Source organism: Kitasatospora xanthocidica (assembly GCF_014656195.1).
Lineage (GTDB): Bacteria > Actinomycetota > Actinomycetes > Streptomycetales > Streptomycetaceae > Kitasatospora > Kitasatospora xanthocidica.
The window spans coordinates 1-53,361 of sequence record NZ_BNBY01000011.1; the positions used below are offsets into that span (position 1 = coordinate 1).

A 53,361-nucleotide genomic window follows, 5' to 3' on the forward strand; every position below is an offset into this window, starting at 1 on the left:
AACGCCATGCCCGGCATCGCCCACCGCGCCCCCGGCCCCATCGTCGCCCTCCTCGAAGACGAACGCGTCACCGTCGAACTCATCAACGACGGCGTCCACCTCCACCCCTCCGTCCTCGACCTCGCCTACCGCACCGCCGGCCCCACCCGCGTCGCCCTCATCACCGACGCCATGGGCGCCGCCGGCATGGGCGACGGCCTCTACCCCCTCGGCCCCCTCCAGGTCCAGGTCACCGACGGCGTGGCGATGCTCCCGGACGGCAGCTCCATCGCGGGATCGACGCTCACCCTCGACCGGGTCTTCCGAAGATCGGTGACCGTGGGCAGGTTGCCACTGCCCGATGCCGTCGAGTCGCTGTCGGCGACCCCGGCCCGGCTGCTCGGCCTGAGCGACTCCATCGGCTCGCTGGAGGCAGGCAAGCTCGCCGACCTCGTCGTGGTCGACTCCGACACCTACGACCTGGTCGCCGTCATGCGCCGCGGCCGCTGGATCCTCGGCGCCGACCGCTTCCCCACGGTCGGGCCCGCCTGACCGCTCCGCGCCGGGCCCCGAACGCCGACGGCCGCCCGGCCGCCCGTCCCGGGACGGAAGTGTCGGGTCAACGTCGGGTGAACGTCGTGGCCGCCCGACCGCCCCGGGACCAGGATGGATGCCGAACCGCCCGACCTACCGACAAGGGGAAGCCCATGCAGTTCAAGCCCGCACGCCGCCTCGCGTCCCTCCTCGCGGTGACCGCGCTGACCGTCACCGGTCTCGGACTCTCGGCGGCGAGCGCGTCCGCCGCGACCGGATCCGACTCCAACTCCGCGCACGGCGTGGACATCACGGGCTGGCACGACCAGGACAGCAACCCGTGGGTCTCCGCCCGGCTGTGCAACTACCAGAGCTCCGCGAACAGCTTCTACTTCTGGATCAGGGACGCACAGACCGGCCGCGAAATCACCCCCTCGGGGCACATCACCCCCAACCTCGCCCCCGGACAGTGCGACTACGTCTACGGCGAGGACTCCGGCTCCGACGCGATCCAGGTCTACGCGAGGTCCGGAAGCGCCTGGACCTTCGGCACCGACCCGATCTACCTCGGCTGACGGGCTCCCCCACGACCTGACGGGCTCAGGCCGGCGGGGCCTTGAGGACGTGCAGGAGTCGGGTGACCTCCTGGGCCACCGCCGTCCGGCCGGGGCCGAGGTAGCGGCGGGTGTCGACGAGTGCCGGGTCGGCGGCGAGGGTGCGGCGGACGGCCCCGGTGAAGACCCGGTTCAGCTGGGTGGCGATGTTGACCTTGGTCATGCCGTGCTCGACGGCGTGGGTGAGGTGTGCGTCGGCCACGCCGGAGGAGCCGTGCAGGACCAGGGGGACGGGGACGGTCCGGCGCAGTTCGGCGATCAGGCCGAAGTCGAGGACGGCGTCGCGGGTGGGCATGGCGTGGGAGGTGCCGACGGCGACGGCGAGGGCGTCGACGCCGGTGGACGCGACGAAGGCGGCCGCCTCGGCCGGGTCGGTCCGGGCGCCGGGGGCGTGCACGCCGTCCTTGCCGCCGACCTCGCCCAGTTCGGCCTCGACCCACACGCCCGTCGCGTGGCAGCGTTCGACGACCGCGGCGGTGACCCGGACGTTCTCCCCGTAGGGCAGCGCGGAGGCGTCGAACATGACCGAGCCGAAGCCGAGTCCGACCGCCTCGGCGACCAGCCCGGGCGAGGTCGCGTGGTCGAGGTGGACCGCGACCGGGACGGCGGCGGTACGGGCGGTGGCGAGCACCGCGGCGGCTATCGGGGCGAGTGCCCCGTGGTAGCGGACGGCGTTCTCGCTCAGTTGCAGGACCACCGGGGAGCCGGCCGCCTCGGCGCCGGCCACGATCGCCTGGGCGTGTTCGATCTGGATGACGTTGAAGGCGCCGACCCCGCGGGTGGCCTCGGCCGCGGGGGTGACGATGGCGCCGGTTCCGGTCAGGGGCATCGGGGGCTCCTCGGAGGGTGGAGGGGTCGGGCAGGGCCACCGCCTCGGCCGGCCGTCGCCAGGACGAGCACGGCGTTCGGCGTGCCGGCGAGGATCACCGCTCGGCCTGCCGGCGCAGCAGGTCGTGGGCGAGGAGGGCGGCACCCTGGCAGCCGGCCCGGTGGCCGAGTTCGGCCGGGACGATCTCCGGCGGCCGTTGGAAGGTGAGCCGTCCGGCGACCGCGGCGCGCAGGGGCGCGAGGTAGCGCTCGCCGGCCCGGGCGAGGCCGCCGCCGATCACGATCCGCTCGGGGTCGAGCAGGGTGACGGCGGTGGTCAGGGCGTCGGCGAGCGCTTCGACGGCTTCGGTCCAGACGGTGGCCGCGGTCGGGTCGCCGGCCGCCGCGCGTTCGCCGACGTCCTCGGCGGTGACGCCGCCCTCCCCGGTGGCGGCGGCGTAGCGGCGGGCGACGGCGGCCGCGGAGGCGACGGTCTCCAGGCAGCCCCGGCCGCCGCAGGGGCACGGGTCGCCGTCGGGACGGACCACCAGGTGTCCGAGTTCCCCGGCCCGGGTGTGGCTGCCGGTCACCGCCCGCCCGTTCGACACGACCGCCGCGGCGATGCCGGTGCCGACCGGGACGAACAGGAAGTCCCGGCTGCCGCGGCCCGCTCCGATCCTGGCCTCGGCCAGCCCGCCGGCCCGGACGTCGTGGCCGAGGGCGACCGGCAGTCCCAGTTCCTCGGCCAGCCGGGCCCGGACCGGGAGTCGGCGCCAGCCGAGGTTGGCCGCGAGGACGGCCGTCCCCGCGGCCTCGTCGACGATGCCGGGCACCACGATGCCGACCGCCGCCGGACGGTGTCGCTCGGCCAGTCGGCGGGCCGCCGCCAGGACGGTCTCCAGTACGGCGTCGGGGCCGCGTTCGGCGCCGGTCGGCCGGTGGTCGGTGTCGCGCAGGACGCCGTCCTCGCCGGCCGCGCCGCCCTTGACGGCGGTCCCTCCGACGTCGAGGGCGATCACGGTTGCGGCGGCGGCCGGGGTGGTCACGGCTGGGCCAGCACGATCGAGCGGGTCAGGTTGCGCGGCCGGTCGGGGTCCAGGCCGTGGGCTTCGGCCAGTGCCACGGCCAGCCGCTGGGCGCGCACCAGGTCGGCCAGCGGGTCGAGCGTGGTCACCGAGGTGACGGCGCCGATGGACCGGACCTCGTCGGCCAGTCCGGCCGGCGGCGCGCCGAAGAACCACACCACCCGGCCGGGGGCGGCGATGCTGATCGGGCCGTGCCGGTACTCCATCGCCGGGTAGGACTCGGTCCAGCTGCCGGAGGCCTCGCGGAGCTTGAGCGCAGCCTCGTTGGCCAGGCCGACCGTCCACCCGGTGCCGACGAAGGTGAACTGGCCCGCGGTGACGGCTCCTTCGGGCAGCGGACCGGCCAGTGCCCGGTCCGCCTGCTCGGGCAGATCGGCCGGGGCGAGGCCGAGGTGGCCGCGCAGCAGCGCGAGCGCGGTGGTGGCGAAGCGGGTCTGCACCACCGACCGCTCGTCGGCGAACTCCAGGCCGACCACGGTGTCCGCGGCCGTGGTGATCGGGGTGTCGAGGTCGCCGGTGAGTGCGACGGCGGGGGTGTGCCCGGCCCGGGCGAGGGCGGCGAGCACCTCGGTGGTCGTGCCGGAGCGGCTGATGGCGACCAGCCGGTCGTAGCGGCGGTCGGCCGGGTACTCGGAGGCCGCGAAGGCGTCGGTCTCCCCCAGCCCGGCCGTCTCGCGCAGCGCGGCGTAGGCCTGCGCGATGTAGAGCGAGGTGCCGCAGCCGATCACCGCGACCCGCTCGCCCCGCTCGGGCAGTCCGGCGGGCTCCAGGTCCAGGGCCCGGCGCCAGCACTCGGGCTGGCTGGCGATCTCCTGCTCGACGTAGCTCATGATGACTCCTCCGGGTGCGCATTTCTGCATCATTGTGCGCAGACTTGATTGCTCGTGACTACTACGCCTGACGGGTGCGCATGTTCGATCATTCCTACGCAGGGCAAAGGCCGCCGGTCAGCGCCAGTCGAGGAGCAGCCAGCCGCGGTGCGGCACGCTGCGGTCGAACCCGACGGTCCGGCCGTCCACCGTGGCCGCGACGGCCTCCGGCACGGCCAGCGGACTGAGCAGGGTGCCCCCGGTGCGGACGGGCTCGCCGGGCAGGTGCACCCTCGGCTCGGCCGGGTCGGCGCTGCCGTTGGCCACGGCGAGGCACCAGCCGTCCTCGGTACGGGTCAGGTGCGGCATCAGGTGCGGGCCGCCGGTGACCAGGGGCAGGGTCGGCCGGTCGCCCTCCAGGTGGCGGACCATGGCGTGCAGCAGCTCCCGGCCGTCGTCCCCGTACGGCAGCAGCTCCACTGCGGTGGCGGCCAGCACCGCGACCCGGCCGCCGAGCCCGTTGGTGAAGACGCACCGTCCGGCGCCCCAGACCCGCCGGTCCGGGGTGAGGATCTCGGTCCAGGTCTCGGCGCCCGCCGCCGGCCGCAGCCGGGCCAGGGCGGGCTGGACGTTGACGCTCAGGTAGGCGCCCGCGCTCTCCCCGGCTGCCGCCACCGGCAGCACCCGCTCCATCGCGTACGGGCCCGGCGCGCCGGCACTCCCGCCGGCACCCCCACCGGCACTCCCACCGACCGCCTCCCGCTCCACGAGCTCCTCGACGCTCACCCCGAGCAGCTCGCCGAAGCCCCGGGCGGCGAGGATGTGCGCGGCGGTGCCGTCCAGCAGCAGGCCGCCGGCGAGCATCCGCCGCAGCTCGGCGTCGTCGAAGGCCCGGGCGAGCTGCCCGAACAGGACCCGGACCGGGGCGTCCTCGGCGGTGACCGGGACGCCGTGGCGGAGCAGGAAGTCCGCCGCCGGGCCCGGGTCCACGGCCAGTTCGGCGAGGTCGCCGCCCCGGCGGGTGCGGACGTGGGCCGCGGCCTCCTGGCGCACCGGCAGCGCCACGCCGTGGGTGCGCGGCGGGCCCGGCGCCCGGGCGGCGAGGTGATCGAGCGCGGGCCGGGAGCGGCGCAGCAGGTCGGCGACCTTCGGGAACCGCCCGGCCCGGCCCGACTGCATGGGGTGGACGTTGAGGAACATCGCGTCCGAGCCGGCGAGTTGGGCGGCGACCAGCTCGGACCAGGTCTGGGTGTCGGACTTGGACCAGGCGGTGTGCGGCCAGTTCTCGATCTCGGGTTCGCTGCGCACGTGCGGCGGCCGCAGCGCCCGCTGGACCTCCAGCATCCAGAGGGAGAAGCTGAGTTCGCGGCCGGGCGCGTCCCCGTAGCGGGCGAAGTGGGGGCGGTGCGAGACCCGGCCGTCGATGGAGAGCGCGTCGAACAGGGCGGGCCAGTCCCGGCCCTCGACCGAGTGGACGCCAGGCTCGGAGCTCATCAGCCCGAGCTCGGTACGGCCGTCCGAGCGTTCGGCGACGGCCTTCGCGATCAGCTCGGCGACCTCCAGCTGCGCTGTGCGCCAGACCTGTTGCAGCATGGCGCGCCACGGGTGGGGGGTGCCGGGGACGGTCACGGCGGCGACCGCCCGCTCCCTGGTCACCCGCTCCCCCGTGAGGGCTTCGAGCCGCTCCAGCATGGCCGGTTCGAAGCCGCCGCCCCAGGTCAGCGGCGCGTGGTTGTGGTAGCGGAAGTCGTCCTCCAGCCACAGCACCCGCAGCCCGAGGTCGGCGAAGCGGGCGTAGTGCCCGGTGATCCAGGTGCGGAAGCGCGGGCAGGCGAAGGAGGCCTGGGCGGCGGCGACGTCACCGGCCGGGCCGACCATCGGGGCGAAGCCGAGCCGGTCGGCCCGGCCCCGGTCGGCGTGCCCGGCGGTCACCCAGGGGTTGAGGCTGACGTCGAGGCCGGCCTCGCGCAGGACGGCGGTCGCGGTGGCGGCGGTCTCGTACAGCCGGTCCTCGGCCGGGCCGGCCGGGTGCCCGGCGTACAGTTCCTCGGCGCCGAGCAGCAGGACGGCCTCGTCGACCCCCGACTCCCGGCAGAACGCGGCGAGTTCGGCGGCCCGTTCGGCGGTGTCCGGGCCGGGGTGGAGCTGGAACCGCAGGTGGTACCTCGCGGGCACGCGGGTCTCCTCATTTGACGCTGCCGGCGGTGAGGCCGGCGCGCCAGAAGCGTTGCAGGGACAGGAACAGGACGACCAGCGGGACGGCCGAGACCATGGCGGCGGTGACCACCACGTTGAGCGGCACGGCGCCGGGGCCGAGCGCCCGCTGCGCCTGCCAGCCCACGACCCCGACGGTGACCGGCTGGAGGTGGTCGTCGGCCAGCATCAGGACGGGCAGGAGGTAGTTGGTCCAGATGGCGACGAACTGGAACAGGAAGACGGTGACCAGGGCCGGGGACATCACCCGCAGCGCGATGGTGGCGAAGATCCGCAGCTCGCCGGCGCCGTCGATCCGCCCGGCCTCGATGAGCTCGTCGGGCACCGAGGCGGCGGCGTAGATCCGGGCGAGGTAGACGCCGAACGGGCTGACCATGCTCGGCAGCAGCACCGCCCAGTAGGTGTTCACCAGGTGGAGTTCGGAGAACATCAGGTAGAGCGGGACGGCCAGCAACGGCTGCGGGACGAGCACGGCGGCGAGCACCCCGTTGAAGGTCAGCTCCCGGCCGCGGAACCGGTACTTGGCCAGCGCGTAGCCCGCCATCGCGGAGATCAGGGTGCTGACGCCGGCGCCGCCCAGCGCGTAGAGGGCGCTGTTGCCCAGCCATTCCCAGTAGACGCCGTCCTGGCGGGTGAACACCTGCGTCAGGTTGTCGAAGAGGGCGAAGTCGCCGAACCAGAAGCCGTTCCCGGTGAAGAGGCCGGCGCTGGTCTTGGTGGAGGCGACCAGCAGCCACCACACCGGGGCGAGGAAGTAGACGGAGGCGACCAGCAGCACGCCGAGGACGAGCCAGCGGGAGGCGCCGGGTCGGGCGGCACGCGTGGGGGTGGTGTTCACAGGGCGTCTCCCCGGCGTTGGACGAGCTTGAGGAAGCCGAAGGACAGCACCAGGGCCAGCAGCGCGAGCACCACGGACTCGGTCGCGGCGAGGTTGAAGTTGTTGGCGTCCACGGCGTTGTAGGCGGCGTAGACGGGGGTGTAGCCGCTGCTCAGGTTGGGGGCGACGTTGTGCAGGATCGCCGGCTCGTTGTACAGCTGGGCGGTGCCGATGATGGAGAACACCGTGGTCAGCACCAGGGCCGGACGGATCATCGGCACCTTGATCCGCCAGGCGATGCCGAAGGCGGAGCAGCCGTCCATCACGGCGGCCTCGCTCAGCTCGGCCGGGACGGACTGCAGGGCGGAGTGGATGATCAGCATGTTGTAGCCGGTCCAGCCCCAGGTCAGCATGTTGCCGATGGTCGCGCCGAGCATGCCGTCGGAGGTCAGGTTCAGGTGCAGGCCGAGGTGTTCGGCCGCGGCCGTGATCGGGCTGAGCCCGGGGGCGACCAGGTACGACCACATGATCGCGCCGACCACCCCGGGCAGGGCGTACGGCAGAAAGAACGCCAGCCGGAAGAACCGCTTGAACATCGTCGACTTCGCGTCCAGGAGCAGCGCCAGCACGAGCGCCAGCAGCAGCATCAGCGGCACCTGGACCAGGCCGATCAGCAGCACCCGCAGCAGCGAGCCGCGGAACTCCGGATCGCCCAGCGCGGTGGCGTAGTTGCCCAGCCCGGCGAACACCTCGGTGGGGGCCGAGAGGCCGAGGCCGGAGCGCCGCAGCCGGAACAGGCTCTGGTACACGGTGTAGCCGATCGGCGCCAGGTAGAGGCCCGTGAAAAGCAGTAGGAAGGGGGCCAGGAACAGCAGGGCGGTCCGGGCCCGGCTGCGCGGGCGTGCGGCGGCGGCGGTCCGGGTGGCGGTCCGGGCGGCGCCGGGCCCGCCCGGGTCCCGCGGTGCCGTCCGCCCGGCCGGGGCGGTGGTCATGCGTGTGCTGCCTCTCGGTCGGTGGGCGGCCCCGCACCCGTGGGGGTGGCGCGGGGCCGCGGTACGGGGAGCCGGGCGGCGGGGCGTCAGCCGGCGACGGCCAGGCCCTGCTGCTTCATCCCGGCGACGGTCCTGCCCTGCACGTCGGCGAGCACCTGGGGCAGGGTGGTGCCGCCGGTGCCGGCCTTGCCGAGCCCGTCGGCGAGGTCGGTGGAGGTCTGCGTCATGGTGGGGCCCCACTGCCAGTCGGTGGCGACGTGGGCGGTCTCGGCCTTGAAGACGTCGAAGATCACCTGGCCGCCGTAGAACGGGTCGGGCTGGGAGAGCGCGGGGTTGGACAGGCCGGAGGTCGCGGCCGGGTAGATGCCGGTGACCTTGATCAGGTCCCCGACGCTGTCGGCGGCGGTGCTCATCCAGGTGGCGAACTCGGCGGCCTCCTTGGCGTGCGCGCAGCCCTTGAGCACCGCGGTGGCCGAACCGCCGTCGTTGCCGTAGACCGGCTTGGCGGCGTCCCACACGGGCATCGGCGCGACCGCCCACTGACCGGCGCCGCTCTTCACACTCGCGGCGAGGGTCGGGGCGTTCCACACCGCGTTGACGTCGGAGAGCACCTTGCCGTCCGTCAGGTCGGCGTAGAGCGAGGGGTCGTAGCTCGGGTCGGTCTTGAGGAGCTTCCGGTCCAGCAGGTCCTGCCAGTAGCCGGCCACCTTCTTGTTGGCGTCGCTGCCCAGGCTCACCTGCCAGGTGTCGCCGCCGGTGCCGAACCACCGGGCGCCCGCCTGCCAGGCCAGGCCCGCGTAGTTGTAGGCGTCGTTGCCGAAGTCGCCGAGGTACACGCTCGGGTCGGCGGCGTGCACCGTGGCGGCGTCGGCCGCGTACTCCTCCCAGGTCGCCGGGGGCTTGTCGATGCCGTACTTGGCGAAGAGGTCCTTGCGGTAGAAGAGCGCCATCGGCGCGGTGTCCACCGGGACGCCGTAGGTCTTCCCGTCGATGGTGACCTGCCGCCAGGTCCAGTCCGCGAACTGCCCCTTGGCCTCGGCGGTGTACTTGGTGACGTCGGTGAGCGCGCCGGCGGCGGCGAAGCTGGGCAGGGTCTCGTAGCCGACCTGGGCCAGGCAGGGGGCGTTGCCGGCTTTGGCGGCGGTGAGCATCTTGGTGTAGCCGCCCTTGGAGCCGGAGGCGGTCTTGCCGAAGGTCACCTTGATGCCCGGGTGGCTCCGGTTGAACGTCTCCACCACCTGGTCGTAGCCGGGGGCCCAGCCCCAGAACTCCAGGGTGACGGGCCCGGAGGCGGAGCCGGTCGAGTCCTGGCCGCCGCCGGAGGAGCAGCCGGCCAGGAGGGCCGTGGCCGTCAGGACGGCGGTGGCGGCGGCGAGGGTGGTGGTGGGTCTGGCCTTCACGTGGGTCTCCTCGGCGGGGGGAACCGGGCACTTACCGGGTGCTGGAGCCGGGTGCGCTCGAATCGGGGCACGGGATCGGGCACGGATCGGGGCACGGGATCGGGCACCGGCTAATTCGTTCGGTTATTGTTTGAACTAACCCTGCTAAAGTCAAGAGCAGTGACGGGAACGGCGCGAGAGGAGTGGTCGATGGCATCGGCACTGGAGGGGACCGGCGTCCGGAGCCTGGCGATGGCCGGGCCGGCCGTCGCCCGGGACCGCTCCTCGGCCCGGCGGGCCAATCTCGGCATGGTGCTGCGGCTGCTGCGCGACGACGGCCCCCGCACCCGCACCCGGATCTCCGAGGACACCGGCCTGCCCAAGGCCACCGTCTCCAACCTGACCGCGGAACTCCTCGACGGCGGCCTGATCCGCGAGGGCGAGGCCGAACGCGACCGGGGCACCGTGGGCAGACCCGGCCAGACCGTCGAGATCGACGGCACCGGCGTCCACGGCATCGGCGCCGAGATCAACGTCGACTACGTCAGCGTGCTCGCCCTCGATCTCAAGGGCCAGGTCACCGCCGAGGAGCGGGTCCCGTTCGACGTCCGGGCGGCCGGCCCCGACGCCGTCCTCGACACCACGGCCAAGCTGATCGCCCGGGGCGTCGAGCGGCTCCGCCGCGACGGCGGGCGGGTGGTCGGCGCCACCCTCGCCACGCCCGGCACCGTCGACCTGGCCACCGGAACCGTCACCTACGCCTCCAACATCGGCTGGCGGGACGTGCCCGCGCTCGCCCGCCTGCGCGAGCGGCTCGGCGCCACCGCCCCCGAGCTGCACCTGGAGAACGACGCCAAGCTCGGCGCGCTCGCCGAGTACGTCCAGGCCTCCGCCGACGACGTCCGGGACCTCGTCCACGTCACCGGCCAGACCGGCGTGGGCGTCGGCATCATCGCCGGCGGCCAGCTGCTGCGCGGCACCGGCGGCTACGCCGGCGAGGTCGGCCACCTCCAGCTGGTGCCCTCCGACCAGCTCTGCGCCTGCGGCCGGCGCGGCTGCTGGGAGACCACGATCGGCCGGGGCGCCCTGCTGCGCTACGCCGCCGACCCCGGGGACATGGTCTGGGACCCGATGGTCGACCTGGAACGGCGCCTCGCCGAACTGCGCGACCGGGCCGAGGCCGGGGACGCCCGCACCCTGGACGCGCTGCGCCGCATCGGCGACAACCTCGCCCCCGGGATCGCCCTGCTGGTCGACATCCTCAACCCCCGGCTGGTGGTGCTCGGCGGGCACTTCGCGTACTTCGGCGCGTACCTGCTGGACGGCGTCACCGCGCAGGTCCACGAGCGGGTGATGGCGCCGAACGCCGGCGGCTGCGAGATCGTGCTGTCCCGGGTCGGCCTGACCGGGACGGCGCGCGGGGCCGCGCTGCTCGCCCTCGACGCCGTCTACCGGGACCCGGTGCGCGCGATGAACCGCGACTGAGCGGCGCCAGGACCGCGCCCGAGCGGCTCGGACGCTGCTTCAGCGCTATTTGTTCAGGTCCTGGCCGAATCAATCACCGACCACGGCCTCACGGGGCCCACGGACATCCCTCCGCGGGCCCCGCGAGGTCACACCGGGCGCGGGCGTCTCTCACCCGCCCGCCCCGGGCTCAGCCGATCGTCCAGCGCTGGAGGGCCGAGCCGGTGTCGGGCTGCTGGGTGACCAGCGCGCCGTCCCCGGCCGAGGCGGTGGTCAGCAGCAGTCCGCTGCGCTGCGAGGACAGCGTGTAGCCGCCGCCCGCCGCCGGGGTGGCGTTCCACCGCTGGTTGGCGCCGCCGGTGCAGGCCCACTGGATCACCCGGGCGCCGGCCGCGGTGGAGCCGCCGCTGACGTCCACGCACAGCTTCGACTCGGCGTTGACGATCCGGTAGCTGCCGTCGCTCTGCCGGGTGAAGACCCAGCTCTGGTTCGCTCCCCCGTTGGGGCTCCAGGTCACCAGCTGGGTGCCCTGGGTGGTGGAGTGGCCGGGATCGTCCAGGGCCCGGCCGGCCGCCACCACGGTACGGGTGCCTTCGAGCGGGGTGGTGACCGCCCAGGTGAAGCTCACCGACCCCGTCGCCGTACCGGAACTCGCCGTGACCCGCACCGTGCTGGAGCCCGGCGCGGTGGGCTTCCCGGTGATCAGGCCCGAGGAGTCGATGGCAAGTCCGGCCGGGAGGCCGGTCGCCGTGTAGGTCAGCGCCCGGCCGGCCGAGTCGCTCGCGGTGATCCGCAGCGAGACGGCCGCGTCCACCGCGCTCGTCTGGTCGCCCGGGCCGGTCACCGTGACGGTCTCGGGAGCCGTACCGGTCGCCGTGAGTGTGAGGGTCTGCTCGGCGGCGGTCCGCCCGCCGCCCACGGCGCTGCCGCCGGCGTCCGTCCAACTGCGGTTCGGCGTGGTCTCGGTGAGCCGACCGGCCGACCCGGAGAGGCCGAGAGCCAGGCCGCTGTAGCGGTTCACGATCCGCAGCGACCCGGTGGCACCGCCGCCGGGCGCCGTACCGGGCAGCAGGAACCACTGCTGACCGACGCTCGGCCCGCCCGCCGCGGCCGCGCCGACGGTGGGCCGGGCGCCCCAGGCGCGGCCGCCCTTCGTCGCGGAGTCGACGCCGAGCAGCTGCCCGGTGGCGGCGTTGGTGATCCGGTAGGACCCGTCGCCGTCGGCGGCGAAGGTCCAGGACTCCCGCGCTCCGCCGGTCGGCGCCGCCAGCGAGGTGGTGGCCTGGCCGCCGTCCGCCTGGGCGAGCACCCGGCCGTCGGCGTTGGCGATCCGGTAGGTCCGGCTCAGGTCGACGGGCGGCCGCGCCGGGGACGCCGAGTCGATGGTGACGGGCACGTACTCGCCGGACGCGCCGCCGGAGCAGCCGAAGGCGCAGTAGGAGCGGAAGGTCTTGCCGACGATCGCCGAGCCGGTCCGGTTGGCGCCGTCCAGGAACCAGCGGTACCAGGAGGCGGTGTGGTAGCCGCCGGTGTCGCCGATCGGCACCCACTTCTGGGTGGCCAGGTCCGCGGTGGCGTAGTACTGCTGGGGCGCGTTTCCGCTCTGGTCGACGGCCTGCGGCTCGCCGATGTACAGCCCGAGGTAGGCGTCGTACGTGACGTCCATGACGAACAGCGGCGAGGTCGGGGGCATCGTCCCGGCCGCGATCTGCTCGGCGGCGGTGCCGGTGTCGGCCGGGTCGTACTCGTCCCCGACCGGGGTGTAGCCGTCGGGGTGAGCCGCGTCGACGGGCACCGTGTTGCTCTCCTTGCCGCCCTTCCCGGGCTGGGACCAGGAGCCGTCGTACCACTTCTGCCACGAGCCGGGCGCCATCTTGGCGGCGATCGGCGACCGGGCCACGTGCTCGTGGAAGGCCTTCCAGCCGCCGCTCTTGTCGACGATCCGGGAGCCGTAGAAGACGTAGAAGTACCCGGAGGCGGTGTCCGCCAGCAGCCGTTGGTCGCCGTCCCCGTAGGAGTAGGTCTGGTTCGGGAACTGCGCGGTGTCGCCCCGCTTCGTGCTGTACGGGGAGGTGATGACGTGGTCCCTGATGGTCCAGGTCCGGCCCTGGTCGGTGGAGACGGCGTAGTCGATGGCGTCGTAGTGGAGGCCGTCGCCGAAGGGCTGCGGGGTGAACTCGTTGTGCACCAGCCCGTACCAGTCGCCGGTGTCCGGGTCGACCCAGACGCCGGACAGGTCGCAGTAGTTCTTCTGCGCGTAGCCGCTGCCGCCGCCGGCGGCGGTCGCCTCCCGCCCGGTGGGGCTGTTGTCGCAGCGCGCGGTGGTGTCGTTGTTGCGGTCGCTCGGGTCGGCCGGGTTGACGGCGTCGCTGACCGCGGCGGACCGGGCGGCGGTGTCGAAGTCGGTGCCGGTGAAGAAGTCCCAGTAGCGCGGGTCGTTCTTGCCGTAGAGCGCGGCCGACTGCTGGAACCAGAAGGTGCCGTCCTTGTCGAGGTACGGGACGGCCGGGGTGTCGGTGGGGTGCGCGTAGGGGGTCGGGGCTCCGACGGTGACCGTGTAGGGCGCGGCGGCGGGGGCGCCGGCCGGGGGTGCGGCCGCGAGGGGTGCGGCGGCCGGGGACACGGCGGCGGCGGGAAGGGCGGAGGCGGTCGCGGAGGCCAGCAGCGCGGCCGCGGCCGTCAGCAGGGTGACGAGTCGTCGGGGTGGGGGTGTGGGCACGGGTACTCCTTCACCGGCGTGGGCGCCGCTGATTCGGTGGGGGGAGCCGCCCGGGAGGCAACGCGCCGTCATCGGCGGTGGGGGCGGCCGGGTGCGCACAAGGTCCTTGCGAACCTGCTTGACATTGACCAATATTGCGCAACTTCGAACAAACAGTGTCAGGACCCCCTGGCGAAGTCAAGACACCCGGCACACCTGCGAGAACCGGTGCGACACCTCGCCGTACGAACGAGAAGTGCCGGACGCCCGCTCACTCTGCGGGACGTCCGGCACGAAAAACTGATCACTTCTGTGTGGTTCTACGGAATACCGATCACTAGCGAACCGTCCGGTCGGGCTTCACCGGGTCGACGGCGAGGACGGGTTCGTCGGCGGGCACCGGGTGGGAGTAGCGCCGGGTGGTCCTGCTCCACTCCAGGTAGCCGCTCATCGCCGTGCGCATGCAGTCGACGATCCGCTCGGCGGTGTCGGCGTCCCGGAGCCCGACCGCGCTCGACAGCCGCCGTTCCAGGGCGAGGAACTCCTCGGCCCAGGAGCTGACCATGCCCTGGATCTCGCGGAGGCCGTCGGCGCGGTCCCGGCCCGGCTCGTTCTCGATGACGAACACCAGGTTGTGGAGGTCGCCGCGCGACTCCTCCTTCTCCACGGAGTGCACGTCGTTGAGGGTGTCGACGACGTCCGCGGTGATGTCGAGCATCCGGCGCACCACCGGGTCCGTGGCCAGCCGGCCCGGGAGCTCGAAGCCGTACGCCTTCTGGCTGAGGTCGATCATGGCGTAGACGAAGCCGGACCGCCGGCGCAGGTCCATGTACTCGGCGCGGGTCGGGACCCGGCGGCGGGCGCGGTTGCGCGCCTCCTGGACGTAGGCGTCGAGGTACCACTGCCAGTGCTGCCCGGTGCGTTCCAGCCAGGCGGGCGAGGCGCCGTCGGCGAGGCGGCGCCACACGTCGCCGAACGCCCGGACCAGCGGTCCGGCGCCCTCCGGGGGCTGCCCGCCGGTGGCGATGACGTCGGCCAACTCCGCGCAGACGGCCGCGACTTGGTCGGGCCGGTCGGCCGGCGGGCCGTCCACGTGGTCGTCGAGGAAGGTGGCGACCACCACGGCGTCCACGGTCAGGTCCAGCCGCTCCCCGACGGCCCGGGGGTTCCAGCCGGCCATCAGCCCGGCGATGTCCCAGCGCAGGAAGCGCGCCTCGTCGACCGGGTCCGTGACGAGCCCCTGCCGGCGGCTCCAGCGGAGGCTGCGGTGGCGCGCCGCGTCGGCGTCCGGGCTGGTCTCGGCCCGGAAGGGGAGGGTGAACGCCGTGTCCTGGGGCATGCGAGGCCCTTTCGGGGAAGGGGGTGCCGCGAGGAAGGGCGCGCGCGGGTGTTCCGGCTGCCACTGGACCCAAGGGTCACCGCGACGGTCCCCCGGCCGCAAGGGCGCGAACCGGCCGCGACGACGACGCTCACCTGCGGCGCCGCGTGGGGCGTCTGAGGGTTTAGCCGGCGAGCAGGCCGTGGCGGGCCGCGTAGTCCGCGAGGCCGTCGGGAGTGCGGCCGGCCCAGCCGAGGTAGCCGTCGGGGCGGACGAGGAAGACGCCGGTCCCGTACGCCTCGTAGGCCGGGATGCGGACCACGGGGGCGGTGACGGCGGGCAGCGGGGCGTCGGTACGGCCGGGACCGTCGAGGCCGACCGTGAGCAGGGTCCAGTGCGGCCCGCGGAAGGCGTCGAAGAGACGGGTGCCGCCCCGGCGGCCGTCGGGGGCGCGGTCGCCGGCGCGCAGCGCGTCCTCGGGGAGGTCCGGGCGGGTGTCCACGGCGAGCGAGGACTCCCGGTAGCCGAGGCCGAGTTGCTGGGTGGCCCGGCCGCGGCGCTGCTGACCGCGGTGGACCCGGGTCGACAGGTCGAGCATCGCGGCCGCGGTGGCGCGGCGCTCCTCCTCGTAGGTGTCGAGCAGCGACGGGTCCGACCGCCCGGCCAGGACGGCGGCGAGCTTCCAGGCCAGGTTGTACGCGTCCTGGACGCTGGTGTTCAGGCCCTGTCCGCCGGCCGGTGAGTGGATGTGCGCGGCGTCCCCGGCGAGGAGGGCCCGGCCGGCGCGGAAGCGGTCGGCGAGGGCCGCGCGCGGGCGGAACTCGGAGATCCAGCGCAGTTCGGTGACCTGCCCGGCGGTCAGGTGGGAGCGGGCGGCGACGACGTCGCGCAGGCCGTCGAGGGTGAGGTCCACGGCGGCGCCCTCGGGGAACCCGGCGACCAGCTGGAAGTCCTCGGTGCCGCCCAGCGGGCAGATCGCCAGCAGGCCCTCGGCGGCCTGGAACACGTGCCAGTGCTCGCGGCCCAGTCCGGTCACCCGCACGTCCGCGATCACCATCGGGGCGGGGTCGACGGTCTCCCCCGTCATGCCGATGCCGAGCAGCCGCCGGACGGTGGAGCGTCCGCCGTCGGCCGCGACCAGGTAGCGGGCCCGGACCGGCTCACCGGTGGCGAACTCGGCGGTCACGCCCTCCTCGTCCTGGGTCAGGCCGACCAGTTCGCGGCCGAAGGCGACCTCGCCGCCCAGCTCGCGCAGCCGCCCGTACAGGATCCGCTGGGTGAGCCACTGGGGCAGCATCAGCGTCTCGGTGTACGGCTCGGCCTCGGAGGGTTCGGCCGGGTCGTACATGGAGTGCTCGCCCTGAGGCTCGCCGTCCTTCCAGAACAGGTTGGGCGGGTAGTGGCCGGCCACCGCGCGGATCCGGTCGAGCACGCCGAAGTCGTCGAGGACCTCCAGGGTGCGCGGCTGCAGGCCCTTGCCGCGCGAGCCGGGGAAGAGCTCCCGGCCGCGCTCGACGGCGAGCGCGGGGACGCCGTGCCGGGCGAGGTCGAGCGCGAGGGCGAGGCCGGTGGGCCCGGCCCCGATGATCAGGACGTCCGTGTGCGCGCCGTGAGTGGTCACGACAACCCCCTTAACGTTGTTAAGTAGCCGGTGCCCCCAGCGTGTACTTAACGGCGTTAAACTGTCAAGCGTGACCCCGCAGCGAACCCCCAAGCTCGACCGCAAGCAGGTCGTCGACACCGCCCTGCACCTGCTCGACGAGGTCGGCCTCGACGGCCTCACCCTCCGCGCCATCGCCGCCCGACTCGACGTCAAAGCACCGGCCCTGTACTGGCACTTCAAGGACAAGCAGGCGCTGCTCGACGAGATGGCGACCGAGATCATGCGCCGGATGACCAGCCGGACCACCGGGGCCGAGAGCGGCCCGTTCGACGGCGACTGGCGCGGCCTCTACCTCACGACCATGCGCACCCTGCGGGCCGAACTGCTCCGCCACCGCGACGGCGCCAAGGTCTACAGCGGCGCCCGGTTCACCGACACCTCGTACGCGGCCGGCCTGGACGCCTCGCTGCGCGTGCTCGTCGACGCCGGATTCACCCTGGACGGCGCCACCCGCGCCTGGTACACGGCGTACAGCTACACCATCGGCTACGTCATCGAGGAACAGGCCATGGGCCCCGACCCCTTCGCCGGCGAGGCCGGCTACGACGTCGAGGCCCGCGCCGAGCGCCTGGCCGCCCACCCGCTGGCCGCCGAGGCGGGCCGGGTGATGTTCCAGGACTTCGACGCGGGCTTCGAGGGGGGTCTGGCGCTGCTGCTCGCCGGGGTGGAGGCCACACTGCTCGGGCGCTGACGGCCCGTCGGCGCCCGTGCGACACCGGGGCGGCGCCGACACGACGCCGCCGGCACCGGTGGGGAGCGGCACCGGTGCCGGCGGACTCAGCGGAGGAGGCGTCCGTCAGAGGGTGAGGACCTGCCAGTCCTGGTTGGCGCCACCGCTGGTGGGCCACTGGACGACGGGAGCGCCGTCGGCGGTGGAGGCGTCCTTGACGTCGGCGCACCAGCCGTTGCGGACGTTGACGAGCCGGTAGTAGCCGCCGGTCGCGGAGGGGACGAGCTGCCACGACTGGTTGTCGCCGCTGTCGCCGGTCCACTGGTCGAGGTTCGCACCCTGGGCGGAGTTGCCGGGGCTGTCGAGGACCTTGCCGCTCTTCGCGTTGGACAGCCGGTAGGAGCCGTCGGAGTTGGGCACCAGCTTCCACTGCTGGCTGGCGGCACCGTTCCAGGTCGACTGGACGACCAGGGCGCCGTCGGAGGCGGAGGCCCCGCTGACGTCCAGCACCTTGCCGCTGCCGCGGTTGACCAGCCTGAAGGTGCCCGGGTCCCCGCCGAAGGGCCGGTCGTAGACCTCCAGGTTGCGGATGGACGCGTACACATTGGTCGGCAGCCCGGTGACAGTGACCCGCACGTACCGTGCCTGGGTGCGGAACTGGGCGACCTGGACCTGGCCGGTGCCGGTCGTCGCGGTGAGGTCGGCCAAGGTGGTCCACGTGCTGTTGTCGGTGGAACCCTCGATCTTGTACCGGTAGTTCGTCTGGTCCAGCTCCCAGGCGATCCGGGTACCGGTCAGCGAACGGGTCGAGCCGAGGTCGACCTTCAGCCAGTGCCCGGTGCTGCCGTCGTTCGCGCACCAGCGGGTGGCGGTGGAACCGTCGACCGCCCTGGCCGCGGTGTTTCCCTTGGAGCTCTCCTCACTGTCCGAGGTCGCGGTCCTGCCGGCGGCGATGTCGGACGGCTGCACGCTCCGGTCGAGGACGACGCCGATGACGCTGTCCTGGGGGTGGGCCGTGCGGTCGACGCCGGTGACGGTGACCCGGCCGTCGGTGCCGATGGTGTGGGAGAGGTTCCCGCCGGACCGTACGTCGAACACCCGGGTGACCTTCGCGTCGCCGACCGCCGGGGTGGTGAACGAGGTGCCGTTGTAGCCGGACAGCAGGTGGACGTAGACGGTGTCGTCCTTGTACGTGAAGCCGTACTGTCCGTCGACCGGGTTCCACGGGCCGCCGCGGGTGCCGTAGACGGACTGGCCGCAGGCGGCCATGAAGGTGCCGATCTGCCGCAGCAGGCCGGCCTGGGCGTCGGGGACGGTGCCGTGCCGGTCCGGACCGACGTTGACCATCACGGTCATGTTCCGCACCCAGCAGTTGACCAGGATGCTCATCGCGGTGTCGTAGCTCATGGCGGAGTTGCCGGAGTAGCCCCAGGTGCCTCCGACGCTGAAGACCTTCTCGACCAGCCGGCCCGTGCGGATCGCCCCGGTCGGGACGCCCGGACCCTCGTCGCTGTCGTAGTCGCCCTTCCAGCCGGAGCGCGAGGTGGCGACGATGTCGGGCTGGTGCTTACGGACCATGCCCATCAGGCCCAGCGGCCTGCCGTTGTCGTCGGTCTCGCCGTACGTGGCGTCCACCTGCCACTGGTTGGCGCCGTCGCGGAACCGGCCGGGCTCCCAGAAGAACGCGCCGGACGCGTCGGTGCCCTGCTCCGCGATCCAGCCGCCGTCCCACCACAGGTCGTCGATCACGCCGTACTGGGTGACCAGTTCCTTGACCGACTCGTACACCTCGGTCTTCATGATCCGCGCGTTCTCCTTGTGCGCGGCGTCGGTGGTGTAACCCCAGGGGTTGGTCGCGCAGTTGGTACCGGTCACGTCGTAGTATCCGGGGTAGCGCCAGTCGATCGGCGAGTAGTACAGGCCGACCTTCAGACCGGCCGCCCGCACCGCCGCGACGTAGTCCTTGACGAAGTCACGGTTGAGCGGCGCCTGCCCGGAGCTCCAGGCGTTGGGGTGGTTCAGCGGCCACAGCGCGAAGCCGTCGTGGTGACGCGTGGTCAGCGTCGCGTACCTGGCGCCGAGGTCCTTCGCCAACTGGGCCCAGGCCGCCGGGTTGTAGGCGTCGGCGGTGAACTGCTGGGGAGTCGCGTCGGTGACGTACTTCTTGTAGTTCTCCGGGCTGACCGCGGCGCTGTGCATGTACCACTCGCCGTTGGCCGGACCCGCGTACGGCCCCCAGTGGATGAACATGCCCAGCTTGGCGTCCTGCAGCCACTGGATCTTGGAGTCCGGCTGCTGCTCGATCCCCAGGTCGACCTGCGGGATCCGCAGGGGAGGGAGCGGCAGCGGGTCGGCGGCCGCCGCGGCGTACGCGGGCGTCGTCTTGGCGACGGAGCCGACCGTGGCGGCGACCGTGAGGGCCGCCATACCGGTGAGCACCGATCTGCGTGAGATGGAATCCGGCACCGTGGATCCTTACCGTTCGTCGTTGAACAATGGGGTTGATGTCGTCGGCGTCTTTGGCCCGGTACGCGGGGCCACTCCCCGGACGGGACCGGTCGCCGGCCGGGCCCGCTGCTGTCGGCAGGTCAGGACAGGGTCCAGCTCTCGCCGGCAGCGCTCGCGCTGCCGCCGGTCTCCTGGTCCACGACCGCTCCCTGCGTGGTCGAGCCGCCGGTGCCGATGGTCAGGCCGCTGCCGACGCCGACCAGCACGTACGTGCTGCCGGTGGGGCCGCCGGTGAGGTCCAGCGCCCACTGCTGGTTGACGCCGCCGTTGCAGGTCCACTGCTGCAACAGTGCGCCGCTGGTGGTCGAGTAGCCGGGGACGTCCAGGCACAGCCCGCTGTGGACGCTGGTCAGGGTGTAGATGTTGTCCGCCACCCAGGTGAGCTTCCACTTCTGGTTGGCACCGCCGGTCGACGGCCACTGGACGACCCCGCCCCCGGTGGCGGTGGAGGCGCCGGACACATCCAGCAGCATCGAACTGGCCGCGTTGGTGAGGGTGTACGTGCCGGCGGCGGGGATTCCGCTGCCGGCCGACCAGGTGCCCGCGGCCGTGTCGAGGGACCAGGCGGGGTACTGGCCGAGGTTGACCGTCGTCCCCCGGATGGTCAGCGGGAGCCAGATCAGCTTGGAACTGCCCAGGTCGCCGGTGTTCCAGCGGTCGCCCGCATAGATGTACGAGGTGCCCGAGGAGCCCTGGACGGTGATGATGTTGGCCGTCTGGCTCTCGTACGTGTGGGTGCCGGGGGCGGCCAGGTCCCGCCAGGACGACCACGGTCCGCGCAGGGACGTGGCGGTGGCGTAGACGTTGTCGTTGAGGTACCAGCCCGACAGGTGCGACCCCAGCATGTAGTAGGTACCGCCCACCTTCACCATGGCCGGGGACTCGATGCTGCCGCCGCCCAGGAGCGCGACCGCGCTGTCCACCGAGAGGTAGTCGGCGGAGAGCTTGTCGATCCGCAGGCCGCCGTTGTCGCGGTCCTCGGTCAGCAGGTAGCCGGTGCCGTCGGATTCCTGGAACAGACCCAGGTCACGGCTGACGTTGCCCAGCGGCCGGAAGCTGCCCCGGTAGACGTACGGGCCGCAGGGGGTGCTGCTGGTGGCCACGCCCGCCTTCGCGTCGGAGTAGTCGGCGTTGTCGATGTGCAGGTACATCACATACGTCCTGGTCGACGCGTTGTAGATGACCTTCGGCCGCTCGACGATCCGGTTCGGCCCCAGATCGCCGCTGCTCTGCCTGGCCAGTGCCACGCCCCGGTAGGTCCAGGTGCCGAGGTCGTCGGAGGTGTAGCAGGGGATGTCCAGGAACGAGGTGTCCGCCGAGGTCGCGCCGGTCTTGTCCTCGCCGAAGCCGTACCAGGTGCTCCCCACCTTGACGATGCCCAGCCCGTGCAACTGGAGCGCGTTGCCGTTCTGGTCGGTGCGGATCGCTCCCGGGGTGAAGGCCACCGAGGCCGCCTGGGCCTGTGCGGCGGACGGCGGCACCGCCATGAAGGCGCCGAGCAGGGCGAGGAACCCGGCGACTGCGGTGCGCCACCGGCTGACCGGCCGGTCGTCGCGTGCGGGACTGTGGGACAAGGGGTTTCACCTCTCGTGTGAGCACGTGCTCCGGCGCGGCTCGGTCGCCGCCTGGTGGCGGCTGACCTGCGGGACATCACGCGGGACATCGAGCCGATGCCGGCCGGTCGGCACGCGTCGGCAGCTGGTGGGTTCTGTCGAGGCGTCGCTCCCGGCTGTCCCCGGCACGGCCTGGCCGGTGGTGCGGGCCGAGACCGGAGACGGGCGTGCCGGACGGGTCACCGCTGCGGCGAACCGCCTGTGGATCCGCACAGGTGACCACCGGAGGCGTCCATGACATGGGATGGATTAAGGCGCATAGGTCGGGCGTTTGTCCAGAGGTTCGACAGTTTCTGATGACGTATCGCACGATGGGGGGCGACCGACCGGCCCTGCGGCGGCATACATGGGATGTATCGGTGCACTATCGCGCCCGAAGCCTGCGGGAACGGAAGACCCACCCGCAAAGGACGTGACAAGTGCTTCCGATGGATTCCGGCCACATTGCCGGGGTGTGCCGCCGAGACGTCACCGGCCCGCGCCGACGCGCGCGCCCCGGGTCAGGGCGCGATGCGAGGCCCCTCGGCCCGGTTCGGCGACCAGGGAAGACCGCTTCGCCGCGGGGATGTTCGACCCGGCGATCGACGGCGGGACGGAACGGCACCCCGGACCGGGCCGACGCCGCGACCGGCCGCCCGGACAGGGCCGCCGGGGGCGAGCCCGGATCGCGCCCACGCTGCGGGTTCGACGCCTTCGACTCCCCATTCCGGAACATGAGTTGTTAACGCTCACATGTGGACTCAAACAGCTATACGACTCACTCGAATAGTTCGTATCACCTTGCGTCGCAGGTGGAGGCGCTGAGAGCGTTAACAAGTCCACGGGGACAAGATCTGAACACCGGTCAACCCCCGCTGCGGACCTACGAGAAGCCCGACGTCTTCGACCACCCACCGACACACACCAACTCCCCTAAGGAGTGCCGTGTTACCGAAACGCCGTGTCTTCGACAGCCGGCGACCGCTGCTCAGCGTCGTCGTACCCTGCTACAACGAAGCCGAGGTGCTGGCGCACACCCACGATCGCCTGAGCCGTGTCCTGGACGGTCTGCCGGACTTCGACTGCGAGCAGATCTACGTGGACGACGGAAGCGCCGACGGCACCTGGGATCTGATCAACTCACTGGCCCGGAGCTCGGGTTCCACCCGGGCGATGCGGCTGAGCCGGAACTTCGGCCACCAGAGCGCCTGCCTGGCCGGACTGCGCGAGTCCCGGGGCGACGCCGTCGTCGTCATCGACGCGGACCTGCAGGACCCTCCGGAAGTGATCGCCGAGATGGCCGCGCTGTGGCGGGACGGCTGGTCGGTCGTCTCCGCCCGGCGGCGCAGCCGGGCGGGCGAGACCGTCTTCAAGCGAGCCACCGCCGCCGCGTTCTACCGCGTGCTCGGCGCGATCTCCGACCGGCCGCCCGAGCTGGACACCGGCGACTTCCGGTTGATGGACCGGGAGTTGGTGGAACTGCTGTCGGTCTCGCTCGAACAGGACCTCTACCTCCGCGGTGCCGTCAGCTGGTTCGGACTGCCGGAGACCAGCGTGCCGTACGACCGCGACGCGCGGTACGCGGGCGCGTCGAAGTACACCCTGCGCAAGATGCTCGCCCTGTCCCGCAACGGTCTGCTGGCCAACTCCTCCCTCCCCCTGCGTCTGCCCGCCTACGTGGGAGCGCTCGCCCTGGTGGGCGGGGCGACCGCCGCCGCCGTGCGCCGTGACGTCCGGCTGCTGGCGGCCTCCGGCGCGTTCGGCGTCCAGGCGCTGGCCCTGGGCGTGGTCGGGGAGTACCTGGACGCGGTGCTCCGCCAGGTCAGGGGCCGGCCCCACTACGTGGTCGGTGAACGACTCGAAGCGATCAGCGGATCCGTACACCTTGAGGAGCGTGTCGCCCTGTGACCACGACAACGGAGCAGAACGCGTCGCCGGCCGCGCCGGTGGACGTGGTGATCGTCGGGGCCGGTTTCACCGGCCTGTCGGCCGCGCTCGAACTGGCCTCCCAGGGCCGGAGCGTGCGCGTCATCGAACGCGAGGACGTGGTCGGCGGGCTCGCCGCCAGCTTCGACGTGGGCGAGGGCAGGCGGCTGGAGCGGTTCTACCACCACTGGTTCGACTCCGACCAGGAGATGGTCCGGCTCTGTGCGGGGCTGGGCCTGTCCCACCTGCTGGAGGCCCATGAGACCCGGACCGGCGTCTACTACGCCAACTCGGTGTACCGGCTGTCCGCCCCCCTGGACCTGCTGCGGTTCACCCCCCTGCCCCTGGTGGACCGGCTGCGGCTCGGCCTGCTGGCGCTGCGGGCCCGGCGGGTGAAGCACTGGCGGGACCTCGAATCGCTGACGGCGCAGGAGTGGCTGGTGTCGCTGGGCGGCCGCCGGGTCTACGAGACCGTCTGGCGCCCGCTGCTGGAGGGCAAGTTCGGCGACTACGCGTCCCAGGTGGGCGCCACCTGGATGTGGACCAAGCTGCACCTGCGCGGCGGCAGCCGCTCGCGGTCCGGCAAGGAGACGCTGTACTACCTCAAAGGCGGCTGCGAGACGCTGCTGGACGCGCTCAGGCTCCGGCTGGAGTCGCTGGGTGCGGAGATCCTCACCGGCACCGAGGTCGAGGCCGTCCACGTCGGCGGGTCCGGGGTCGACGGGGTGACCGCGGGCGGGGTCTTCCACCGCGCCCGCCAGGTCCTGGTCACCGTGGCCCCGCCGACGGCCGCCGCACTGGTCCGGCACCAGGACGCCGACGACCCGCGCGTCGCGCAGCTGCGCCGGAGCTGGTCGGCGGTCGACTACCTGGGCAACGTCTGCCTGGTGCTGGAGAACAACCGCCGCCTGTCGGACACGTACTGGCTCAACGTCAACGACCCGGGCTTCCCCTACGTCGGCGTCATCGAGCACACCAACCTGGACCACCCCGACCGGTACGACGGCCGGCACGTGGTCTACCTGTCCAAGTACCTGCCGACCGACGCCGAGCTGTACCGGATGTCCGACGAGGAGGTCTTCCGCTACAGCCTGCCGTTCATCCAGCGGATGTTCCCCGACTTCCGGGAGAGCTGGGTGGAGCGCTACCACGTCTGGCGCGCCCCGTACGCCCAGCCGGTGATCACCCCGGGCTACACCCGCACCATGCCCCCGGTGGAGTCCGGGATCCGCGGACTGTACCTGGCGGGAATGGCCCAGGTCTTCCCCGAGGACCGCGGCACCAACTACGCCGTCCGCGACGGCCGCCGCGCCGGGCGGCTCGTCCTCGACCGCCTCGCCGCCGAGCGCGCCCCCGAAACCGTCTCCGGGAGTCACCATGCCTGAACTGCTGACCGTCGACCAGGCCGAGGCCATGACCGCCGAGCAGGTCCACGACCTGTACCGACGGTACGTCAGCCGCAGCCAGGTCTCCCTGATCGGGTCCTTCGGCTTCGGCCGGGACGTGGTCGACCACGCCGAGGGCGCTTGGATCCACCTGCGGGACGGCCGGCGCGTCCTGGACTTCACCGGCGGGGTCGGCGTGCTCAACCACGGCCACAACCACCCGCGGATCCTCGCGGCCCGCCGGCGCTTCCTCGACGCGCAGCGGATGGAGGTCCACAAGAACTACCTCTCCCCGTACGTCGCCGCGCTCGGCCACAACCTCGCGCAGCTGCTGCCGGAGGACCTGAACATCAGCTACTTCCCCAACTCCGGGGCGGAGGCGGTGGAGGGCGCGGTGAAGCTCGCCTACAAGTACCACCGCGGCCGTCGGGGCACCGTGCTCCACAGCGACATCGCGTTCCACGGGAAGCTGCTGGGAGCCGGGAGCCTGACGGCCTCGCCCGAGGTCCACTTCCCGTACCCGCAGATCCCGGGCACGGACGCGTTCACCTACGACGACCTGGACTCCTTCCTGCTGGCCCTGGAGCGCCACACCTCGTCGGCCGGCGAGTCCGACGTGTACGCGGTGGTGCTGGAGCCGTTCAGCGCCTCCAGCCTGCGCGAGTGCTCGCCCGGGTTCCTCCGTGCGGTGCGGCGGCTGTGCACCGAGCGCGACATCGTGCTGGTCTTCGACGAGGTCTACACCGGCTGGGGCAAGACCGGGGAGCTCTTCCACTTCCTGCACCACCCGGGTCTGGTCCCCGACATCGTCACCACGTCCAAGTCCTTCGGCGGCGGCAAGGCGTCGATCTCCGGGTACATCGCCCGCGAGCGGATCTTCCGCAGCGCCTACGACAACCTGGCCGACGCCACGCTGCACAGCACGACGTACTACGGCTTCGGCGAGGAGACGGCGACCGCGCTGGAGGCGGTGGCCGTGGCCGTCGACGAGGACTTCCCCGGGCGTGCGCGGAAGCTGGGCGAGCGCCTCGGCGACGGACTGGCCGGGATCGCCGCCCGGCACCCGCGCCTGGTGCGGGAGGTCCGGGGCCGGGGCGCGCTGCACGGGGTGTTCCTGACGCCCGGTCCGCAGCTGCCCGAGATCCTGCGGACCAAGCTGCCGACCGCCGCCGCGAAGGACCCGCAGGCCATGTCGAAGGTGCTGACCGCGGCGGTGATCGCCGCGCTCTACCGCGACCACGGCGTGCTCACCTTCTTCGGCTCGAACCGCTCGATCGCGCTCATCGCCTCTCCGCCGCTGGTGGCCGAGCCGGACGAGGTGGACCTGTTCCTGACCGCCCTGGACGAGGTGCTGTCCCGGGGCGCCACCCGGCTGCTCGCCGGACTGGTCAAGGAGAAGGTGTCCGCATGACCGGCACCGCGTCCGCCCTGCGGGCCTCCGGTCTGCCCCGCTGCTGGGCCGTCGAGTTCGCGCCGCTGCGGTCCCCGGCCGCGCTGCGCGAGGCGGTCCGGCACACGGCGGAGAGCCTGGACCGGGCCCCGGCCCTCCAGCGCTGGGGCCTGTCGGTGGCCCTGCGGCTGTTCCCCGCGGCCTTCCTCGCGGTGTCCGGCCGCTTCCCCCGGAGCGCCTCGCCCGCACAGCTGCGGGCCGGGCTGGCGCGGCTGCGCGGTGTCCCCGGGTACGCCGAGGTCCTGCGGGCCACCACGGCGCTGGCCCTGTACGGCGCCCTGGACGGACCGGCCTCCCGGGAGGCACTGCGGTGAGCGGCGCAGCCGACGTCGACTGCGACGTCCTGGTGGTCGGCTCCGGTGCGGGCGGCAGTGTCGCCGCGCGCGAACTGGCCGCCGCCGGCCGCGAGGTGACCGTACTGGAGGAGGGGCCCCGGGTCAGCACCGAGGACCTCGCGGCCGCCGCACCCGCCGAGTCCATGCGCCGCCTCTACCGCAACGGCGGGGCGACCGCGATCCTCGGCACACCGCCGATCGCCTACGGCGAGGCCTGCGTGGTCGGCGGCACCACGGTGGTCAACGGCGGTCTGCTGTGGCAGCCCTCGGCGGCCCTCCTCGACCGCTGGGCGACCTTGAGCGGGTACGGCGGCTACCGGGACGACGTGGTGGGCGCGCACTTCGCGCGGGTGCGGAAGAGGCTGGGCATGATCGTGCAGGAGCACGGCGACGGCAACGCGGACTCCCGGCTGCTCGCGCAGGCCGCCGCCTCGCTCGGCTGGCGCTGGCAGCACCCCCAGCGGGTGGTGCGGGGCTGCCGCCACCGCAACCAGTGCGCCACCGGGTGCCCGAGCGGTGCCAAGCAGAGCATGGCCCTCAGCTACCTGCCCGACGCGGAGGCCCTGGGCGCCGTCATCGAACCCGGTGTCCGGGTGGAGCGGATCCTCCACGACGGCGGCGGCACCGCCCTCGGCGTCGCGGCGACCGGCCCCGACGGCCGGCCGGTGCGCTACCGCGCCCGGACGGTGTTCGTCGCCGCCGGTCCGGTCGGCACCCCCACCCTGCTGCGCCGCAGCGGGATCCACCGGCGGGCGGCGGGCCGCCGGCTGGCGCTCCACCTCAACCTGCGGACCGTCGCCCGCTTCCCCCGGGCCGTGGACGCCACCCGCGGCACCATGTTCACCGCCCAGGTGCAGGAGCACTCCGCGCTGGGCGTGCTCGTCATGCCGTCCAACGTCACCCCCGGCGGACTGGGCGCGGCGCTCGCCGGACGCGACCCGGGCCAGGTCGCCGCCCTGCTCGCCGCCCGGGCGCACCTGGGGATGTTCACCACGCAGGTGCGGGTGCAGGGCACCGCGCGGATCAGCGCGGTCCTCGGCGGCTCGCCCCTGCTGCGGCACGGCCTGACCGGTGCCGACCACGACCTGATGCGCCTGGCGTTCCGCCGCACCGCCCGGCTGCTGTTCGCCGCGGGCGCCGTGGAGCTGCTGCCGCCCACCAGTTCGGCCCCACCGCTGCGTTCGGAGGCCGACGCGGCGGAGTACTGCGCGCGGGTCCGGCCGGGCGACTGGGAGCCGGTCTCCGTGCACGGCATGGCGAGCTGCCCGATGGCCCTGCCGGAGCGCGGCGGGGTCGTCGACGACCGCGGCCGCCCCCACGGCTTCACCAACCTGCACCTCTGCGACGCGAGCGTCCTGCCGGGCGCTCCCGGGATCAGTCCGCAGGGAACGATCATGTCCTACGCCCACGAGATCGTGGCCCGTCATCTGGAGAGCACGTGACCGACCAACCGACCGCCCAGCGCGTCGCGGCAGCCCCGGCCGCCCCCGATGTACGGATGTTCAGCCCGGCGGCGACGGTGGCCTCCTGTGCCGGATTCGTGCTCATCGGCGCGCTCCAGGCGCTGTACGGGCCGACGATCCCCGCGTTCCGGGCCGACTTCCAGCTCTCCCCCGCGGCCGCCGGACTGGGCCTGAGCGCCCACTTCGTCGGTGGTGTCGCCGGCGTGCTGCTCTTCGACCGGCTGTTCGGGCGGATCGGCAACCGCCGGATCCTCGGCGCCTCCTACCTGCTGATGGCGGTCGGCGCGGCGGGGTTCGCCCTGGCCCCCGGCTGGCCGCTCGCCCTGGCGATGGCGCTGCTCGCCGGGCTCGGCTTCGGCGGGATCGACTACGGCCTCAACCAGCTCTTCGCCGTAGGCTTCGGCCACCGTTCGACGGCGATGCTGAACGTCCTCAACGCCCACTTCGGCATCGGCGCGATCCTCGGCCCCGCGCTCGTGGGCGCGGTCGGCGCCGAGCACTACCCCGCGCTCTTCCTGGTCTTCGCCGCGGCCAACCTGCCGCTGCTGCTGTGCCTGCGCGGTGTGCGCGACCGGGCCCCGCAGCAGACCGGTGGCGCCGGCCCGGACGAGGCCACCGGAAGCGCGCTCAGCCGCAGCCTGGGCTCGGTGCTGGCCGTCTTCGTCGCCCTGTACGTCCTGCACGTCGGCATCGAGGCGGGTGTCGGCGGCTGGGAGCCCACCCACCTGGAGACGGTCGGCTACGGTGCCGGGCTCGCCGCCACCGCCACCTCCGTCTACTGGCTGATGATGACCGTCGGACGGTTCCTGGTCGCCCCGATCACGCTGCGCTTCTCCGCCGAGGCGATCATCACGGTCTCCTGCGCGGGGATGACGGTCTGTCTCCTGCTGGCGTCCGTACGGGACATCGCCCCGTACGCCTACGCGGGGGTCGGCCTGTTCATCGCGCCGATCTTCCCCACCGGGCTGCCCTGGCTCAACCGGGCCGCGCCGCGGGCCCGCCGGGCCGGCGCGCTGGTGATCGCGGCCTCCATGGTGGGCGGTGTCGTCGCGGGGCCGACCCTCGGCAAGGCCATCGAGTCGCTGGGCGTGCGCTCGGTGCCCCTGGTGCTCGGGGCGGTCTCCGCGCTGTGCGTGGCCGCGACGCTCTGGCTCATCCGTGCCACCCGACCGGCCCGGGCCCCGCGGGGCGCGTGAGCGGTCACCCCGGCACAAGACCCCGGCGCCCGCGGCCTTCGAGGAGGCCGCGGGCGCCGGGGTCTTGTGCCGGGTGCGCTCAGCGCCGGCGGGCGGTGATCAGGCGCTGCAGGACGATGAAGACGAACAGCAGGGCGCCGATGACGATCCGGGTCCACCAGGAGCTGAGGGTGCCCTGGAAGCTGATCACGGTCTGGATCAGCCCGAGCACCAGCACCCCGAGCAGGGTGCCCAGCAGGTAGCCGGAGCCGCCGGTCAGCAGGGTGCCGCCGATGACGACCGCGGCGATCGCGTCCAGTTCCAGGCCCACCGCGTGCAGGCCGTAGCCGGACAGCATGTAGAAGGTGAGCAGCACGCCGCCGAGCGCGGAGCAGAAGCCGCTGATCGCGTAGACGGTGGTCTTGGTGCGCTGGACCGGCAGGCCCATCAACAGCGCCGACTGCTCGCTGCCGCCGAGCGCGTACACGTTGCGGCCGAGCCGGGTGTAGTGGAGGACCACGAAGCCGACGGCGACCACCAGCAGCGCGATGACCGCGCTCGGCGAGACGAACAGGCTGCCGAGCGGGATCCGGGTCTGCGCCATCGCGGTGTACTGCGGGTCGGTGATGGAGATCGAGTCGATGCTGATCGTGTAGCACAGGCCGCGGGCCAGGAACATGCCGGCCAGCGTGACGATGAACGGCTGGATCTCGAAGACGTGGATGACCCAGCCCATCAGCCAGCCGCCCGCGGTGCCCATCAGCAGGACCAGCGGGATCACCAGCAGCGGCGGCCAGCCCTGCCGCTCGACCAGCCAGGCGGAGACCATGGTGGACAGCGCCACCACCGCGCCGACCGACAGGTCGATGCCGCCGGTCAGCACGACGAAGGTCATGCCGACCGCGACGACCAGCAGGAAGGCGTTGTCGATCAGCAGGTTGAGCACGACCTGGCCGGAGAAGAAGCCGTCGTACTGAGCCGAGCCGACGCCGAACATCGACACCAGCAGGACGGCGGTGACCAGCAGCGGGATCTGGCCGCGCAGGCGGGTCAGCAGGGCGTTGGCGTTCATGCGCCGACCTCCCGGTTGGTGGGGCCCGCGGCGTGCGACCGGGTGGTACGCCGGGTCCGCGTGCCGCGGGCGGCGAGCTTGGCGCGGAAGACGGGCGACTGGATGAGGCAGACCGCGATCACCACGAACGCCTTGAACACCAGGGTGGTCTCCGGCGGGATGCCGATGGTGTAGACGGTGGTGGAGAGGGTCTGGATGATGAGCGCGCCCAGGACGGTGCCGCCGATCGAGAACCGGCCGCCGTTCAGCGAGGTCCCGCCGAGCACCACCGCGAGGATGGCATCCAGTTCGATCCACAGTCCGGCGTTGTTGCCGTCGGCGGCCGAGACGTTGGAGGACACCATCAGCCCGGCCAGCGCCGCGCACAGCGCGCTGAACACGTAGACCAGGCCGACCAGGCGCATCGCCCGGATGCCCACCAGCCGGCTGGCCACCGGGTTGCCGCCGACGGACTCCAGCAGCAGGCCGAGCGCGGTGAAGCGGGTCAGCAGCACGGTGGCCAGCACCACCAGGGCGCTGAGCAGGATCGCGAACGGCATGGTCAGCCAGTAGCCGCCGCCGATCAGCTTGAACGGGTCGCTGGTGACGGTGATGATCTGGCCGTCGGTGATCAGCTGGGCCACACCGCGTCCGGCGACCATCAGGATCAGGGTGGCGATGATCGGCTGGACGCCGACCCTGGCCACCAGCACCCCGTTGACCGTGCCGAGCACCAGGGCGGCGCCCAGCGCGATGCCGAGGGCCGTCAGCACGGTGCCGACGCTCCCCGGGTCGGACGAATCGCTGATGTGCAGGCAGGCCAGGGCGCCGGAGATCGCGACGGTGGAGCCGACCGACAGGTCGATGCCGCCGGTGGCGATCACCAGGGTCATGCCCAGGGAGACCAGGATCAGCGGGGCGCCGAAGTGCAGGATGTCGATCAGGGAGCCGTAGAGGTGGCCGCCCTGGAGGTGGACGGAGAAGAAGTCGGGGGTGAAGGCGAGGTTGGCCACCAGGAGCACGGTCAGCACCGCGGCCGGCCAGAACAACCGGGACCGGATCACCGCCTTCACCGGGCTCGCAGCCGTTGCCGTTGCCGTGCTCATCGGTCCGCTCCGCTCGCGATGGTGGCCATGACGTGCTCCGGGGTGAGCTCGCCGTCGTTGTCGAGTTGGGCGACCATCCGGTGGTCGCGCAGCACGCCGACCCGGTGGCTGAGCCGCAGCACCTCCTCCAGTTCGGCGGAGATGAACAGCACCGCCATCCCGTCGTCGGCGAGGTTCGCCACCAGTTTCTGGATCTCGGCCTTGGCCCCGATGTCGATGCCCCGGGTGGGTTCGTCGAGGATCAGCAGCTTGGGGTCGGTGATCAGCCAGCGGGCGAGCAGCACCTTCTGCTGATTGCCGCCGCTGAGGTTGCGCACCAGTGCCTCGGGGTTGTCGGGGCGGATGTCCAGGGCGCGGATCCAGCGCAGCGCGTACTGCTCCTGCACGGTGCGCGACAGCGGGCGCGTCCACCCGCGGGACGCCTGAAGCGCCAGCACGATGTTCTCGCGGACGGTCAGCTCGCCGACCAGGCCCTCGGTCTTGCGGTTCTCGGAGCAGAAGGCGATGCCGTGGGCGATCGCGTCGCGCGGGCCGCGCAGCGCGGTCTTGGCGCCCTCGATCCGCAGTGTGCCGCCGTCGCTCTGGTCGGCGCCGAACAGCAGCCGGGCGGCCTCGGTCCGTCCGGAGCCCAACAGCCCGGCCAGTCCGATCACTTCGCCCGACCGGATGGCCAGGTCGTACGGCTCGACGGCGCCCCGCCGGGTCAGCCCGTCGGCCTCCAGGAACACCGCTCCGTCGGCCGGTGCGGTGCGCTCGCTCCGCTTGCCGCCGCCGAGCCGGTCGAGTCCGGCGAGCTCGGCGCCGATCATCCGGGAGACCAGTTGGACCTGGTTCAGCTCGTTGATCAGGTACTCGCCCTCCAGCCGGCCGTTGCGCAGCACGGTCATCCGGTCGCAGATCTCGTAGATCTGGTCGAGGAAGTGCGTGACGAACAGGATCGCCACGCCCTGGTCGCGCAGGCGCCGCATGACGGCGAAGAGCCGGCGCACCTCGTCGCGGTCCAGACTGGAGGTCGGCTCGTCCAGGATCAGCACCTTGGCGGAGAGGTCGACCGCGCGGACGATGGCCACCAACTGCTGGACGGCGATGGAGTGGCTGTTCAGCGGCGTGCTGACGTCGATGTCCAGGTCCAGCTCGCGGACCAGCTCGGCGGCCCGGCGGCGCATCCCGGCCCAGTCGATCAGGCCGAACCGGCGGGGTTCCCGCCCGATGAAGATGTTCTCCGCGACCGACAGGTTCGGGCAGAGGTTCACCTCCTGGTACACCGTGCTGATGCCGGCCTGCTGGGCCTGCAGCGGCCCGGCGATCCGCACCCGGTCGCCGGCCAGCACCACCTCGCCGCCGTCCGCCGGGTGGACCCCGGTGAGCACCTTGATCAGCGTGGACTTGCCGGCGCCGTTCTCCCCCAGCAGGGCGTGCACCTCGCCGGGGAAGAGCCGGAAGTCGACCCCGTCCAGCGCCACCACTCCGGGGAACTCCTTGCGGATCCCCCGGACTTCCAGGACCGGTTGCTGCCGCACCCCGGTTCTCCTCTCGTGTGTCCCGGACGCGTCCCGCCCTCGGGCGGTCCGGTCCGGTCCGTGCGGGCCGGACCGTGCGGGCCGCACCGCCGGAGCGGCGGGCCCGCACGGCCGGGGTGGGTCAGTACTGGCGGTTGGGCAGGGCCGCGGTGGCCTGCTCGGGGGTGAAGGTGCCCTCCTCGGTCTTGATCCGCCGCGGCACCTGCTCACCCGCCTTGACCTTCTTCACCAGGTCCATCAGCTGGTCGCCGAGCAGCGGGTTGCACTCGACGTCGTAGTTGATCTTCCCCTGGCTCATCGCGGTGAAGGCGTCCTTGACGCCGTCCACGGAGACGATCTTGATGTCGGTGCCCGGCTTCTTCCCGGCCTCCTCGATCGCCTGGATCGCGCCGAGCGCCATGTCGTCGTTGTGCGCGTACAGCACGTCGATCTTCGGCTGGGACTTCAGGAAGGCCTGCATGACCTCCTTGCCCTTGGCGCGGGTGAAGTCGCCGGTCTGCGAGGCGACCACCTTGAACTTGGGCTCACCCTTGGTGGCGTCCGCGAAGCCGGACTTGCGGTCGTTGGCCGGCGCCGAACCGGTGGTGCCCTCCAGCTGGACGATGTTCACGTCGGCACTGTTGTTCGCGTACTCCTTGACCAGCCAGTCGCCGGCCTTCTTGCCCTCCTCGACGAAGTCCGAGCCGAGGAAGGAGACGTAGAGCGACTCGTCCTTGGAGTCCACCGCGCGGTCGGTCAGGACCACCGGGATGTGCGCGTCCTTGGCCTCCTTCAGGACGGTGTCCCAACCCGACTCCACCACCGGCGAGAAGGCGATCACGTCGACCTTCTGCTGGATGAACGAGCGGATCGCCTTGATCTGGTTCTCCTGCTTCTGCTGCGCGTCGGAGAACTTCAGCTCGACGCCCGCCTTCTTCGCGGACTCCTGGATCGACTTGGTGTTGGCGGTGCGCCAGCCACTCTCCGCGCCGACCTGGGAGAAGCCCACCACGAGCTTGTGGCCGGAGCCCTTGTCGGCGGAGCCTCCGCCACCGGAGCCACAGGCGGTGAGGACGGTGACCATCGCACCGGCGACCAGGGATGCCGCAACTCTCTTGGACATGTGGGGACTTCCTCTCGGGATCGTCTATCGCACGGACGGCGGCACCGGCCGGCTTTCACGGGGATCAGGGCGGGACGACTGGGCGAAGGCTAAAAGGGGCGGAACGGCTGAGCCGGACGGCTGAACGAGACGACCGGGCGAGACGAACGGTGCGAGGCGCGACCCGAGGAGGGCGCGCCATCTCGTCCGTGTTAACGCGGAGTGGTGACGGTGTTTCGCTTGAGACCAGATTGTTAACGCTAACAATCGGGCCGACAAGCCCCACTCCAGCCCGTTATCCAATCTTGACCAGCGTCAGCGCGGCCGGGACACCCGACCCGGACCCCTGATCCACACCGACCGGACGCACCGTGCCACGATCCACTCCAGCTGTTGACGAACCATCGGGAATTGGCCGGATTTCTGCGTCCATGGCATCAACTCCCGCTTGTTTATCGCCTCTTGACGCACCCACCGCCCGACTGGCTTCATGGGCATGGGAGCGCTCCCACATTTCGGGCTCCCACCCCGTCCCCCGCATCCCCCTGAAGGAAGGCTCCCACCCATGCCTCCCCTCCTCCCCGGCCGCGGGCTGCCCCGCCGCGCGGCCGCCGCGCTGACCGGCCTGGCCCTGGCCGCCGGCGGGCTCACCGCCGCCGCTGCCGCCCCGGCCACCGCCACCACGGCCGCCACCGCGGTGGCCCCGGCCTCCGACTTCCCGGTCCGTGTGAACCAGCTCGGCTACCTGCCGGACGGCCCCAAGCGGGCCACCGTGGTCAGTTCGGCGACCGCCCCGCTCGCCTGGCAGCTGCGCGACGCCTCCGGCGCCCAGGTCGCCGCCGGCACCACCACGGTGCACGGCGCCGACCAGGCGTCCGGCCAGTCCACCCACCTGGCGGACTTCGGCGGGTACACCGGCACCGGCACCGGCTTCACCCTGGTCGTGGACGGCCGGGCGAGCCACCCCTTCGCCATCTCGGCCGCCCTGTACGACGGGCTGCGCGCCGACAGCATGTCGTTCTTCTACCAGCAGCGCAGCGGCATCGCCATCGACCCGGCGCTGGCCGGCAGCGCGTACGCCCGCCCCGCCGGCCACCTGGGGGTGGCACCGAACAAGGGCGACACCAGCGTGCCGTGCCAGACCGGAGTGTGCGACTACCGGCTGGACGTCCGCGGCGGCTGGTACGACGCCGGCGACCAGGGCAAGTACGTGGTCAACGGCGGCATCGCCACCTGGGAGCTGGTCAACTCCTTCGAGCGGGCGCGCCGTTCCGGCGGCGACGCGGCCGTCGGCGACGCCACGCTGCGCGTTCCCGAGCGCGGCAACGGGATCCCGGACGTGCTGGACGAGGCCCGCTGGGAACTGGACTTCCTGCTGCGGATGCAGGTCCCGGACGGCAAGCCGCTGGCCGGCATGGCCTTCCACAAGATGCACGACGCGCAGTGGACCGGCCTGCCGACCCGGCCCGAACTCGACGACCAGCAGCGCGAGCTGCACAAGCCGTCGACGGCCGCCACGCTCAACCTGGCCGCCACCGCGGCCCAGTGCGCCCGGGTGTACGCGCCCTACGACGCCGCCTTCGCCGCCCGCTGCCTGGACGCGGCCCGCCGTGCCTGGGCGGCGGCCAAGGCCAACCCGAACGTCCTCGCCCTGGCCACCGACAACACCGGCGGCGGCGCGTACGAGGACGCCGACGCCTCCGACGAGTTCTACTGGGCAGCGGCCGAACTCCTCGCCACCACCGGCGAGTCGCAGTACCGGGACGCCGTCACCTCCTCGCCGCACCACACCAAGCCGGTCGACGCGTTCTGGTGGGGCGGCACCGCGACGCTCGGCCGGATCACCCTCGCCACCGTGCCCGGCGTGGCCCTGCCCGCCGACGACATGGCCCGGCTGCGCGGCCAGTTGACCGCGGCCGCCGACGGCTACCTCTCCACCATGGCCGGACAGGGCTACGCGGCCCCGATCCCCGCCGACGGCTACGTCTGGGGCTCCAACAGCTCCGTCGCCAACAACGCGATGGTGATGGCCGTCGCCTACGAGCTGACCGGCGCCGCGCGCTACCGGGCCGGCGCACTGGAGACGATGGACTACCTGCTGGGCCGCAACGCCCTGGACCGCTCCTACGTGACGGGCTACGGGGAGCGGGCCTCCGAGAACCAGCACCACCGGTTCTGGGCACACCAGAACGACGCCTCGCTGCCGCACCCGCCGGCCGGCTCCTTCGCGGGCGGCCCGGACGCCGGCCTGGAGGACCCGGTGGCCAAGGCCCAACTGGCGGGCTGCGCACCGGCGGCCTGCTACGTCGACGACATCGGCTCGTACTCGACCAACGAGGTCGCGATCAACTGGAACGCCTCGCTGGCCTGGCTGGCGGCGTTCGCCGCCGAGCGGCGGCCGGCGCCGGCGGTGCCCGCCGTGCAGGTGGCCCCGACGGCCGTGACCGTCCCCGAGGGCGGCTCCGCGACGGTGGCGGTGAGGCTTTCGGCCGCCCCCGCCCAGAACGTCACGGTGACGGTCACCCGCGCCTCGGGCGACACCGACCTGACCGCGGTCACCACCTCGCTGGTCTTCACCCCGGCCGACTGGGCCACCCCGCGGCAGGTCACGGTGTCGGCGGCGCAGGACGCCGACACCGTGGCGGGCAGCGCGGTGTTCACCGTCGGCGGTCCGGGCGTACGGACGGCGACCTTCACCGCGACCGAGGCGGACGACGACACCACACCGCCCCCGGCGTCCTGCTCGGTGGCGTACAAGGTCGACAACGCGTGGGGCAACGGGTTCACCGCCACCGTCACCGTGCGGAACACCGGCACCTCGACCGTCTCCGGCTGGACGCTCGGCTGGAGCTTCCCGGGTGACCAGCGGATCTCCAGCACCTGGAACGCCACGGCGGCCCAGTCCGGGGCCGCCGTGACCGCGCGGGACGCCGGCTGGAACGGCACTCTCGCCCCCGGCGCGAGTGCCGGCCTCGGCTTCCAGGCGACGTACTCCGGCGCCAACACGGCACCGGCCCGGTTCACCCTGAACGGCGCCGACTGCGCCTGAGCACCAGCCCCGACCGGCTGCCCGCCGCACCGTGACGGTGCGGCGGGCAGCCGGCTTTCCGGGGGGCCGGTCCGGGCGGCGGCAGGGGCTCGTGACTACCGAGCGCCTCCCCGCCGGCGCGCCCGTGCCGTCATCCCAGCGTCCACTGCTGGTTGCTGCCGCCGCTGCAGGTCCACAGCTGGACGGGCGTGCCGTCGGCGGTGGCCAGGCCGGCCACGTCCAGGCAGAGCCCCGACTGCACCCCGGTGACGGTCCCGTTCGGGTTCAGCTGCCACTGCTGGTTGGGCTGGCCGTTGCAGGACCAGACGATCGCCTTGGTGCCGGCGGTGGTGCCGTGCTCGTTGGCGTCCAGGCAGAGCGTGCTGCCGCCGACCGTCACGGTCAGCTGGTTCGACGCCGTACGGGTCCAGGTCTGGTTGGCGCCGCCGTTGCAGCCGTAGATCTGCTGCTGCGTGCCCGGCGCCGTGCTGGCGTCGGTCAGGCACTTGCCCGCGGCCACCGCGCGCAGCGCGCCGGTCGTGCCGCCGCCGGAGGACCCGGCGTCCAGGCCCATGAAGTGCACGGCGGTGGCGGCCATCGCGGTGCCCTGCACCGGCAGTTGGTGCCCGGCCCCGGCGATGCTGTACGCCTCGACCTGGGTGGTGCCGGCGCTGTTGTTGTACCGCGTACGGTTCCAGTTGGCCGAAGGGGTGTCCGTGGCCGACGGCGTCTGGCTGACGCCGAGGACGTCGGTCCACTGCTTGATCTCCTCACCGAGGTTGTTGTGGCTCAGGATGGTGTCCGCGGTCCCGTGCCACAGCTGCACCCGGGGCCGGGGACCGGTGTAGCCGGGATAGGCACCGCGCACCAGGCCGCCCCACTGCCGCGGGGTCATGGAGACCTGCCCCTGGGCGCACGGGCCGTTCCAGCCGCGGACGGAGCCGGTGTAGAAGCAGTGGTAGGGCACGCCCATGAACGCCGCGCCCGCCTTGAAGACGTCGGGGTAGTCGGCGAGCATGATGTTCGTCATCATCCCGCCCGACGACTCCCCGGTCACGTACACGGCGTTGGCGTTGCCGCCGTAGTGCTGCTCCGTGTAGGTGATCATCGACATCAGCCCGACCGGGTCGCTGCCTCCGTTGCGGGTCGACGCCTGGTCGGAGGAGACGTCCCAGCAGCTCCCGCTGGGGTTCGTCGAGGGGTAGATGACGAGGAACCCGTACCGGTCGGCCAGCGACGCGAAGTCGGTGCTCGAGTACATGTACGGCCCCGTCCCCTGGCACCCGTGCAGGGCCAGCAGGATCGGCGGGTTGGCCTTGACGTTGTTCGGCACGTACAGGTGCATCTGCAGGCCGGTCGGGTTGGTGCCGAAGTTCGTGATCTGGGTCAGCGACGCGGCGGCGGCCTGGGGGGCCGCCTGCAGGCTCAGGCCGACCGCGAGGCCGACCGCGGCGAGGATGCCCAGGAGGCGGGACGTTAACGAGCGGGATCGGAACATAGGACCTCTCCGTCTGGATTGACGTGCGGCTGAAGGTGGTTCCGGTGCCACCACGGCAGGAGGACCACCGGTGTGGGGGGTCGGTCCGCCGTGGCCGCCGGCGGCCGGCCGCGCCCCGCGAAGGGCGTGGCCGGCGACCGGCGCGGGGGCGGGTCAGGAGGAGTGGAAGTCCGCGTGCAGGCGCCGGGTGTGGTCCAGCACGCGGACCGGTCCCTCCAGTCGGACGGTGGCGGTGAGCCGGACGTCGGTACTGGAGGCGGCGACGCGGAGCTCCAGCTCGCCCGGTTCGACGACGCGTCGGCCGTCGCGTCCGGTGAAGGAGGCGAGGTCGGCCGGGACGCCGATCCGGACCCGGGTCTCCGCGCCCGCGTCGAGGGTGATCCGCCGGTAGCCGATCAGCCGCTGCACCGGCTGGACGACGCTGGCGACGGGGTCGTGCAGGTAGAGCTGGACGGTCTCGCTGCCGCGCCGGTCGCCGGTGTTCCGCAGGGTGAAGGCGAGGCCGACCGCCCCGTCGGTCGCGGCGGCGGCCCGCTCCACCTCCAGGTCGGTCCAGGCGAAGGCCGTGTAGCCGATGCCGTGCCCGAATCCGAACGCGGGGGTGGGGTCGGTGCTGGACACCTCGCTCGGTCCGGCCAGCCGGGCGGCGAGGTAGGTGGAGGGCTGGACGCCCGGCCGGGCCGGGATGCTGACGGGCAGTCGGCCCGAGGGGTTGGTCCGGCCGCTGAGCACGGCGGCGACGGCCTCGGTGCCGGCCTCGCCGGGGAAGAAGGTCTGCACGAGCGCCGCCGCCTCGGTCGCCGCGCGTCCCAGCGCGTAGGGGCGGCCGGCCAGCAGCACCGGCACGACCCGTCTGCCGGTGTCCAGCAGGGCGTCCAGCAACTGCCGCTGCACCCCGGGCAGTTCCAGGGACTCCACGTCGCAGCCCTCGCCGCTGGTGCCGCGCCCGAACAGGCCGGCCCGGTCGCCGAGGGCGACGATCACGACATCCGCCCACCGGGCCGCCTCGACGGCCTCGGCGAAGCCGGAGGTGTCGGAGCCGTCGACGCTCGCCCCGGCCGCGGTCCGGATCTCGCTGCCGGGGAACTCGGCCGCCAACGCCTGTCTCAGCGTGGGCAGTTCGATGCCGACCGGGACATCGGGGTGCTGGCTGCCGACGTGCACGGGGAAGGCGTAGCAGCCGAGCACCGCCGTCGGGGTGTCGGCGTTGGGGCCGATCAGCGCGATCCGGCGCGGGTCGCGCAGCGGCAGGGTGCCGTCGTTGCGCAGCAGCACCACGGCCTGCTCGGCGATCTCCCGGGCCAGGGCGCGGTTCTCCGGTCCGTCCAGGTCGACCGAGCCGCGCAGTTCGCGCGGGTCGTCGAGCCGGCGGCCGGAGAGCGCCGCCGGGACGGCGTCCCAGTCCGGGTCCAGCAGGCCGAGCTGGGCCTTCTGCACCAGCACCCGGCGCAGCGCCCGGTCGACCAGCGCCTCGGGCACCGTCCCGTCCTCGACGGCGCGCAGCAGCGGCTCGCCGAAGGTCTTCACCGTCGGCAGCTCCACGTCCACGCCGCTGGCCAGGGCGAGGGCGGCGGCCTCGGCCCAGTCTCCGGCGACGCCGTGCAGCACCTTGAGGAAGGCGATGCCGAAGTAGTCGGCGACCACCGTCCCCTCGAAGCCCCAGGTGTCCCGCAGCAGCCCGGTGAGCAGCGCCTCGTCGGCGGCCGAGGGGACGCCGTCGGTGTCGGTGTAGGCGTGCATGACCGAGCGGGGCCGGCCCTCGCGCACCGCCATCTCGAAGGGCGGGAGGATCACGTCGGCACGCTCGCGGACGCCCATGCCCACGGGGGCGAGGTTGCGTCCGGCGCGCGAGGCCGAGTAGCCCGCGAAGTGCTTGAGCGTGGCCACGATCCCCGCGGACTCCAGGCCCTGCACATAGGCGGTGGCTACCGTGCCGACCAGGTACGGGTCTTCGCCGATGGTCTCCTCGACCCGGCCCCAGCGGGCGTCGCGGACGACGTCGAGGACCGGGGAGAGGCCCTGGTGGACACCGACCGCGCGCATGTCGCGGCCGATGGCCGCCGCCATCCGCCGGATCAGGTCCGGATCGAAGGTGGCGCCCCAGGAGAGCGGCACCGGGTACGCGGTGGCGCCCCAGGCGGCGAAGCCGGCCAGGCACTCCTCGTGCGCCAGGGCCGGAATGCCGAACCGATTGGCGGCGGCGATGCGCTGCTGGCTGCGGGCGAGCGAGAGCGCGCCCAGCGCCGGGTCGACCGGCACCGTGCCGAAGGGCCGGGTCAACTGGCCCAGTCCGGACGGGAGCAGGTCGTCGAGGTCGGGCGGCTCCTCCATGTCGTGCTGGTGCGGGGCGACGTCGCCGCCCTCGTCGGAGGCGCCGACCCAGACGCCGACGAGCTGCGCCAGCTTCTCCGGCAGCGTCATCACGGCGATCAGGGCCTGCGCGCGTTCTTCGGGGCTGAGCGCGCGGTCGTGCCAGCGGCTGGTCGGGTCTGTGGACGGGACGGCCAGGTTCATGTTGCCGGTCACTTTCCTCCGACGCCCATGAGGCCCTGGACCAAGGCGCGTCGGGCGAACAGGTAGACGATGAAGACGGGGAGCATCGACAGCACGACGGCGCTGAGCAGGCCGGGCACGTCGACGCCGTGCTCGGTCTGGAAGTTGTACAGGCCGAGGGTGATGACCTTGGTGCTCTCCGACTGGGTGAGGATCAGGGGGAACAGGAAGCCGTTCCACGCCTGCAGCGCGGCGAAGACCACGACGGACGAGAGGCCGCCCCGGGACAGCGGCAGCACCAGCTGCCAGAACACCCGCCACGGCGAGGCCCCGTCCATGGCCATGGCCTCGTAGAGTTCGCCGGTGATGTCCCGCATGGCGCCGGTGAGGACCAGCGTGCACACCGGCAGGCAGAACGCCGCGGTGGGCAGGATGACGCCGATCAGGTGGTCGTAGAGGCCGGCCTTGCTGATGACGTAGAACATCGGCACGATCACGGCCTGGGCCGGGATCGCCAGCCCCAGCAGGAAGATCCGGAAGACGGTGCCGATGGTCCTGCCCCGGGCCCGTACGATCGCGTAGGACAGCGGGGGCACCACGAGCAGCACGATCGCGACCACGCTCACGGTGACCAGGAGCGTGTTGAGGAAGTCCTGGCCGAAGCCGTTGGAGAAGTCGTCGAGGTAGTTCTGCAGGGTCAGCTGCGAGGGAAAGGTGAGCGGACCCTGCGAGGAGTAGTTGGCGCGGGTCCGGAACGTCGCGATCAGCAGGACGTACAGCGGGAAGCCCACCAGGGCCAGCCAGACCAGCGAGCCGAGTCCGGCGAGGTAGTTCGGGCGCCGTCGTATCACAGTCCCTCCGCGGTGCTGCGCATCTTGTCGTAGCCGGACAGGCGCACGACGGCGAGCGAGATCAGGGTGGCGGCCACCACGAGGACCAGGGCGATGGCCGAGCCCGCGCCGAAGTCGAAGCTCTTGAAGGCCTGTTGGTACATGTAGTAGGCGCTGTTGGTGGTGTCGGTACCGGGGCCGCCCTGGGTGAGGATGAGGACGGTGTCGAAGGTGGTGAGCCCGCCGACCACCATGAGGATCACCGAGGTGATGGCGGTGTTGCGCAGCTGCGGCAGGGTGATGTGGAAGAACTGCCGCACCTTGCCCGCGCCGTCGATCGACGCGGCCTGGTAGAGCACCCGCGGGATCGCCCGGGCGCCGCCCTGGTAGAGCAGGGCGTGCATGGGCGTCCACTGCCACATGCCGACGAAGGTGAGCACCGCGACGCCGCCGCTCTGACTGCCCATCAGATTGCCGTCCCCGAACAGCCATTCCAGCTGCGAGGGCACCCCGAAGTTGGGGTCGAGGATGGCGCGCCAGACCACCGAGACCGCGGTCGCGGACAGCAGCAGGGGGACGAAGAAGATCGCGGACAGCACCGCGCGGTTGCGCTGGTGACCGGCCGCCCACACACCCAGCAGGATGCTCACCGGGGTCTGCACGACCACGCCGGCCGCGGTGAGCACCAGGGTCAGCCAGATGCTCTGGGTCATCACCGGGTCGTGCAGCAGCTTGGTCCAGTTGGCGAGGCCGTTGAACCGGGGGGCGTCGACGCCGTTCCAGCTGGTGAAGGAGAGCACCGCCACCAGCACCAGCGGCACGATCGCGAACAGCAGGAAGAACACGGTCGCGGGCACCGCCCAGACGAGGCCCGGGCGGGTCACCCCGACGCCGGTCCGGCTCCCCGCCCGCGGGCGGCGGCCGGACCGGGACACGAAGGAGGAAGCACTCATGGCGATTCCCCTCAGGAGGCCGGCAGGGCCTGCATGGCCTTGATGAAGCCGTTCACGTCGAGCTTGCCGTTGAGGAACTGCTGGACGGCGACGTGGATCGGCGTGTTGGCGGCCGGCGGGTACGCCTGGTCCCAGGACAGCTGGAACGACGGGGCGGCCTTGACCAGGTCGTACTGGTACTTCGAGTAGTCGGGGTTGGCCGCGGTGGAGAGGAACTGCTCGGTGCCGGTGGTGGTCGGCAGGTTGCCGATCGCCAGCTGCGCCTTCACGAACTCGTCGGAGTACATGAGCTTCAGGAAGGCGGCCGCCGCCTCGGGGTGCTTGCTCTTCTTCAGCACCGAGTAGAAGTTGTTGGTGTTGCCGACCACGTTGGCCGGGTCGCCCTTGCCGCCGGCGATGCTGGGGAAGCTGCTGTACCCGAGGTCGCCCTTGGCGAAGTCGGGGCTGGCGTCCTGCTGGGTGGCGTACTCCCAGGAGCCCATCAGCTCGAAGGCCGCCTTGCCCTTGGCCAGGAGGGCCGGGGAGCCGCCGTCGGTGAACTTGACGGAGTCGAAGTTCGAGCCGAACGCCCCGGCGTCGACCAGCTGCTTGAGCATGCCCAGGGCCTTCTTCGCGTCCTCGCTCTCCCAGGCGCTCTTGTCGCCGGACAGCGCCTTCTGGAACAGCTCGGGGCCCGCGACGCGGTCGAAGACGTACTCGTACCACATCAGGGTCGGCCACTGGTCGCCGCCGCCGAGGGCGAACGGGGTGACGCCCTTGGCCTTGAGCACCCGGACGGCGTTGAGCAGGTCGTCCCAGGTCTTCGGGACGCTCAGGCCCGCGTCGGCCAGCACCTTCTTGTTGTTGAACAGCAGCACGGGCTGGGTGCCGCGCATCGGGATGCCGTAGGACTTGCCGTCGATGACCGCGGTGTTGAACACCGAGGGCAGGAAGTTGCTCTTCAGCCCCGGGTCCGCGGCGATCATGTCGTCCAGCGGGAGCAGCAGGTCGGACTTCACGTAGGGCTGGATGCTGCCGCCGCCCCAGTTGAAGAAGACGTCCGGCGCCTGCGGGGTGTTGATGATGGTGTTGAGCTTGGGCTGGTAGTCCGCGCCGGGGATGGTGTCCAGCACGGCCTTGACCTTGGAGGTCTTGTTGAAGGTCTCGACCAGCTGCTTCTCGACCTTGTTGCTGGCGTCCCCGTAGACCAGGACGTGGATCGTGCCGGAGTCCCCGCCGGCGGAGGATCCGCCGCTGCCGCAGGCGGTCATCCCCACCACGGCCACGGTCAGGCCCAGTGCAACGGCGAAAGCGCGTCTCTTCATCAGGACTCCTAAAGTTTCGATTCGCTTCACGAAATCCCTGCCCCGCCGGGACGCTAGGTTGCGAGGATGTTTCGGGTCAACCCCTCGCACCGAGGGTTACTGAAGCGTGATGCGCCAACTCCCTTGCGCCGCCTGTGCCCTATGCTGCGTCCATGGAAAAGGGCGATGAACTGGGACGGGTGACGCTCGCCGACATCGCGCGCGAGGCCGAGGTCTCCGTTTCGACGGTTTCGAAAGTCCTCAACGGCCGCACGGACGTCTCGGCGCCCACCCGCGTCCGGGTCGAGCGGGTCCTGCGCGACCACGACTACCGGCGCGCCGCGCGCAGCAGCAGTGAGGCGCCCCTCGTCGAGATCGTCTTCCACGAGCTCGACAGCCTCTGGGCGATGGAACTCCTGCGCGGCGTCGAGGCGGTGGCGAGTGAGCACGGAGCGGCGATGGTGGTCACCCACAGCGGTTCGCGCCAGGCCCCGGGGCCGGAGTGGATCGACGCGGTGCTGCGCCGGCGCCCGCTCGGCGTGGTGCTGGTCTTCTCCAGCCTGCCGCCCGAGCTCAAGCGCCAACTGCGCGCGCGGTCGATACCGTTCGTGATCATCGACCCGGCCGGCAACCCCGACCCGGACGTGCCCTCGGTGGGCTCGGCCAACTGGGCCGGCGGTCTCGCCGCCACCCGGCACCTGATCGAACTCGGCCACCGGCGCATCGCCATCGTCACCGGCCCCGAGGACACCCTCTGCTCCTTGGCCCGGCTGGACGGCTACCGCTCCGCGATGTCCATGGCCGGCCTCGGGGTCGACCCCGCGCTGACCGCCTTCGGCGACTTCCACGCCGAGGGCGGATTCACCCGGGCCAAGCGGCTGTTGGAGCTCCCGGACCGGCCCACCGCGATCTTCGCCGGCAGCGACCTGCAGGCGCTCGGAGTCATGGAGGCCGCCCGGGTGCGCGGCCTGCGCGTGCCCGAGGACCTGTCCGTCGTCGGCTACGACGACCTGGACATCGCGCAGTGGAGCAGCCCCGCGCTGACCACCGTCCGCCAACCCCTGCGCCAGATGGCCGAACAGGCGACCCGTCTGGTCCTCGCCCTCCGCGGCGGGGAGGCCCCGGCGACCCCCACCCGCCTCGAACTGTCGACCACCCTGGTGGTGCGCTCCAGCACCGTGGCGCCCGCCCCGCGCTGAGCGGAGCCGGGGCTCGGCCCCGGCTCCCGACTCCCGACTCCCGACTCCCGGCCCTCGGCCCCCGGCCCCAACTCTCGAAACTTTCACCGGGGAGTCTGCTTGAGGCCGCGAAAATTTCGCGGTATCTCCTCGCGAGTTGCGCTCCGCGGCGCGGGCGACCGCCACCGGAGTCGGTAAGGCGTTGGTCAAGCCCTCGGGCCCGCCTCGGGATGCACGGCGTCCGGCCAGGCCTTTGCCCGCGGAGACTCGCGCGAGACCCGGCGAATCTGTCGCGTTTTCGACCGAAAGCGTTGACAGCTTGTCGGACCCAGGCCAACACTGTCGCCGTCGACAAGTCCGAACGGCCTTGGATCCAGGGCGCGTTCGCCAACCGACGTCGGGGTCAGCGACGTCGACGACGAGTCGATCCCGTGCACCGCCTCGCGACGCCGTCCGGCCGTCCCCCCTTGTTCCGCGGCCATCGGTGGCGCAGGGCTGCGCCCATCCCCACCTCCACCCTCGGCAGGACGGATCACCGTCGTGAACTCCTCCCACCCCAAGAACCGTACGACCGGCCGCGTCCGGCGACACGCCGGCAAAGCGCGCCTCCTCGCGCCGGCCTTCGCGGCCGTCCTCCTCCTGCCCGGCACCGCCGAGGCCGCGACCATCTCCACGAACCAGACCGGCACCGACGGCGGATACTTCTACACGTTCTGGACCGAGGGCTCCGGTGCCGCCTCGATGTCCCTGAACGGCGGTGGCAACTACGGCACCTCCTGGAGCAACGCGGGCAACTTCGTCGCCGGCAAGGGCTGGAGCACCGGGTCCCGCAACCCGGTGACCTACTCGGGCACGTGGAGCACCAACGGCAACGCGTACCTGTCGCTCTACGGCTGGAGCACCAATCCGCTCGTCGAGTACTACGTCGTCGAGAACTACGGCTCGTACAAGCCGACCGGCGCGTACAAGGGCACCGTCACCACGGACGGCGGCACCTACGACATCTACGAGACGACGCGCTACAACGCCCCTTCCATCGAGGGCATCAGGACCTTCAACCAGTACTGGAGCGTCCGTCAGGCCAAGCGGACCGGCGGCACCATCACCGTCGGCAACCACTTCGACGCCTGGGCCAGGTCCGGCATGAACCTCGGCACCATGAACTACGAGGTCATGGCCACCGAGGGCTACCAGAGCAGCGGCAGCTCCAACATCACGCTGGGCTCCTCCACCGGTGGTGGCGGCGGAGGCGGTTGCACGGCGGCGCTCTCGGCCGGCGACTCGTGGAGCGACCGCTACAACCTGAACGTCTCGGTCACCGGATCCAGCGCCTGGAAGGTGACCGTGAAGGTCCCCTCCCCGGAGAAGGTCGGCTCGACCTGGAACGTCAACACGTCCTACCCCGACGCCCAGACCCTCGTCGCCACCCCCAACGGCGCGGGCAACAACTGGGGCATGACCATCATGAAGAACGGCAGCACCACGTGGCCGACGGTCTCCTGCACCGCGAGCTGACGGTCCGCCGCCGCACGACGTACTGACCGCACGCGTCTCCTGCCGGAGGTTCCTCCCGAACCCGTCCGGCAGGGCGTGCGTCCGCCGTGAATTGTTAGCGCTAACAGACGGCCCCGGAGCCAGGACGAGGCGCCGGGTCGCCGTCCGCCGCGCAGACATCCCCCCACCCAGAAGGAGAACGATCCGTCATGCCATGGCTCAACAAGAGGATCCGCCCCCGCAAGGTCCTGACCGCGGCCGCGTGCCTGGCCGTCAGCTCGGTCACCGCGGTCACCGCGATCCCCGCGGCGCACGGCGCCGGGGCGACCACGCTCGGTGCGGCGGCGGCCGGCAGCGGCCGCTACTTCGGTACGGCGGTGGCCTCGGGCAGGCTCGGGGACCCGACCTACTCGGGCATCCTCGACCGGGAGTTCAACATGATCACTCCCGAGAACGAGATGAAGTGGGACACCGTCGAACCCTCCCGGGGGTCGTTCAACTTCGGCCCCGCCGACTCGATCGTCGGCCATGCCTCCGCGCACGGCCAGAAGATGCGCGGCCACACCCTGGTCTGGCACTCCCAGCTGCCCGGCTGGGTCCGCTCCATCAACGACGCCAACACCCTGCGCGGCGTGATGAACAACCACATCACCCAGGAGGCGTCCCACTACAAGGGCAAGATCTACGCCTGGGACGTCGTCAACGAGGCCTTCGCGGACGACGGCAGCGGCCGGCACCGCAGCTCGGTCTTCCAGGACGTGCTGGGCGACGGCTTCATCGAGGAGGCCTTCCGCACCGCGCGGAACGTCGACCCCTCGGCCAAGCTCTGCTACAACGACTACAACATCGAGAACTGGTCCGACGCCAAGACCCAGGGCGTCTATCGGATGGTCAAGGACTTCAAGGCCCGCGGCGTCCCCATCGACTGCGTCGGCTTCCAGAGCCACTTCGGCTCCGGCGGCGCCCCGGCCAGCTTCCGGACCACCCTGTCCAGCTTCGCCGCGCTCGGCGTGGACGTCCAGCTCACCGAGCTCGACATCGCCCAGGCCCCCGCCTCCGCGTACGCCGACACCGTCCGGGCCTGCCTCGACGTCGCCCGCTGCACGGGCATCACCGTCTGGGGCATCCGCGACAGCGACTCCTGGCGCGGCGGCGAGAACCCGCTGCTGTTCGACAACAACGGCAACAAGAAGGCCGCCTACGGAGCGGCGCTCACCGCCCTGGGCGGCGGCAGCGGCGGCAACCCGGACGGGGGCATCGTCTCCGGGAGCGTCTACACGCTCACCGGCGCCGGCGCCGGACGCGTCCTCGACCAGCCCGCCGGACAGAACGGCAACGGCACCCCGCTCCAGATCTGGGACGGCGGCGGCGCCTCCAACCAGCAGTGGAAGGCCGTCAAGAACAACGACGGCTCCTACACCCTGACCAACGTCGCCAGCGGGAAGGTCCTGGACGAGCCCGGAACCCAGACCGCCAACGGCACGAAGGTGCAGGTCTGGGACAACAACGGCGGTGCCAACCAGCACTGGAAGGCCGCCAAGAACGGCGACGGCTCCTACACCCTCACCAACGTCGCCAGCGGGAAGGTCCTGGAGACCCCCGGTAGCCAGAGCGCCAACGGCACCCCCGTCCAGATCTGGGACTCCAACGGCGGCGCCAACCAGCACTGGAACTTCAAATGAGCTGAGCGGCACGGGCACGGGCACGTGCCTCCGCCGGATCCCTCCGTACCACCGGAAGACCCCCGCGAGCCGCCGGGGGATGCGACACCCCACCCAGTATCGCGACACGGAGCCCGCAGCGGCACTCGACTGTCAGCGCTCGGATGTGAGCGCTCACACGGCCGTGCGGCAGTTCCGTACGTTCACCGAGAGAGGTCCCCATGCGCAGACGAAGTTCCCACCGCAGGCAGCTGTCCACGGTGCTCACCGCCGTCCTCGCGGCCGTGGTGGCGTTGGCGGCGATGCTCGTCGCCAACCCGGCCCAGGCTGCCACCAGCGGCGCCCTGCGCGGTGTCGGTTCCGGCCGGTGCCTCGATGTGCAGAACGCCGGCCAGAGCGACGGCGCGTCCCTGCAGATCTACGACTGCTCCGGCGGGACCAACCAGCTGTGGACGCTGGCCTCCGGCAACCAGCTGACCGTGTACGGCAACAAGTGCCTGGACGTTCCCAACCACGCCACCACGGCCGGCACCCGGGTACAGATCTGGGCCTGCAGCGGCGCCGCGAACCAGCAGTGGCGGGTGAACACCGACGGCACCGTGGTCGGCGTCGAGTCCGGACTGTGCCTGGACGTCACGGGCGCCGGTACGGCCAACGGCACGGCGGTCGAGCTCTGGACGTGCAACGGCGGCAGCAACCAGAACTGGACCGGCCTGTCCGGCTCGACCCCGCCGGGCGGCACGTGCGCCCTTCCGTCGTCCTACCGCTGGTCCTCCTCGGGCGTGCTGGCGCAGCCGGCGCACGGGTGGGCGTCGGTGAAGGACTTCACGGACGTGGTCTACAACGGCAAGCACCTGGTCTACGCGTCGAACGTGTCGGGGTCGTCGTACGGGTCGATGATGTTCAGCCCGTTCTCGAACTGGTCGGACATGGCCTCGGCCGGGCAGACCGGTATGGGCCAGGCCACCGTGGCGCCCACGCTGTTCTACTTCGCGCCCAAGAACATCTGGGTGCTGGCGTACCAGTGGGGTCAGTGGCCGTTCATCTACCGCACCTCCAGCGACCCGACCAACCCCAACGGCTGGTCCGCGCCGCAGCCGCTGTTCACCGGCTCCATCCCCAACGCCGCCCCGATCGACCAGACCCTGATCGCCGACGGCCAGAACATGTACCTGTTCTTCGCCGGTGACAACGGCAGCATCTACCGGGCGAGCATGCCGATCGGGAACTTCCCGGGCAACTTCGGCTCGTCCTACACGACGGTCATGAGCGACACGGTGAAGAACCTCTTCGAGGCACCCCAGGTCTACAAGGTCAAGGACCAGAACCAGTACCTCATGATCGTCGAGGCCCGGGGGGCGAACGAGCAGCGCTACTTCCGCTCGTTCACCGCCACCAGCCTCAACGGCTCCTGGACCCCCCAGGCGGCCACCGAGAGCAACCCCTTCGCGGGCAAGGCCAACAGCGGCGCCACCTGGACCAACGACATCAGCCACGGCGACCTGGTCCGCAACAACCCCGACCAGACCATGACCATCGACCCCTGCAACCTCCAGCTCCTCTACCAGGGCAAGTCCCCCACCGCCACCGGCCCCTACGACCAGCTGCCCTGGCGGCCGGGCCTGCTCACCCTGCAGCGCTGACCCGACCGGTCCGCTGACCGACCACCCGACACCCGCCACCCCGGGCGGAGGAACCCCAGCCGTGCACCGGCTGGGGTTCCTTCGGTGCGACGTCAGCCGTGCGGGTCCGGCCCGGTGGCCGTTCGGAGGACCAGGGGGTTGCATGGACTGACCGAGCCCCTGCGATCCGGAGGTAGCGCCGTGTACGAGATGTGGGCCGAGCACGACCCGGCGGTGTCGCCGCCCGCCGTGGTGTGGCACGTGGTGGCGAAGGACGACGCGTCGTCGTCGCTGTGCGGGCGGTTCCTCGAACCGTCCCAGCGTGTCGTCCCGCCGGGGGACGGTGCCGACCCGGCCGGGCCGGACCGGTACTGCGACCCCTGCCTGGTCACCGTGCGTGAGGCCTTGGCGGCCACCGCCCGGTAGCGGTCCGTGACGTCACCGGTCACGGCGCTCGGCCCGGTGCCCGTCCGTCAGGGCAGTGGTACGGCCGGCAGGCACGGGTGCCGGCTGCCGGTTCCTCGGGCGGCCAGGACGGTGGCCACCTCGTTTCTGATCTCCACCCGGAGTCCACCGTCCGCGCTCTCCCAGACGAGGCCTCCGTCGGGCCCCACGGCATGCGTCTCGTGAACGACGACGACGGCCGGTGGAGCGTGCCCGCCGATCCGGCCGGGGAGCGTCACCGCGTAGCGGCGCGTGAGGCTTCTCATGACCGCCTCCTTCTCTCCCCCACCCTGTGTAGTCGATTCTCCTCCCGCGCCGGGCCGCTTGTACACGGACGGTCGGCCTTTCCCGGACAGCCCGCGCCGCCCCTCCTCGGCGCCGCACCGCTGGACACGCTCCGCGTTTGCCCCGTCCGGACGCGGCTACACGCACCGGTGGGCGGGTGCGCGGGGGCCCCGGCCGGAGAGAGGCTGGGTGCAGGACTTCCACCCGGGAGGCTTCCATGAACAGCAGGGTCACCGTCACGGGCCGCGCGGTTCCCCACCGCCGGGGCCGGGGCGCGAGGCGCGGGTGAGCCCCCGCCCCGGGCGTGAGCGCCCCGGTTCCGCCCGGCCGGGCCGACGGGCCGTGCCGCTGGGCAGCCGCCGCCCCCGGGTGGCGCAGCGGCGCACCGGCCCGGCGGGCCCCGGTGACCGGGCGCCCACCGTCGACCGGGTGCCGTCCGGGCTGCGGACCGCCGCCGGGTACACCTGGCGGCTGGGGCTGCTCGGCGTCGGCGCCTACCTGGCCGTCGACGTCCTGGCCCGGCTCGAACTGCCGGTCATCGCGCTGTTCGTGGCGCTGGTCGTCACCTCGGTGCTGCGCCCGCCGGTGGACCTGCTGGCCAGGGTGATGCCCCGCTCGCTGGCCGTCCTGCTCGCCTTCCTCTGCAGCGTCGCGGTCATCGGCGGCGTCCTGACGCTGGTCGGCACCACCGTCGCCGACGAGTGGAGCCGGCTGGGCAACGAGCTGCGCGGCGGCCTCGGCCGGATCGACCACTGGCTCACCGGCGCGCCCCTCCACCTGCGTCCCGGCACGGTCACCGACCTGCGGGCCAAGATCGGCGACTTCATCGCCGCGCACCGGTCCACGCTGATCAGCACCGCGCTCAGCGGCGCCGGCCGGGCCGTCGAGCTGGTCACCGGGCTCGCGCTCGCGGTGTTCTGCTCGGTGTTCTTCCTGCACTCGGGCGACCGGATGTGGTCCTGGGCGCAGCGGCAGCTGCCGGCCCGCAGCCGTACGGTCTGGGACCGGGCCGGGCGGGCGGCCTGGCGCACCTTCTCCGGCTACACCCGTGGCGTGCTGATCGTGGCGGGGACCAACGCGGTGCTGGTCGGCATCGCCCTGGCGGTGCTGAGGGTGCCGCTGGTGCTGCCGCTGACGGTGCTGGAGTTCGTGGCGGCGCTCGTGCCGCTGATCGGTTCCCCGATCGCCCTGGCGATCGCCGCCGTGGTCGCCCTGGCGGCGCGCGGCCCGGTGATCGCGCTGCTGGTGCTCGCCCTGATCGTGATCATCGGCCAGCTCGAGGGGCACCTGCTGCATCCGCTGGTGCTCGGCTGGTCCGTACGGCTCCACCCGGTGGTCATCGCGCTGTCGGTGACCGGTGGCGCCGTCCTGGCCGGCGTGCTGGGCGCGGTGGTGGCGGTGCCGGTGGTGTCGGTCGCCTGGGCGGTCGTCGGCGAACTCCGCGACCTGCGCGGCCACCGCGGGCCGCCCGACGGCGGGGACCGGGCCGAACGCGGCCGGCAGGAGCGGTGAGCGCGCGTCGGCGCCGGGCGGGGCCCTTGGTTCCAGGAGCGGAGCCCCGGGCTGTGCATGGAGGGGGATGACCCGGCCGGGGGCGGCCTGGCAGGATGCCCATGATCGACTTCATCGATTCAGCGACTCTCCGCACGACCGAAGGGCCCCACCGTGACCACTCCCACCAGCACCGTCGTCGAGCGCGCGGACGAGCGGCACCGGTACGAGATCCTCGTGGACGGCGAGCTCGCCGGCTTCACCGAGTACCGGGACCACGAGGAGCAGCGCGTCTTCTACCACACCGAGATCGACGAGGCCTTCGCCGGCCAGGGCCTCGCCTCCCGCCTCGTCCAGGACGCCCTCACCGACGTCCGCGCGGCCGGCAAGCGGATCGTGCCGATCTGCCCGTACGTCGCCAAGTTCCTCACCAAGCACGACGACTTCGCCGACATCACCGACCCGGTCACCCCCGAGGTCAAGGGCTGGCTGCGCACCCAGCTCCACTGACCGCCCCGGCCCCGCCACCGCCCCGGCCCCGCCACCGCTCCGGGACCTCTCCGGCCCCGGGCCGGCGCCCGGCGGGCCTGCGGGGTGGGGTCGTTGTGCCCTTGCCCGGATGCCCCGGGATGGGGATCCTGGTCGGCGGGATGAGCCGGACGGGACTGGAAGGGCTTGGGTGATGGGCGAGTTGGTCGTGGTGGGGGCGTGCGAGGGACTGCCGGGCGAGGTCCTGGCCGAAGCACGGGCCCGGGTCGCCGCCGCGGCGGCGGCTCCCGGGGTGGGGACGCTGGTGGAGGCCCTGCGGGTCAGGCTGGCCGCGGTGGCCGGGGGTGTGCTGGCGCAGGTGAACGCCGAGGTGGACGGCCGGCGGATCCGGGTGCAGGAGGTCGCGGCCGGGCTGGGCGATTCGCTCGACCGGGTCGTCGAGGCGTTGCGCGGCAGGATCGGGGCCGTCACCGGTGCCTGGGCCCCGCACCCGTGGCCGACCGGCCCGGCGGCCGTCCCCTCCGTCCCGGTCGTTCCGCCGGGTGAGGCCGGCCGTCCGGCCCGGGTGGTCCGGCGCAAGGAGCCCGCACTGGTGTGGTGTTCACCGGAGGCCGCCGCCCGGACGATGGACGCGATGGACTACGACATCCACCTGTTCACCGATCCGGCCACCGAGACGGACGCGGTCGTCTACCGGGTCGGGCCGACCGGCTACCGCCTCGCCCGTACGGTCGCCGCCGGTCCGCCCGGCCGCCGGACCGCGCCGATCACGCTCAGCCCGCACGGCGCGCCCCGGCTGACCGAGGCGGGGGCGGTCGACCGGCTGGTGGGCGCCGAGCTGCCGTTCCTGTTCTTCGCCGACCCGGTCAACGGCCGCGGGCGGGTGCTCTACCGGCGTTTCGACGGCCGGCTCGGGCTGATCGCGGGACGGACCTGAGCCCCCCTCCGCCGGAACCCGTCGGGCCCCGCCGAGCGAC

At 72.4% G+C, this 53,361-nt stretch carries 41 protein-coding genes; 19 read left to right on the forward strand and 22 right to left on the reverse strand.

Annotated elements, in window-relative coordinates:
• Both IE332_RS20620 and IE332_RS20625 read left to right on the forward strand, forming a co-directional pair.
• On the forward strand, positions 1-531 hold a 531-nt coding region (locus IE332_RS20620), incomplete at its 5' end, for an amidohydrolase family protein (RefSeq protein ID WP_189918534.1).
• Between the two features lie 155 nt (positions 532-686).
• Positions 687-1,088, forward strand: coding sequence for a hypothetical protein (locus tag IE332_RS20625; RefSeq protein ID WP_189918537.1), 402 nt, complete (start codon positions 687-689; stop codon positions 1,086-1,088).
• Between the two features lie 25 nt (positions 1,089-1,113).
• Here the strand turns inward: IE332_RS20625 and IE332_RS20630 are convergent, their stop codons facing one another.
• From IE332_RS20630 to IE332_RS20660, 7 genes are all read right to left on the reverse strand, one after another.
• Complete coding sequence (locus IE332_RS20630) at positions 1,114-1,956, reverse strand: class II fructose-bisphosphate aldolase (protein ID WP_189918539.1); 843 nt, start codon at positions 1,954-1,956, stop codon at positions 1,114-1,116.
• Positions 1,957-2,050: 94 nt separating this feature from the next.
• The gene (locus tag IE332_RS20635; RefSeq protein ID WP_229928754.1) at positions 2,051-2,980 is read right to left on the reverse strand and encodes an ROK family protein; all 930 of its coding nucleotides are present in this window, start codon (positions 2,978-2,980) and stop codon (positions 2,051-2,053) included.
• Positions 2,977-3,849, reverse strand: a complete 873-nt coding sequence (locus IE332_RS20640) for an SIS domain-containing protein (RefSeq protein ID WP_189918541.1) — start codon at positions 3,847-3,849, stop codon at positions 2,977-2,979. Before IE332_RS20640 ends, IE332_RS20635 begins: the two co-directional genes overlap by 4 nt.
• A gap of 117 nt (positions 3,850-3,966) precedes the next feature.
• Positions 3,967-6,003: a hypothetical protein gene (locus IE332_RS20645; protein ID WP_189918543.1), complete on the reverse strand. Its 2,037-nt coding sequence runs from the start codon at positions 6,001-6,003 to the stop codon at positions 3,967-3,969.
• Positions 6,004-6,013: 10 nt separating this feature from the next.
• Positions 6,014-6,880 carry a carbohydrate ABC transporter permease gene (locus tag IE332_RS20650; protein WP_189918545.1) on the reverse strand — a complete coding sequence of 289 codons (867 nt, stop codon included), beginning with the start codon at positions 6,878-6,880 and terminating at the stop codon, positions 6,014-6,016.
• The gene (locus IE332_RS20655) at positions 6,877-7,851 is read right to left on the reverse strand and encodes a carbohydrate ABC transporter permease (RefSeq protein WP_189918547.1); all 975 of its coding nucleotides are present in this window, start codon (positions 7,849-7,851) and stop codon (positions 6,877-6,879) included. Before IE332_RS20655 ends, IE332_RS20650 begins: the two co-directional genes overlap by 4 nt.
• An 86-nt stretch (positions 7,852-7,937) precedes the next feature.
• Positions 7,938-9,251 (reverse strand): ABC transporter substrate-binding protein, encoded by a 1,314-nt coding sequence (locus tag IE332_RS20660; RefSeq protein ID WP_189918549.1) that lies wholly within the window; start codon positions 9,249-9,251, stop codon positions 7,938-7,940.
• Between the two features lie 189 nt (positions 9,252-9,440).
• Here IE332_RS20660 and IE332_RS20665 point away from each other — a divergent pair, with 189 nt between their 5' ends.
• Entirely contained in the window at positions 9,441-10,715 is a 1,275-nt protein-coding gene (locus IE332_RS20665) for an ROK family transcriptional regulator (RefSeq protein WP_229928755.1), read from the forward strand.
• A gap of 169 nt (positions 10,716-10,884) precedes the next feature.
• Here IE332_RS20665 and IE332_RS20670 read toward each other — a convergent pair whose 3' ends face one another.
• From IE332_RS20670 to IE332_RS20680, 3 genes are all read right to left on the reverse strand, one after another.
• Positions 10,885-13,413 carry an RICIN domain-containing protein gene (locus tag IE332_RS20670; protein WP_229928756.1) on the reverse strand — a complete coding sequence of 843 codons (2,529 nt, stop codon included), beginning with the start codon at positions 13,411-13,413 and terminating at the stop codon, positions 10,885-10,887.
• 316 nt (positions 13,414-13,729) lie between these two features.
• Positions 13,730-14,731 (reverse strand): terpene synthase family protein, encoded by a 1,002-nt coding sequence (locus IE332_RS20675; protein ID WP_189918553.1) that lies wholly within the window; start codon positions 14,729-14,731, stop codon positions 13,730-13,732.
• Between the two features lie 163 nt (positions 14,732-14,894).
• The gene (locus tag IE332_RS20680; protein WP_229928757.1) at positions 14,895-16,331 is read right to left on the reverse strand and encodes an FAD-dependent monooxygenase; all 1,437 of its coding nucleotides are present in this window, start codon (positions 16,329-16,331) and stop codon (positions 14,895-14,897) included.
• A gap of 70 nt (positions 16,332-16,401) precedes the next feature.
• Between IE332_RS20680 and IE332_RS20685 the strand changes: the two genes are divergently transcribed.
• The gene (locus IE332_RS20685) at positions 16,402-17,064 is read left to right on the forward strand and encodes a TetR/AcrR family transcriptional regulator C-terminal domain-containing protein (protein WP_189918557.1); all 663 of its coding nucleotides are present in this window, start codon (positions 16,402-16,404) and stop codon (positions 17,062-17,064) included.
• A 105-nt stretch (positions 17,065-17,169) separates the two neighbouring features.
• Here the strand turns inward: IE332_RS20685 and IE332_RS20690 are convergent, their stop codons facing one another.
• On the reverse strand, positions 17,170-19,509 hold the full coding sequence (locus tag IE332_RS20690; RefSeq protein ID WP_189918559.1) for an alpha-L-fucosidase: 2,340 nt from the start codon (positions 19,507-19,509) through the stop codon (positions 17,170-17,172).
• 122 nt (positions 19,510-19,631) lie between these two features.
• Positions 19,632-21,125 (reverse strand): RICIN domain-containing protein, encoded by a 1,494-nt coding sequence (locus IE332_RS20695; RefSeq protein ID WP_229928758.1) that lies wholly within the window; start codon positions 21,123-21,125, stop codon positions 19,632-19,634.
• Positions 21,126-22,088: 963 nt separating this feature from the next.
• Here IE332_RS20695 and IE332_RS20700 point away from each other — a divergent pair.
• The 6 genes from IE332_RS20700 to IE332_RS20725 are packed head-to-tail and all read left to right on the forward strand — an operon-like array spanning position 22,089 to position 28,898.
• Positions 22,089-23,051 (forward strand): glycosyltransferase family 2 protein, encoded by a 963-nt coding sequence (locus IE332_RS20700; protein WP_189918561.1) that lies wholly within the window; start codon positions 22,089-22,091, stop codon positions 23,049-23,051.
• Positions 23,048-24,454 carry an NAD(P)/FAD-dependent oxidoreductase gene (locus IE332_RS20705; protein WP_229928759.1) on the forward strand — a complete coding sequence of 469 codons (1,407 nt, stop codon included), beginning with the start codon at positions 23,048-23,050 and terminating at the stop codon, positions 24,452-24,454. The genes IE332_RS20700 and IE332_RS20705 overlap by 4 nt, the downstream gene beginning before the upstream one ends.
• Complete coding sequence (locus IE332_RS20710; protein WP_189918563.1) at positions 24,447-25,865, forward strand: aspartate aminotransferase family protein; 1,419 nt, start codon at positions 24,447-24,449, stop codon at positions 25,863-25,865. The genes IE332_RS20705 and IE332_RS20710 overlap by 8 nt, the downstream gene beginning before the upstream one ends.
• On the forward strand, positions 25,862-26,218 hold the full coding sequence (locus IE332_RS20715) for a hypothetical protein (RefSeq protein ID WP_189918565.1): 357 nt from the start codon (positions 25,862-25,864) through the stop codon (positions 26,216-26,218). Before IE332_RS20710 ends, IE332_RS20715 begins: the two co-directional genes overlap by 4 nt.
• On the forward strand, positions 26,215-27,681 hold the full coding sequence (locus IE332_RS20720) for a GMC family oxidoreductase (RefSeq protein WP_189918567.1): 1,467 nt from the start codon (positions 26,215-26,217) through the stop codon (positions 27,679-27,681). The genes IE332_RS20715 and IE332_RS20720 overlap by 4 nt, the downstream gene beginning before the upstream one ends.
• A 56-nt stretch (positions 27,682-27,737) precedes the next feature.
• Complete coding sequence (locus IE332_RS20725) at positions 27,738-28,898, forward strand: MFS transporter (RefSeq protein ID WP_189918929.1); 1,161 nt, start codon at positions 27,738-27,740, stop codon at positions 28,896-28,898.
• A gap of 79 nt (positions 28,899-28,977) precedes the next feature.
• Here IE332_RS20725 and yjfF read toward each other — a convergent pair whose 3' ends face one another.
• From yjfF to IE332_RS20745, 4 genes are all read right to left on the reverse strand, one after another.
• Complete coding sequence (yjfF, locus tag IE332_RS20730) at positions 28,978-29,949, reverse strand: galactofuranose ABC transporter, permease protein YjfF (RefSeq protein WP_189918569.1); 972 nt, start codon at positions 29,947-29,949, stop codon at positions 28,978-28,980.
• Positions 29,946-31,034, reverse strand: coding sequence for an ABC transporter permease (locus IE332_RS20735; protein ID WP_189918571.1), 1,089 nt, complete (start codon positions 31,032-31,034; stop codon positions 29,946-29,948). The genes yjfF and IE332_RS20735 overlap by 4 nt, the downstream gene beginning before the upstream one ends.
• Positions 31,031-32,554, reverse strand: coding sequence for a sugar ABC transporter ATP-binding protein (locus IE332_RS20740; RefSeq protein WP_189918573.1), 1,524 nt, complete (start codon positions 32,552-32,554; stop codon positions 31,031-31,033). Before IE332_RS20740 ends, IE332_RS20735 begins: the two co-directional genes overlap by 4 nt.
• Before the next feature lie 121 nt (positions 32,555-32,675).
• A complete protein-coding gene (locus IE332_RS20745; protein WP_189918575.1) occupies positions 32,676-33,656 on the reverse strand; it encodes an ABC transporter substrate-binding protein in 981 nt (326 codons plus the stop codon).
• 544 nt (positions 33,657-34,200) lie between these two features.
• Between IE332_RS20745 and IE332_RS20750 the strand changes: the two genes are divergently transcribed.
• Positions 34,201-36,684 (forward strand): glycoside hydrolase family 9 protein, encoded by a 2,484-nt coding sequence (locus tag IE332_RS20750; protein WP_189918577.1) that lies wholly within the window; start codon positions 34,201-34,203, stop codon positions 36,682-36,684.
• Positions 36,685-36,814: 130 nt separating this feature from the next.
• Here IE332_RS20750 and IE332_RS20755 read toward each other — a convergent pair whose 3' ends face one another.
• The 5 genes from IE332_RS20755 to IE332_RS20775 form a co-directional block, all read right to left on the reverse strand.
• Positions 36,815-38,161: an extracellular catalytic domain type 1 short-chain-length polyhydroxyalkanoate depolymerase gene (locus IE332_RS20755; protein WP_189918579.1), complete on the reverse strand. Its 1,347-nt coding sequence runs from the start codon at positions 38,159-38,161 to the stop codon at positions 36,815-36,817.
• Positions 38,162-38,314: 153 nt separating this feature from the next.
• Positions 38,315-40,675, reverse strand: a complete 2,361-nt coding sequence (locus tag IE332_RS20760; protein ID WP_189918930.1) for a beta-xylosidase/alpha-l-arabinosidase — start codon at positions 40,673-40,675, stop codon at positions 38,315-38,317.
• Between the two features lie 8 nt (positions 40,676-40,683).
• Entirely contained in the window at positions 40,684-41,502 is an 819-nt protein-coding gene (locus tag IE332_RS20765; RefSeq protein WP_189918932.1) for a carbohydrate ABC transporter permease, read from the reverse strand.
• A complete protein-coding gene (locus IE332_RS20770) occupies positions 41,502-42,437 on the reverse strand; it encodes a carbohydrate ABC transporter permease (protein WP_189918581.1) in 936 nt (311 codons plus the stop codon). Before IE332_RS20770 ends, IE332_RS20765 begins: the two co-directional genes overlap by 1 nt.
• An 11-nt stretch (positions 42,438-42,448) precedes the next feature.
• Positions 42,449-43,741: an ABC transporter substrate-binding protein gene (locus IE332_RS20775; RefSeq protein ID WP_189918589.1), complete on the reverse strand. Its 1,293-nt coding sequence runs from the start codon at positions 43,739-43,741 to the stop codon at positions 42,449-42,451.
• A gap of 152 nt (positions 43,742-43,893) precedes the next feature.
• On the opposite strand from IE332_RS20775, the gene IE332_RS20780 reads away from it, so the two are divergent.
• From IE332_RS20780 to IE332_RS20800, 5 genes are all read left to right on the forward strand, one after another.
• Entirely contained in the window at positions 43,894-44,919 is a 1,026-nt protein-coding gene (locus tag IE332_RS20780) for a LacI family DNA-binding transcriptional regulator (RefSeq protein ID WP_189918590.1), read from the forward strand.
• Between the two features lie 519 nt (positions 44,920-45,438).
• On the forward strand, positions 45,439-46,413 hold the full coding sequence (locus tag IE332_RS20785) for a glycoside hydrolase family 11 protein (RefSeq protein WP_373313777.1): 975 nt from the start codon (positions 45,439-45,441) through the stop codon (positions 46,411-46,413).
• Positions 46,414-46,601: 188 nt separating this feature from the next.
• The gene (locus IE332_RS20790; protein ID WP_189918591.1) at positions 46,602-48,074 is read left to right on the forward strand and encodes a glycoside hydrolase family 10 protein; all 1,473 of its coding nucleotides are present in this window, start codon (positions 46,602-46,604) and stop codon (positions 48,072-48,074) included.
• A gap of 200 nt (positions 48,075-48,274) precedes the next feature.
• Positions 48,275-49,696: a non-reducing end alpha-L-arabinofuranosidase family hydrolase gene (locus IE332_RS20795; RefSeq protein WP_189918592.1), complete on the forward strand. Its 1,422-nt coding sequence runs from the start codon at positions 48,275-48,277 to the stop codon at positions 49,694-49,696.
• 180 nt (positions 49,697-49,876) lie between these two features.
• Positions 49,877-50,101: a hypothetical protein gene (locus IE332_RS20800; protein WP_189918594.1), complete on the forward strand. Its 225-nt coding sequence runs from the start codon at positions 49,877-49,879 to the stop codon at positions 50,099-50,101.
• Between the two features lie 47 nt (positions 50,102-50,148).
• Here the strand turns inward: IE332_RS20800 and IE332_RS20805 are convergent, their stop codons facing one another.
• Positions 50,149-50,385 carry a DUF6296 family protein gene (locus IE332_RS20805; RefSeq protein WP_189918596.1) on the reverse strand — a complete coding sequence of 79 codons (237 nt, stop codon included), beginning with the start codon at positions 50,383-50,385 and terminating at the stop codon, positions 50,149-50,151.
• 304 nt (positions 50,386-50,689) lie between these two features.
• Here IE332_RS20805 and IE332_RS20810 point away from each other — a divergent pair, with 304 nt between their 5' ends.
• The 3 genes from IE332_RS20810 to IE332_RS20820 all read left to right on the forward strand — a co-directional run bounded on the left by IE332_RS20810 (position 50,690) and on the right by IE332_RS20820 (position 53,321).
• Positions 50,690-51,916 carry an AI-2E family transporter gene (locus tag IE332_RS20810; protein ID WP_229928760.1) on the forward strand — a complete coding sequence of 409 codons (1,227 nt, stop codon included), beginning with the start codon at positions 50,690-50,692 and terminating at the stop codon, positions 51,914-51,916.
• A gap of 153 nt (positions 51,917-52,069) precedes the next feature.
• Complete coding sequence (locus IE332_RS20815) at positions 52,070-52,405, forward strand: GNAT family N-acetyltransferase (RefSeq protein WP_189918600.1); 336 nt, start codon at positions 52,070-52,072, stop codon at positions 52,403-52,405.
• 172 nt (positions 52,406-52,577) lie between these two features.
• A complete protein-coding gene (locus IE332_RS20820) occupies positions 52,578-53,321 on the forward strand; it encodes a sigma 54 modulation/S30EA ribosomal C-terminal domain-containing protein (protein ID WP_229928761.1) in 744 nt (247 codons plus the stop codon).
• Positions 53,322-53,361 lie beyond the last annotated feature (40 nt).

What these genes read in the sequence shown, in the direction of transcription:
- IE332_RS20805 (WP_189918596.1), bottom strand. Translation starts at nt 50,385, where the DNA reads ATGAGAAGCCTCACGCGCCGCTACGCGGTGACGCTCCCCGGCCGGATC.
- IE332_RS20725 (WP_189918929.1), top strand. Translation starts at nt 27,738, where the DNA reads ATGTTCAGCCCGGCGGCGACGGTGGCCTCCTGTGCCGGATTCGTGCTC.
- IE332_RS20745 (WP_189918575.1), bottom strand. Translation starts at nt 33,656, where the DNA reads ATGTCCAAGAGAGTTGCGGCATCCCTGGTCGCCGGTGCGATGGTCACC.
- IE332_RS20655 (WP_189918547.1), bottom strand. Translation starts at nt 7,851, where the DNA reads ATGACCACCGCCCCGGCCGGGCGGACGGCACCGCGGGACCCGGGCGGG.
- IE332_RS20715 (WP_189918565.1), top strand. Translation starts at nt 25,862, where the DNA reads ATGACCGGCACCGCGTCCGCCCTGCGGGCCTCCGGTCTGCCCCGCTGC.
- IE332_RS20795 (WP_189918592.1), top strand. Translation starts at nt 48,275, where the DNA reads ATGCGCAGACGAAGTTCCCACCGCAGGCAGCTGTCCACGGTGCTCACC.
- IE332_RS20630 (WP_189918539.1), bottom strand. Translation starts at nt 1,956, where the DNA reads ATGCCCCTGACCGGAACCGGCGCCATCGTCACCCCCGCGGCCGAGGCC.
- IE332_RS20640 (WP_189918541.1), bottom strand. Translation starts at nt 3,849, where the DNA reads ATGAGCTACGTCGAGCAGGAGATCGCCAGCCAGCCCGAGTGCTGGCGC.
- IE332_RS20770 (WP_189918581.1), bottom strand. Translation starts at nt 42,437, where the DNA reads ATGAGTGCTTCCTCCTTCGTGTCCCGGTCCGGCCGCCGCCCGCGGGCG.
- IE332_RS20750 (WP_189918577.1), top strand. Translation starts at nt 34,201, where the DNA reads ATGCCTCCCCTCCTCCCCGGCCGCGGGCTGCCCCGCCGCGCGGCCGCC.
- IE332_RS20675 (WP_189918553.1), bottom strand. Translation starts at nt 14,731, where the DNA reads ATGCCCCAGGACACGGCGTTCACCCTCCCCTTCCGGGCCGAGACCAGC.
- IE332_RS20760 (WP_189918930.1), bottom strand. Translation starts at nt 40,675, where the DNA reads ATGAACCTGGCCGTCCCGTCCACAGACCCGACCAGCCGCTGGCACGAC.
- IE332_RS20780 (WP_189918590.1), top strand. Translation starts at nt 43,894, where the DNA reads ATGGAAAAGGGCGATGAACTGGGACGGGTGACGCTCGCCGACATCGCG.
- IE332_RS20735 (WP_189918571.1), bottom strand. Translation starts at nt 31,034, where the DNA reads ATGAGCACGGCAACGGCAACGGCTGCGAGCCCGGTGAAGGCGGTGATC.
- IE332_RS20820 (WP_229928761.1), top strand. Translation starts at nt 52,578, where the DNA reads ATGGGCGAGTTGGTCGTGGTGGGGGCGTGCGAGGGACTGCCGGGCGAG.
- IE332_RS20755 (WP_189918579.1), bottom strand. Translation starts at nt 38,161, where the DNA reads ATGTTCCGATCCCGCTCGTTAACGTCCCGCCTCCTGGGCATCCTCGCC.
- yjfF (WP_189918569.1), bottom strand. Translation starts at nt 29,949, where the DNA reads ATGAACGCCAACGCCCTGCTGACCCGCCTGCGCGGCCAGATCCCGCTG.
- IE332_RS20790 (WP_189918591.1), top strand. Translation starts at nt 46,602, where the DNA reads ATGCCATGGCTCAACAAGAGGATCCGCCCCCGCAAGGTCCTGACCGCG.
- IE332_RS20710 (WP_189918563.1), top strand. Translation starts at nt 24,447, where the DNA reads ATGCCTGAACTGCTGACCGTCGACCAGGCCGAGGCCATGACCGCCGAG.
- IE332_RS20775 (WP_189918589.1), bottom strand. Translation starts at nt 43,741, where the DNA reads ATGAAGAGACGCGCTTTCGCCGTTGCACTGGGCCTGACCGTGGCCGTG.
- IE332_RS20665 (WP_229928755.1), top strand. Translation starts at nt 9,441, where the DNA reads ATGGCATCGGCACTGGAGGGGACCGGCGTCCGGAGCCTGGCGATGGCC.
- IE332_RS20625 (WP_189918537.1), top strand. Translation starts at nt 687, where the DNA reads ATGCAGTTCAAGCCCGCACGCCGCCTCGCGTCCCTCCTCGCGGTGACC.